This window comes from Streptomyces sp. NPDC050287 (assembly GCF_044459385.1).
Lineage (GTDB): Bacteria > Actinomycetota > Actinomycetes > Streptomycetales > Streptomycetaceae > Streptomyces.
In genome coordinates this window covers 171,728-228,638 of record NZ_JBITIY010000013.1, presented here as the reverse complement: position 1 = coordinate 228,638, position 56,911 = coordinate 171,728, and the positions used below count along the sequence as shown (strand labels likewise).

The 56,911-nt window shown below is 70.2% G+C and carries 49 protein-coding genes (1 of these 49 only partly in view); 20 read left to right on the top strand and 29 right to left on the bottom strand.

Features of this window, described 5'->3' with window-relative positions:
* The first annotated feature begins 36 nt into the window (after positions 1 to 36).
* Both ACIBK3_RS36355 and pth read left to right on the top strand, forming a co-directional pair.
* A complete protein-coding gene (locus ACIBK3_RS36355) occupies positions 37 to 633 on the top strand; it encodes a 50S ribosomal protein L25/general stress protein Ctc (RefSeq protein WP_399371962.1) in 597 nt (198 codons plus the stop codon).
* A 98-nt stretch (positions 634 to 731) separates the two neighbouring features.
* Positions 732 to 1,334: an aminoacyl-tRNA hydrolase gene (gene pth, locus ACIBK3_RS36350; RefSeq protein WP_399371961.1), complete on the top strand. Its 603-nt coding sequence runs from the start codon at positions 732 to 734 to the stop codon at positions 1,332 to 1,334.
* 6 nt (positions 1,335 to 1,340) lie between these two features.
* Here the strand turns inward: pth and ACIBK3_RS36345 are convergent, their stop codons facing one another.
* Positions 1,341 to 5,723, bottom strand: coding sequence for a caspase family protein (locus tag ACIBK3_RS36345; RefSeq protein WP_399371960.1), 4,383 nt, complete (start codon positions 5,721 to 5,723; stop codon positions 1,341 to 1,343).
* Entirely contained in the window at positions 5,720 to 6,943 is a 1,224-nt protein-coding gene (locus ACIBK3_RS36340; RefSeq protein WP_399371958.1) for a hypothetical protein, read from the bottom strand. The genes ACIBK3_RS36345 and ACIBK3_RS36340 overlap by 4 nt, the downstream gene beginning before the upstream one ends.
* A gap of 131 nt (positions 6,944 to 7,074) precedes the next feature.
* Between ACIBK3_RS36340 and ACIBK3_RS36335 the strand changes: the two genes are divergently transcribed.
* On the top strand, positions 7,075 to 7,578 hold the full coding sequence (locus tag ACIBK3_RS36335) for a hypothetical protein (RefSeq protein WP_399372030.1): 504 nt from the start codon (positions 7,075 to 7,077) through the stop codon (positions 7,576 to 7,578).
* A gap of 198 nt (positions 7,579 to 7,776) precedes the next feature.
* On the top strand, positions 7,777 to 8,478 hold the full coding sequence (locus ACIBK3_RS36330; RefSeq protein ID WP_399371956.1) for an LPXTG cell wall anchor domain-containing protein: 702 nt from the start codon (positions 7,777 to 7,779) through the stop codon (positions 8,476 to 8,478).
* Between the two features lie 85 nt (positions 8,479 to 8,563).
* On the opposite strand, the gene ppc is transcribed toward ACIBK3_RS36330, so the two are convergent.
* The gene (gene ppc, locus ACIBK3_RS36325) at positions 8,564 to 11,305 is read right to left on the bottom strand and encodes a phosphoenolpyruvate carboxylase (protein ID WP_399371955.1); all 2,742 of its coding nucleotides are present in this window, start codon (positions 11,303 to 11,305) and stop codon (positions 8,564 to 8,566) included.
* A 295-nt stretch (positions 11,306 to 11,600) separates the two neighbouring features.
* On the opposite strand from ppc, the gene ACIBK3_RS36320 reads away from it, so the two are divergent.
* The 3 genes from ACIBK3_RS36320 (at position 11,601) to ACIBK3_RS36310 (ending at position 13,973) form a co-directional block, all read left to right on the top strand.
* The gene (locus ACIBK3_RS36320) at positions 11,601 to 12,611 is read left to right on the top strand and encodes an acyl-CoA desaturase (protein ID WP_399371954.1); all 1,011 of its coding nucleotides are present in this window, start codon (positions 11,601 to 11,603) and stop codon (positions 12,609 to 12,611) included.
* Positions 12,608 to 13,285, top strand: a complete 678-nt coding sequence (locus ACIBK3_RS36315; protein WP_399371953.1) for a TetR family transcriptional regulator — start codon at positions 12,608 to 12,610, stop codon at positions 13,283 to 13,285. The genes ACIBK3_RS36320 and ACIBK3_RS36315 overlap by 4 nt, the downstream gene beginning before the upstream one ends.
* An 85-nt stretch (positions 13,286 to 13,370) precedes the next feature.
* Positions 13,371 to 13,973, top strand: a complete 603-nt coding sequence (locus ACIBK3_RS36310) for a Uma2 family endonuclease (RefSeq protein WP_399372028.1) — start codon at positions 13,371 to 13,373, stop codon at positions 13,971 to 13,973.
* A gap of 34 nt (positions 13,974 to 14,007) precedes the next feature.
* Here ACIBK3_RS36310 and ACIBK3_RS36305 read toward each other — a convergent pair whose 3' ends face one another.
* The gene (locus ACIBK3_RS36305; protein WP_399371952.1) at positions 14,008 to 14,820 is read right to left on the bottom strand and encodes a trans-aconitate 2-methyltransferase; all 813 of its coding nucleotides are present in this window, start codon (positions 14,818 to 14,820) and stop codon (positions 14,008 to 14,010) included.
* 116 nt (positions 14,821 to 14,936) lie between these two features.
* On the opposite strand from ACIBK3_RS36305, the gene ACIBK3_RS36300 reads away from it, so the two are divergent.
* Positions 14,937 to 15,434: a MarR family winged helix-turn-helix transcriptional regulator gene (locus tag ACIBK3_RS36300; RefSeq protein ID WP_399371951.1), complete on the top strand. Its 498-nt coding sequence runs from the start codon at positions 14,937 to 14,939 to the stop codon at positions 15,432 to 15,434.
* Here the strand turns inward: ACIBK3_RS36300 and ACIBK3_RS36295 are convergent.
* Entirely contained in the window at positions 15,393 to 16,160 is a 768-nt protein-coding gene (locus ACIBK3_RS36295; RefSeq protein WP_399371950.1) for a LuxR C-terminal-related transcriptional regulator, read from the bottom strand. The two genes, ACIBK3_RS36300 and ACIBK3_RS36295, sit on opposite strands and share 42 nt — an antisense overlap.
* 260 nt (positions 16,161 to 16,420) lie before the next feature.
* Between ACIBK3_RS36295 and ACIBK3_RS36290 the strand changes: the two genes are divergently transcribed.
* Positions 16,421 to 16,876 carry a GNAT family N-acetyltransferase gene (locus ACIBK3_RS36290; protein ID WP_399371949.1) on the top strand — a complete coding sequence of 152 codons (456 nt, stop codon included), beginning with the start codon at positions 16,421 to 16,423 and terminating at the stop codon, positions 16,874 to 16,876.
* Between the two features lies 1 nt (position 16,877).
* Here the strand turns inward: ACIBK3_RS36290 and ACIBK3_RS36285 are convergent, their stop codons facing one another.
* The 10 genes from ACIBK3_RS36285 to galT all read right to left on the bottom strand — a co-directional run bounded on the left by ACIBK3_RS36285 (position 16,878) and on the right by galT (position 26,634).
* Positions 16,878 to 17,657 carry an enoyl-CoA hydratase/isomerase family protein gene (locus tag ACIBK3_RS36285; RefSeq protein ID WP_399371948.1) on the bottom strand — a complete coding sequence of 260 codons (780 nt, stop codon included), beginning with the start codon at positions 17,655 to 17,657 and terminating at the stop codon, positions 16,878 to 16,880.
* Complete coding sequence (locus tag ACIBK3_RS36280; protein ID WP_399371946.1) at positions 17,557 to 18,921, bottom strand: cytochrome P450; 1,365 nt, start codon at positions 18,919 to 18,921, stop codon at positions 17,557 to 17,559. The genes ACIBK3_RS36285 and ACIBK3_RS36280 overlap by 101 nt, the downstream gene beginning before the upstream one ends.
* Before the next feature lie 131 nt (positions 18,922 to 19,052).
* Complete coding sequence (locus ACIBK3_RS36275) at positions 19,053 to 20,357, bottom strand: cytochrome P450 (protein WP_399372027.1); 1,305 nt, start codon at positions 20,355 to 20,357, stop codon at positions 19,053 to 19,055.
* Positions 20,358 to 20,455: 98 nt separating this feature from the next.
* A complete protein-coding gene (locus ACIBK3_RS36270; protein WP_399371945.1) occupies positions 20,456 to 21,079 on the bottom strand; it encodes a GTP-binding protein in 624 nt (207 codons plus the stop codon).
* Entirely contained in the window at positions 21,054 to 21,428 is a 375-nt protein-coding gene (locus ACIBK3_RS36265; RefSeq protein WP_399371944.1) for a DUF742 domain-containing protein, read from the bottom strand. The genes ACIBK3_RS36270 and ACIBK3_RS36265 overlap by 26 nt, the downstream gene beginning before the upstream one ends.
* Positions 21,425 to 21,826: a roadblock/LC7 domain-containing protein gene (locus ACIBK3_RS36260; RefSeq protein WP_030668271.1), complete on the bottom strand. Its 402-nt coding sequence runs from the start codon at positions 21,824 to 21,826 to the stop codon at positions 21,425 to 21,427. Before ACIBK3_RS36260 ends, ACIBK3_RS36265 begins: the two co-directional genes overlap by 4 nt.
* Positions 21,823 to 23,037 carry an ATP-binding protein gene (locus ACIBK3_RS36255; protein WP_399371942.1) on the bottom strand — a complete coding sequence of 405 codons (1,215 nt, stop codon included), beginning with the start codon at positions 23,035 to 23,037 and terminating at the stop codon, positions 21,823 to 21,825. Before ACIBK3_RS36255 ends, ACIBK3_RS36260 begins: the two co-directional genes overlap by 4 nt.
* A gap of 325 nt (positions 23,038 to 23,362) precedes the next feature.
* Complete coding sequence (gene galK, locus ACIBK3_RS36250) at positions 23,363 to 24,526, bottom strand: galactokinase (protein ID WP_399371941.1); 1,164 nt, start codon at positions 24,524 to 24,526, stop codon at positions 23,363 to 23,365.
* An 84-nt stretch (positions 24,527 to 24,610) separates the two neighbouring features.
* Positions 24,611 to 25,576, bottom strand: a complete 966-nt coding sequence (galE, locus tag ACIBK3_RS36245; RefSeq protein ID WP_399371939.1) for a UDP-glucose 4-epimerase GalE — start codon at positions 25,574 to 25,576, stop codon at positions 24,611 to 24,613.
* On the bottom strand, positions 25,573 to 26,634 hold the full coding sequence (gene galT / locus ACIBK3_RS36240) for a galactose-1-phosphate uridylyltransferase (RefSeq protein WP_399371938.1): 1,062 nt from the start codon (positions 26,632 to 26,634) through the stop codon (positions 25,573 to 25,575). Before galT ends, galE begins: the two co-directional genes overlap by 4 nt.
* Before the next feature lie 177 nt (positions 26,635 to 26,811).
* Between galT and ACIBK3_RS36235 the strand changes: the two genes are divergently transcribed.
* On the top strand, positions 26,812 to 28,503 hold the full coding sequence (locus tag ACIBK3_RS36235) for a sodium:solute symporter family protein (protein ID WP_399371937.1): 1,692 nt from the start codon (positions 26,812 to 26,814) through the stop codon (positions 28,501 to 28,503).
* A 21-nt stretch (positions 28,504 to 28,524) separates the two neighbouring features.
* A complete protein-coding gene (locus ACIBK3_RS36230) occupies positions 28,525 to 28,845 on the top strand; it encodes a hypothetical protein (protein ID WP_399371936.1) in 321 nt (106 codons plus the stop codon).
* Positions 28,846 to 29,376: 531 nt separating this feature from the next.
* Here the strand turns inward: ACIBK3_RS36230 and ACIBK3_RS36225 are convergent.
* Positions 29,377 to 30,171 (bottom strand): SDR family oxidoreductase, encoded by a 795-nt coding sequence (locus ACIBK3_RS36225; protein ID WP_399371935.1) that lies wholly within the window; start codon positions 30,169 to 30,171, stop codon positions 29,377 to 29,379.
* Between ACIBK3_RS36225 and ACIBK3_RS36220 the strand changes: the two genes are divergently transcribed.
* Positions 30,086 to 30,583, top strand: coding sequence for an SDR family oxidoreductase (locus ACIBK3_RS36220; protein WP_399371934.1), 498 nt, complete (start codon positions 30,086 to 30,088; stop codon positions 30,581 to 30,583). The two genes, ACIBK3_RS36225 and ACIBK3_RS36220, sit on opposite strands and share 86 nt — an antisense overlap.
* Before the next feature lie 119 nt (positions 30,584 to 30,702).
* Here the strand turns inward: ACIBK3_RS36220 and ACIBK3_RS36215 are convergent, their stop codons facing one another.
* From ACIBK3_RS36215 to rsmI, 11 genes are all read right to left on the bottom strand, one after another.
* Positions 30,703 to 32,196, bottom strand: a complete 1,494-nt coding sequence (locus tag ACIBK3_RS36215) for an NCS1 family nucleobase:cation symporter-1 (protein ID WP_399371933.1) — start codon at positions 32,194 to 32,196, stop codon at positions 30,703 to 30,705.
* 531 nt (positions 32,197 to 32,727) lie between these two features.
* The gene (locus ACIBK3_RS36210; protein WP_399371931.1) at positions 32,728 to 33,441 is read right to left on the bottom strand and encodes a LuxR C-terminal-related transcriptional regulator; all 714 of its coding nucleotides are present in this window, start codon (positions 33,439 to 33,441) and stop codon (positions 32,728 to 32,730) included.
* 312 nt (positions 33,442 to 33,753) lie between these two features.
* Complete coding sequence (locus ACIBK3_RS36205) at positions 33,754 to 35,499, bottom strand: PQQ-binding-like beta-propeller repeat protein (protein ID WP_399371930.1); 1,746 nt, start codon at positions 35,497 to 35,499, stop codon at positions 33,754 to 33,756.
* A gap of 65 nt (positions 35,500 to 35,564) precedes the next feature.
* Complete coding sequence (locus ACIBK3_RS36200) at positions 35,565 to 37,484, bottom strand: PQQ-binding-like beta-propeller repeat protein (RefSeq protein ID WP_399371929.1); 1,920 nt, start codon at positions 37,482 to 37,484, stop codon at positions 35,565 to 35,567.
* A gap of 194 nt (positions 37,485 to 37,678) precedes the next feature.
* Positions 37,679 to 39,493: an ABC-F family ATP-binding cassette domain-containing protein gene (locus ACIBK3_RS36195; protein ID WP_399371928.1), complete on the bottom strand. Its 1,815-nt coding sequence runs from the start codon at positions 39,491 to 39,493 to the stop codon at positions 37,679 to 37,681.
* A gap of 218 nt (positions 39,494 to 39,711) precedes the next feature.
* Positions 39,712 to 40,647, bottom strand: a complete 936-nt coding sequence (locus ACIBK3_RS36190; protein WP_399372026.1) for a 4-(cytidine 5'-diphospho)-2-C-methyl-D-erythritol kinase — start codon at positions 40,645 to 40,647, stop codon at positions 39,712 to 39,714.
* Positions 40,648 to 40,649: 2 nt separating this feature from the next.
* Entirely contained in the window at positions 40,650 to 41,657 is a 1,008-nt protein-coding gene (gene rsmA, locus ACIBK3_RS36185; protein WP_399371926.1) for a 16S rRNA (adenine(1518)-N(6)/adenine(1519)-N(6))-dimethyltransferase RsmA, read from the bottom strand.
* Positions 41,658 to 41,785: 128 nt separating this feature from the next.
* Positions 41,786 to 43,348, bottom strand: a complete 1,563-nt coding sequence (locus ACIBK3_RS36180) for a ubiquitin-like domain-containing protein (RefSeq protein ID WP_399371924.1) — start codon at positions 43,346 to 43,348, stop codon at positions 41,786 to 41,788.
* A gap of 141 nt (positions 43,349 to 43,489) precedes the next feature.
* Complete coding sequence (locus ACIBK3_RS36175) at positions 43,490 to 44,392, bottom strand: TatD family hydrolase (protein WP_399371922.1); 903 nt, start codon at positions 44,390 to 44,392, stop codon at positions 43,490 to 43,492.
* 47 nt (positions 44,393 to 44,439) lie between these two features.
* Positions 44,440 to 44,826 (bottom strand): hypothetical protein, encoded by a 387-nt coding sequence (locus ACIBK3_RS36170; RefSeq protein ID WP_399371921.1) that lies wholly within the window; start codon positions 44,824 to 44,826, stop codon positions 44,440 to 44,442.
* A 344-nt stretch (positions 44,827 to 45,170) separates the two neighbouring features.
* Positions 45,171 to 46,028 carry a 16S rRNA (cytidine(1402)-2'-O)-methyltransferase gene (rsmI, locus tag ACIBK3_RS36165; protein ID WP_030668361.1) on the bottom strand — a complete coding sequence of 286 codons (858 nt, stop codon included), beginning with the start codon at positions 46,026 to 46,028 and terminating at the stop codon, positions 45,171 to 45,173.
* A 63-nt stretch (positions 46,029 to 46,091) separates the two neighbouring features.
* On the opposite strand from rsmI, the gene ACIBK3_RS36160 reads away from it, so the two are divergent.
* The 6 genes from ACIBK3_RS36160 (at position 46,092) to ACIBK3_RS36135 (ending at position 54,542) form a co-directional block, all read left to right on the top strand.
* Positions 46,092 to 47,849 carry a dolichyl-phosphate-mannose--protein mannosyltransferase gene (locus ACIBK3_RS36160; RefSeq protein WP_399371920.1) on the top strand — a complete coding sequence of 586 codons (1,758 nt, stop codon included), beginning with the start codon at positions 46,092 to 46,094 and terminating at the stop codon, positions 47,847 to 47,849.
* A gap of 908 nt (positions 47,850 to 48,757) precedes the next feature.
* A complete protein-coding gene (locus tag ACIBK3_RS36155; RefSeq protein ID WP_399371919.1) occupies positions 48,758 to 49,183 on the top strand; it encodes a MarR family winged helix-turn-helix transcriptional regulator in 426 nt (141 codons plus the stop codon).
* A 119-nt stretch (positions 49,184 to 49,302) separates the two neighbouring features.
* Positions 49,303 to 50,193 carry an NmrA/HSCARG family protein gene (locus ACIBK3_RS36150; protein WP_399371917.1) on the top strand — a complete coding sequence of 297 codons (891 nt, stop codon included), beginning with the start codon at positions 49,303 to 49,305 and terminating at the stop codon, positions 50,191 to 50,193.
* A 108-nt stretch (positions 50,194 to 50,301) separates the two neighbouring features.
* Positions 50,302 to 50,811 carry a transposase gene (locus tag ACIBK3_RS36145; RefSeq protein WP_399371916.1) on the top strand — a complete coding sequence of 170 codons (510 nt, stop codon included), beginning with the start codon at positions 50,302 to 50,304 and terminating at the stop codon, positions 50,809 to 50,811.
* Positions 50,812 to 51,136: 325 nt separating this feature from the next.
* Entirely contained in the window at positions 51,137 to 52,765 is a 1,629-nt protein-coding gene (locus ACIBK3_RS36140; RefSeq protein ID WP_399371914.1) for a penicillin-binding transpeptidase domain-containing protein, read from the top strand.
* Between the two features lie 94 nt (positions 52,766 to 52,859).
* Complete coding sequence (locus ACIBK3_RS36135; RefSeq protein ID WP_399371913.1) at positions 52,860 to 54,542, top strand: penicillin-binding transpeptidase domain-containing protein; 1,683 nt, start codon at positions 52,860 to 52,862, stop codon at positions 54,540 to 54,542.
* Here ACIBK3_RS36135 and ACIBK3_RS36130 read toward each other — a convergent pair.
* Positions 54,519 to 54,896, bottom strand: coding sequence for an SsgA family sporulation/cell division regulator (locus tag ACIBK3_RS36130; protein WP_399371911.1), 378 nt, complete (start codon positions 54,894 to 54,896; stop codon positions 54,519 to 54,521). The genes ACIBK3_RS36135 and ACIBK3_RS36130 overlap by 24 nt on opposite strands.
* Positions 54,897 to 55,153: 257 nt before the next feature.
* On the opposite strand from ACIBK3_RS36130, the gene ACIBK3_RS36125 reads away from it, so the two are divergent.
* The gene (locus tag ACIBK3_RS36125) at positions 55,154 to 56,329 is read left to right on the top strand and encodes a serine hydrolase domain-containing protein (protein WP_399372024.1); all 1,176 of its coding nucleotides are present in this window, start codon (positions 55,154 to 55,156) and stop codon (positions 56,327 to 56,329) included.
* A gap of 1 nt (position 56,330) precedes the next feature.
* Here ACIBK3_RS36125 and ACIBK3_RS36120 read toward each other — a convergent pair whose 3' ends face one another.
* On the bottom strand, positions 56,331 to 56,606 hold the full coding sequence (locus ACIBK3_RS36120) for a DUF1876 domain-containing protein (RefSeq protein WP_399371909.1): 276 nt from the start codon (positions 56,604 to 56,606) through the stop codon (positions 56,331 to 56,333).
* Between the two features lie 202 nt (positions 56,607 to 56,808).
* On the opposite strand from ACIBK3_RS36120, the gene ACIBK3_RS36115 reads away from it, so the two are divergent.
* Positions 56,809 to 56,911: the 5' end (the start) of a RidA family protein gene (locus ACIBK3_RS36115; RefSeq protein ID WP_399371907.1), read on the top strand. Its footprint extends 302 nt past the window's final position; only the first 103 of its 405 coding nucleotides appear in the window; its start codon is at positions 56,809 to 56,811; its stop codon lies beyond the right edge, outside the window.

The window sequence follows — 56,911 nt, the reverse complement described above, 5'->3', positions numbered from 1 at the left end:
CCACGTCCGTTCCCAGTTCTACGAGGAGTGATCCATATGTCCGAGGTCAAGCTCTCGGCGACCACCCGTACCGAGTTCGGCAAGGGTGCGGCCCGTCGTATCCGCCGTGACAGCAAGGTTCCCGGTGTTCTGTACGGTCACGGTTCCGACCCGCTGCACCTGACGCTTCCGGGCCACGAGCTGCTGCTGGCGCTGCGTACGCCGAACGTTCTGATCGCGCTGGACATCGACGGTAAGTCGAACGAGCTGGCGATCCCGAAGTCGGTGCAGCGTGACCCGATCAAGGGTTTCCTGGAGCACGTGGACCTGCAGCTGGTCACGCGTGGCGAGAAGGTCAACGTCGAGATCTACGTGCACACCGAGGGTGACCTGGCTCCCGGCGCCTTCCTGCTGGAGCACGTTCTGAACGCGCTGCCGGTCGAGGCGGAGGCCACGCACATCCCGGAGTCCGTCACGGTCTCCATCGAGGGTCTGTCGGCCGGTGACTCGATCCTCGCCAAGGACATCCCGCTGCCGTCGGGCACCAAGCTGGGCGTGGACGGGGACACCGTCGTCCTGCAGATTCTGGCCGCGCAGGCCGAGGAGGCCGCCGGCGAGGAGTCCGAGGGCGGCACGGAGTCCGCCGAGGCGTGATCTTCGACCTCGTGCTGGTCGAGGCCTGATCCTCACCGTCGTCGTTTTGTCAGCCGCTGTTCCCTCCGGGGGCAGCGGCTGGCGCGTATCAAGGAGACATGGACGTGACGACCGATGCCAACGTGCCCTGGCTGATCGTGGGGCTGGGCAATCCGGGGCCCGAGTACGCGGGCCATCGGCACAACGTCGGCTTCATGGTGGCCGATCTGCTCGCGGAGCGGATGGGGGGCCGGTTCAAGCGGGCGGGCAGGGCGCAGGCGCAGTTGGTGGAGGGGCGGATCGGGCCGCCGGGGCCGGGGAACCGGCGGGTGGTGCTGGCGAAGCCGATGTCGTACATGAACCTGTCGGGTGGGCCGGTGAACGCGCTCCGGGATTTCTACAAGGTGCCGGTGGAGCGGATCGTGGCGGTTCATGACGAGTTGGACATCGATTTCGGGACGTTGCGGTTGAAGCTCGGTGGTGGGGACAACGGGCACAACGGGCTGAAGTCGATGACGAAGGTGATGGGTGCTCAGTATCACCGGGTGCGGTTCGGGATCGGGCGGCCTCCTGGTCGTATGCAGGTGGCGGACTTCGTGTTGAAGGACTTCTCGTCGGCGGAGCGCAAGGAGCTGGACTACTTCGTGGACCGGGCGTCGGACGCGGTGGAGGCTCTGGTGATCGAGGGGTTGGAGCGGGCGCAGAGCACGTACAACTCCTGAGGCCTGTCAGCCGGCCGGCGGATGGGCGGCGAGGACGGTCTGCCGGTCTTCGTCGGTGGCGTCGGGGTTGGCTTCGAGCCACCGCTCGGCGTGGGTGTGCAGGGTGTCGCGGTGGGGTGCGGCGTCGTGGGCGAGGGCGGCGAGGACGTGTCGGGCGGTGCGGCGGGGTGCGTGGTCGTCGAGCCAGGTGAGGGCGGTGCGTACGACGTCGTCGGTGGGGGTGCCGGTGTCCCCGCGTTGGGTGAGCAGGCCGGCGATGATCAGGCCGGCTTCCACGGTGGTGGCGTGCTGCTCGAGCCACTCGGTGGCGTGGTCTTCGGTGGGTTGCCGGGCGAAGGGCGGGAGGGGCCGTATGCCCAGCAGTCGGTGGAGGGCGTGGTAGTCCTCGAAGAGGCGGGGATGGGTGCCCAGGCAGCGGAGCGTGGCGCCGATGACGTCGGTGTCACGGGTTCCGGCCTTGATGACGCGGCGCAGCAGGATGCTGAGGACCCAGCTGTCGTCGGGGCCGGCGGGGTGGGGGCCGAGTCTGTCGAGGGTCCATCGGACTGTGCGGGATTCGGTGTCCGGGTCGGTGAGGGGTGCTCTGAGGAGCAGGCGCAGGAGGCGGTTCTCCTCGGTGGCCGTGTCCGGTGTGCGTGGACGGTGTTCCAGTCCGGCTGTGGCGGTGTCGAGGAGGGTGGCGGCCTGTCCGGGGGTGAGTTCCGTGCGCCGGTCGAGGAGCCGGCCGAGGACCGAGGCGCCTGTGGAGGTGGCGAACTGCTCGAGGTCGAGGCCGTTGGTTGCGAGCCAGGCCACGGCGTGGTCGAGGGTGCGGTGGGCGACGGTTTCGGGGTCGAGGTCCGCGGTGTGGATGCCGGGGGCAAAGAGGAGGTTCTTCAGGACGTACGCGGCCTCTTTGGTGGTGCCGTGAGTGTCCAGCCAGCGCAGGGCGTGCTCGGCGGCAAGGCTGAGTTCGGTCCGGGCGCCGCAGGCTTTGGCCTGGAACAGGAGGGGTGCGACGACGAACGAGGCGGTTGGTTCGGGGCCGTGGATGCCGAGCCAGATCTCGGCGTGCCGGAAGGCGGCGTCCTGGAGGTCGGCGGTGAGGCCTTTCATCTCGAGGAGTTCGCGGTGGACGAAGCTGTCTTCGAGGCCGGGGCCCGCGCCGCGGTGTGTGTCGTCCTCCATGCGCCGCACGATCTCGCCTGCGGCTTCGTGTCGCTGGGGCAGGCTCATGTGGGGTCCTTGGGCGAGGAGTGAGCCGATGAGGTGGACGTCCCAGCCGGGGTTGGCTTTGAGCCAGGCCAGAGCGGTGGTGATCGCTTCGGCTTTGACGGTGGCCGTGTCCTGGGTCGGGGTGGCGGCGTCGCGGAGCCGGAGGAGGTTGGCGAGGACGAAGCTGGCGTGGGGTTGGGTGCCGTTCTTCTCCAGCCAGCGCAGGGCTGTGGCGACGTTGGCGGGCATGAGGTCGGGGATGGCTGTGGCGCGGTTGTCGTGCAGCAGAGGGGCGATGACGAAGGACGCGTTGGAGGCGGTCAACCGGTCCGGTTCCCAGGTTTCGCGGACGTGTTGGACTGCCTTCCTGAGGGTTGGCGCGGGCAGTCCTTCCCGTTTGAGCAGGGCGGAGAGGACGAAGTCGGCGTAGTCCTTGGACGCGTGGGTCTTCAACCAGGCGAGCGCCGCGTCGGCGATGTGCTGTGCTTGGGGGGCGGGTATGTCGGTGCGGTTGATCGCCTCCTTCAGGAGGTGGCTGGCTCTGCTTTCCGTGGGGTGCCTGGCCAGCCAGGCCTTGGTGGCCTTCTGGAGGCGGGGCCACTCTTCGTCGGTGAGGTGGCCGGCGCGGTAGAGGGCGGTGAGCAGCCACTCGGTGTCGCGGTCGGCGGGGGCCCGGCGGGCCAGGACCAGGGCGAGGGCGGTGCGGGTGGCGGCCCGTTGGACGGTGGGACCGCACGCGCCGGTGTTCAGCAGGGACAGCAGGAGACGGCGGGCGTCGCGGCGGCGGCCGTGCTCGCGGAGCCAGGTCAGGGCGTGGTCTTCGAGGCGGTCGCGGCGGCCTTGGTCCTCGAAAGGCGGGCCGGGGCTGCTCAGGAGGGCGGTGATCAGGGGAAGTGCGTTGGGGTCGGTCGCCGTGTGCTGGTCGAGCCAGTCGCGGGCCGCGTCGAGCAGGACTTCGGGCAGGTGTCCGCCGTGGTTGCGGACGGCTTGGGTGAGGAAGGTCCGGGCGAGTGCGGGTTCGGTCTGCTCGGTGGCCCGGATCCAGGGTCCGGCGATGTCGGGCCAGGTGCGGATGGTGCCTTGCCGCCAGGGTTCGGCGGAGATCATCGCTACGAGGGTGCGCATGCCCTCGCGGGGGGCGGCGAGGAACGTGCGGAGGACCGTTTTCTTGCGTTCGTCCTCGCCGAGCCAGTCCGCGCATTCGGTGGGGAGTCTGCGCCCCGCGCCGTCGTGTGGCGGGAGGTCGGCGGCCCAGCGGCTGAGGTGTTCGACGGCCTGTCGGTAGGCTTCGGGGTCGTCGATGAGTGCGTCGAGGAAGCCGCGCAATGCGCGGGAGTCGAGGGTTCTGGTGCCCGTTCCGGTTCTGCTGCGGTAGCGCAGGGCCCGGTCGAGGAAGGTGTCGGTGACGGCGTCGTGCACCATGCGGACGCGGTCGGTGCCGTCGGTGGTGTGCCGCAGCCAGCCGAGTTCTTCGAGGTGGGCGACGATGTCGGCGGCGCGGTCCTCGGCGTCGGGCACATGGGCCAGGTAGCTGTCGACGGTGCGCTCGACGGGGGTCCGGGAGTGCGGGCAGCACAGGGCGGCCAGGGTGCTGGCCAGCAGCAGCGGACGGTCGGTGCCGGGCAGGTCTGCGTCGGTGCGCCTGCGGAGCCAGAGGACGAGGTCGCCGCGGGGGAGGGACGGGGGCGGTGCGGAGAGGTCCTCGCCGCGGGCCTTCATCTTCTGGAAGTGTTTCTCGACCGCGATGGCGTGGGGCAGAGCGAAGCCGGGGCGGGTGGTGCAGATGTCGGCCATCTCGTCCAGGCCCCACGCGTCCAGGGCTTGGCGTGCGACCGACTCGAAGATCGTGCGGGCGACCGACCGCTGGTGCGCCTCGTCCTCGGGGAGGCGGATCTCCTGGTGGAAGAGCTCGGGGGCGAAGCGATCGTCGACGATCGCGAGGGCGCCCGGGCGGACCGTCGCCAGACAGGCGATCCGTGCTCCGTCGCCGGCCTCGGTGCGCAGGGATTTGGCGAACTGCACCAGGCCGAGGCTTTTGAACAGGTCGAGGTAGTCGAGGACGAGCAGGAGGGGCTTCCCGGGCTGGTCGGCGCGTATTCTGCGGATCTCGTCGAGGAGGGCCCCTTCTGACGGGTCGGGGTCGTGGTCGACGTGGAGGACGGTCCAGCCGTGTTCGAGGGCCCGGCCCGCGACTTCGACGCAGGTACGGGTCTTGCCGACGCCGGCGGGGCCGGTCAGCAGCACTCCGGTGACGGATTCGTCGGCGTTCCGCAGTCCGGTGAGGATGTTGTCGGGTCGGTGCTCGGCCTCCTCAGGGGGGTCGGAGTAACGCAGCGCGTCGTTCTTGTAGTTGTCGCCGAGTTTGTCGAGGGCCTGTTCGTGGGTGCGCAGCCAGCTGGGAAGGGAGCGCTGGGGAATGATCTCCTCGTGGTTGCTGTTCCCCCGCCATTTGCGGGTGCTCAGCTCGGGGACCTGCCCGAGCCTGCCGAGGTCTTTCTCGACGGCACTGCGGAGTTTCTCGACATCGGGGGGCCAGGGCCGCTCCATGTGCAGGTGCTGGAGCAGGGCGTGGGTGAAGCCCAGCCGGCCGCTGCCCGCGCTGGTGTTGTCCTGGGTGGCGTAGAGCACGGACAGGTCGACCTCGGACCGCGCGTCGGGCGGCACCGGGAGGATGGCCTTTCCGTACCGCCTGGCCGCCGGTGTGCGGGTGCGGCAGGCGTCGATGAAGAAGAACTTGAGCGGGATGTCCTTGTAGGGGTCGGACTGCAGCATGTCCTCGATGGAGGCCGCGTTGATGGTCCACTCCCCTTGCTCGGGGCCGTCGCCGCACAGCAGCAACAGGTCGCCGGCGTCGGGGCTCGTCACGCCGTGTCCACTCCAGGCGAGCCACAGCAGGTCGCCCTCCCAGCCGCGCATTTCCTCGGTCAGGACCCTCTCCAGCAGTTGGCGCTCGGCGGGCTGGACGGTGATGCCGAGTCGCTGTGCGGTCTCCTGGACGGCCGGATCGTCGTGCGGTGAGACGAACAGCCGGATCTGCTTCGCCGGTACGTCCTGGTCACGCAGCCACTTGGCGTGGCCGAGGGCGTCGGCGGCGGCTTCCCTGAGCGGGGCCCAGGCGGGCGAGGCGTACTGCCCCACCCCCACCAGCACGGCCCAGGTGCGCTCGGGCGAGGGGGGACGCGGCGGTGTGCTCATACGGTGTCCCGCAGGATGTCGGCGAGCAGCGCGTGGACGGCGGAGTTGCGGAAGTAGCCGCTGTGGGCGGCGAGAAAAGGCTGCCCGTCGTTGAGTTCGACGTCGCGGACCCGGTCCCCGAAAACCGGTTCGGCGACGAAGCCGAGCAGGTCGCGTTTGTCGTAGATGTTGGTCCAGCGGGGGAAGTGCGCCGGGAGCCTCTCTCCGGGGGCGAGGCCGGGCAGGGCGCCGATCTCGTGCAGGTGCGCGGCCTGGGACCCGGCGGTGACGAGGTGGCGTACGCCGCTGAGTTCCTGCTGCGCGAGCAGGTCCACGGCTGCGATACCGCCCAGGCTGTGGGCGAACAGCACGACGGGGCCATGCCCGACGGCGACTTCGGCGACGCGCTGCCGCAGGAAGGTGCGCAGCGCCTCGCCGCGCGCGAGGTACTTGAGGATGTCGCCGCCCTGGGGGTGGATGCGTTCCATGACCCACGGGCGGAGCCGGTCGGCTCGCCGGCCGAGGAAGGAGACCACGCCGAACCGCTGCGCCGCCCACCAGGACGTGCGCAGGGCCACTCTTCCGGTGCCGCGCGCCTCGCCGCCGAGTTCGCCGGTGACGATGCCCACCACTTCGTCGCGCTCGGCCCTGTTCCAGGGCAGCGGCGCGCCGCGCCACAGGAATCCGCCCAGGTAGTGGGCGACGGCGGCGGTGGCGACGGCGCGGGGCAGCCGGCCGGGGCCGGCCCCTTGGGCGAGGGCGCTGCGGCCGGCCGCGCTGTCGAGGACAGCGGTCAGGGAGACTGAGAACGCGGTCCGGGCCGGCTCGTGCGGGAGGAACGGGTGCAGAGCGGTGGGGGGCTGATGGGCGAGCTCGCGGGCGAGTGTTTCGACGTGGCGGCCCGTGCGGTCGCCGAGCAGGACGCGGCCGCCGTCGTTCTCGTCGTCCGGCGGGCGCAGCGCGGCCAGTGGGTCCTCGTAGAGTTGCCCCCACAGCAGGACGTCACGGTCCTCCTCGGTGAGATTCCGCTCCGCGGTGACGTCCAGTTCGACCGCCGGGGCCGCGCCGGGCAGCGCCCCGCCGCCCACGCCTGACGGGACGCCGAACGTGTCGCCCCAGTAGCAGTCGTGCACCTGGGCGTCGGGGACCAGGCGGGTGAGCGCGGTGCGCAGGTGGTCCAGCGTCTCGCTGTAGTCGTGTCGCCGTACGCCGGTACCGTGCACGAACAACAAGGTGCCCATCGCCGCCCCCCGGGTGTCCCGTCTCTCACGGGCATCATCTTCTGTCCATGTTAAGGAAGTTGGGGCTTGTCCCGGAGTCCTCGCACGGATCTGAGACCGGGACGCTTTGACTTCGGGTGACCCGATGGCCAATGATCCCGGCCATGCCTGCCACTGCCGTCTCTTCCCGTCGGACCTCGGTCGTCGCGCTGCGGTTCGGGCGGCTCGTGTCGATGGGGACGGTCGTGGCGCTGATCCTGATCGCGGGTGTGTGGGCGTCGTGGGGTTCGGCTCAGCACGTGATGCTCACCAAGGGGCGGGAGCGGGGCACGGTCCATGTGACGCGGTGCGCGGGGGATGTCTGTACGGGGCCGTACACGCCGGTGTCGGTCGGCTCGCGGGCCCGTAGGAGCGTGGTCATCGCGCGTACGGTCGCGGTGCGCAAGGGTGAGACGTACGACGTGGTCGTGAAGCCCGGCAGTGACGACGTGCTGCGGTCGGGCCCCGCCGGGGTGCTGTACGCGTGGGTGCCGATGGGCGGTGCGCTGCTGCTGGCGTCGGTGGTGGTCGCGGGCGGGCTCAGGCGGACGCGGGTGGCGTGGGTGCTGGCGGGGGCGGGGGTCGCGCTGCTCACGGCGGCGTTCGTGGTGATCTGAGCGTCGCGGGAGGGCCGTTCGTGGCGATCCGATCTCTGACGGGGTCGCGTTCGTGACGGTCTGGGGGTGTTCGGCGTTCTCTCCTCTGTGGAGAGATCAAGTGTTTCCTGTTTGTGATTGACTTGCGGTCAGTCCGGGCTGGATGCTGAGCCGCCCCCTCCACATCTTCCCGTTCACATCTCGAAGATGGAATGCCACATGCGTAGCATCACCCGCGCCGGCGCCCTGTGCGCCGTCGCCTCGGCCGCCCTGATGGTCGCCCCCTCCGCCCACGCCACCGCTCCTGGTGACAACGGCACCGTGAAGATCCACGACGCCACCACCGGGGAGGAGCTCCGTAAGAACGAGCCGCACGTGTGCACCTTCTATCTCGACGCCTTCGGTTTTGACGCCGTCCAGGAGGTCGACTGGCACATCGAGGCCTGGGCCCCCACGGCCGGCGTCAAGGGCGAGACGGTGAAGTCGGGCGAGATCACTCTGGGCGGCGACGGTCACGGCCGTACGGACGACCTGTCCCTGCCCGACGGGCACTACAAGCTGTTCTGGAACTTCGTCGGCGAGAACAGCGCCGCCGCCAAGCACAAGGTCTTCTGGACGGACTGCGCGGACGACGGCGAGGGTGGCGGCGGTTCGACGCCGTCCGGGTCGCCGTCCGGGTCGCCGTCCGCGTCGCCGAGTTCCTCCGCCGGCGCGTCGGCCGGGCCGTCCGCGTCGCCGAGCCCGGGCTCGTCCGCCGGCGAGTCGGTGGACCCGTCGGCCTCGTCCTCCCCGTCCGCGCAGGGCACCGGCGGCGACCTCGCGGAGACCGGCAACGGTGCTCCGGTGGGCCTGCTGTCCGGACTTGCCGCAGCGCTGCTCGCGGGGGGCGGTTACCTGATGTTCCGTCGCCGTAAGGCCTGACACCGGCCGGATGACCGGATGAACGGATGACAGTGCCCCCGAGCCCGTACGAGGCTCGGGGGCACTGTCATGTGCGGAGGCGGGCTCAGCCGGTGTTGCGCAGACCCGCCGCCACGCCGTTGACGGTGAGCAGGAGCGCGCGGGACAGCAGCGGGTCGGGGGCCTCGCCCGCGGCGGCCGCGTCGCGCTGGCGCTTGAGGAGGGTGACCTGGAGGTAGGAGATCGGGTCCAGGTACGCGTCGCGGATGGTGAAGGTCTGCTTCAGCACCGGTGTGGCGTCCAGCAGTTCGCTCTCACCGGTCACCTTGAGCACCTCGCGGACGGTGAGTTCGTGCTCGGCCCTGATGGTGTCGAAGACGTGCTTCAGGTCGTCGGGGACGAGGGTGTCGACGTAGTGGGCGGCGATCCTGAGGTCCGTCTTCGCCAGCGTCATCTCGACGTTGGAGATGAAGTTGCGGAAGAAGTGCCACTGCTCGTGCATCTCGTCGAGCACGGTGTCCAGACCGGCCTCGCGCAGGGCCTTCAGTCCCGACCCGACGCCGAACCAGCCGGGCACGATCTGCCGGGACTGGGTCCAGCCGAAGACCCACGGGATGGCGCGCAGTCCGTCGAGCCCGGCGCCGGAGTCGGGCCTCCTCGACGGCCTCGATCCCAGGTGCAGGTCGGCGAGCTGGTCGACGGGCGTGGCCGCGAAGAAGTACGCGGGCAGGTCGGGGTCCTCGACGAGCCTGCGGTAGGCCTGGTGCGCGGCGTCGGACACCACGTCCATGGCGGCGTCCCAGCGGGCCAGCGCCTCCACCGACTGGCGGGGCGCGGTGTGCAGGGCGGAGGCCTGGAGGGTGGCCGCGACGGTCAGTTCCAGGTTCTCCCGGGCCAGGGACGGAACGAGGTACTTGTCGGAGATGACCTCGCCCTGCTCGGTCACCTTGATCTCGCCCTCCAGGGTGCCCCAGGGCTGGGCGAGGATCGCGTCGTGCGAGGGGCCGCCGCCGCGGCCGACGGTGCCGCCACGGCCGTGGAAGAGGCGCAGCCGTACGCCGTAGCGGTGGGCGACGTCACGCAGGCGCCGCTGGGCGCGGTGGATCTCCCACTGGCTGGTGGTGATGCCGCCGAACTTGGAGGAGTCGGAGTAGCCGAGCATGACCTCCTGGACGTCGCCGCGCAGCGCGACCAGGCGCCGGTAGGACGGGTCGGAGAGCATGTCCTCCAGGATGGTGTCGGCGGCCTTGAGCTCGTCGGTGGTCTCCAGCAGCGGCACGATGCCGATCTTCGCCCAGCCGGCGTGCAGGTCGACCAGCCCCGCCTCGCGCGCCAGCACCGCCGCCGCGAACACGTCGTCGGCGCCCTGGCACATCGAGATGATGTACGACTCGATGACCTCGGGTCCGAAGACCTCCAGGGCCCGCTTGACGGTCTGGAAGACACCGAGGGTCTTCTCGCCGGCCGCGTCGACGGGTGCCGGGGTGGGGGCCAGCGGCCTCCTCGACCTGAGCTCCTTGGCGAGGAGCTTGGTGCGGTAGTCGCGGGGCATGTCGGCGTAGCGCCAGGATTCCTCGCCGAGGCGGTCGAAGAGCTGGCCGAGGGCGTGGTGGTGGGCGTCGGCGTGTTCGCGTACGTCCATGGTGGCGAGCTGGAGGCCGAAGGCGGCGAGCGTGCGGATCGTACGGTCCATGCGGCCGTCGGCGAACAGCGCGCCCCGGTGCTCGCGCAGGGAGGTCTGGATGAGCGTGAGGTCTCTCAGCAGTTCGCCGGTGCCGAGGTAGTCGCGGCCGGGTTCGTGCGGGGTGCCCTTGGCGAGGCGCTGCTTGGTGTTCTCCAGCTTCTGCCGGATACAGGTGGCCTTGAGGCGGTACGGCTCCTCGGCGTTGAGGCGCTTGTAGCGGGGGCTGATCTCGGGGAGGCGTTCGAGGTCGGTGCCGAGAGAGTCGAGGAGTTCGTCGGTGGCGCCGGTGTAGCGGATGGAGTTGGAGAGGAAGCCGCGCAGCTCGTCGATGGTCTCGAGGGCGTCGTTGATGCCGTGTTCGTGCTGGAGGATCAGGACGTCCCAGGTGACCTGGGGGGTGACGTTGGGGTTTCCGTCGCGGTCGCCGCCGATCCAGGTGCCGAAGGTGAGGGGACGGGTGTCGTCGGGGAGCTTGACGCCGACGCGCTCCAGTTCGGCGGTGAGGTCCTCCAGGACGTCGCCGACCGCGCCGGCGTGGAGTTCGTCGAGGTAGTAGATGGCGTTGCGGGCCTCGTCGGCGGGTTCGGGGCGGACGACGCGGAGTTCGTCGGTCTGCCAGACGAGGTCGATGTTCTCGGCGAGGCGGGTGTCGTGGCGGCGGCGGTCGGCCTGGATGACGGGGGTCTCCAGGAGTGCGGCGATGCGGCGGAGCTTGTTGAGAACCGAGCGGCGCGCGGCCTCTGTCGGGTGGGCGGTGAACACCGGGCGGACGTTGAGGTTGGCGACCGTCTGGCGCAGGTGTTCGGGGTCGGCGTCCTTGAGGCGGTCGGCGGTGCGGGCGAGGAGGCTGCCTTCGGCGGCCCGCTTGGCGCGCAGTTCGCGGCCACGGTGGACCTGCTCGGTGACGTTGGCGAGGTGGAAGTAGGTGGAGAAGGCGCGGACCAGCTTGGCGGCGGTCTGCAGTTCGGTGCCGCGCAGGAGTGCGGCGGCGGCTTCGCCGTCCTCGCGGGTGAGGCGGCGGACCTTCTCGACCAGTTCGAGCAGTTCGGGACCCTCCTGTCGGACGAGGGTCTCGCCGAGGAGGTCGCCGAGGCGCCGGATGTCGGCGCGCAGTGCGCTGCTGGTCGAGGTGGTGCTCGTGGTCAGGTCGTCGGCACTGCTCACAGGTGCGGCTCCTTGCAGTGTTGAAGCTCGTCTGGGAGGGAACCCGGAGGGCGGCCTCGGGCGGCGGGGTGCCGCATACGGGGCCGGGCAGCCGGGAAGGATGGTGAGCGGACCGCGCTGTCCGACCGACACAAGGATAGGTGTCCACACGGAGGCGCAGGCTGGCGGCCTCTTGCCGTCGGACGCAGCACTGCCATACTTACGATGCCGTAGGTTACGGAACCGTAGGAAATACCGCGCGGTTCCGTCGACCCGGCGTCTGTCTGAATCCCAGAGACCCTCACAGGGGACGCGCATGACCTCGAGCTCCGACGTGATCGAAGACTCTCCGAAGGCGACCGACGACACCTCCACGCACTCCGCCACCCTGGGTGGCGAGCAGAAGCGTTCGATCGAGCAGATCACGCTGCTGCTCTTCATCACCGTCCCGTTCCTCGCGCTGCTGGCGGCGGTGCCGCTGGCGTGGGGCTGGGGGGTGAGCTGGCTGGACCTCGGCCTGCTGGTCTTCTTCTACTACCTGGGCTGCCACGGCATCACGATCGGTTTCCACCGCTACTTCACCCACGGTTCCTTCAAGGCCAAGCGGCCCCTGCGGATCGCGCTCGCGATCATGGGGTCGATGGCGGTGGAAGGGCCGCTGGTGCGGTGGGTGGCCGACCATCGCAAGCACCACAAGTTCTCCGACGCGGAGGGTGACCCGCATTCGCCGTGGCGGTTCGGCGAGACGGTTCCGGCGCTGATGAAGGGCCTGTGGTGGGCGCACATCGGCTGGATGTTCGACGAGGAGCAGACTCCGCAGGACAAGTACGCGCCGGATCTGATCAAGGACGGGGCGATCCGGGCGATCTCGCGTCAGTTCATCGCGTGGACGTTCCTCTCGCTGGCGCTGCCCCCGCTGATCGGCGGTCTGGTGACGATGTCCTGGTGGGGCGCGTTCACCGCTTTCTTCTGGGGTTCGCTGGTGCGGGTGGCCCTGCTGCACCACGTGACCTGGTCGATCAACTCGATCTGTCACGCGGTGGGCAAGCGCCCCTTCAAGTCGCGGGACCGCTCCGGCAACGTGTGGTGGCTGGCGGTCCTGTCCTGCGGCGAGTCCTGGCACAACCTGCACCACGCCGACCCGACGTCGGCACGGCACGGGGTGGAGCGGGGGCAGCTGGATTCCTCGGCACGGCTGATCCGCTGGTTCGAGTTGTGCGGCTGGGCGTACGACGTGCGCTGGCCGTCACGCTCGCGTATCGATTCGCGCCGGAACACGGGTGAGGACGGTTCCCGAGGCAAGAGGGAGACGGCCGAGGCGGCATGATTGACGCCGTGGCGACCGACTCCAGCAGCACCCCGAGCAATGAGAAGCCGCGGCGTGCGCGTCGCACCCGGATGACCGGTGCCGAGCGCCGTCAGCAGCTGCTGGAAGTCGGTCGCACCCTGTTCGCGGCGAAGGGTTTCGAGGGCACGTCGGTGGAGGAGATCGCGGCGAAGGCCGGGGTGTCGAAGCCGGTGGTGTACGAGCACTTCGGCGGCAAGGAGGGGCTGTACGCGGTGGTGGTGGACCGGGAGATGCGCCGGCTGCTGGACATGGTGACGAGTTCCCTCACGGCCGGTCACCCTCGCGAACTGTGCGAACAGGCGGCGTTCGCGTTGCTGGACTACATCGAGGAGTACACGGACGGTTTCCGGATCCTGGTCCGTGACTCCCCCATCCCCCAGTCGACGGGCACCTTCGCGTCGCTGATCTCGGACATCGCGACCCAGGTGGAGGACATCCTGGGCCGCGAGTTCAAGAGCCGCGGCTTCGACCCCAAGCTGGCCCCTCTGTACGCGCAGGCCCTGGTCGGCATGGTCGCGCTGACCGGGCAGTGGTGGCTGGACGTGCGCCGCCCGAAGAAGTCCGAGGTCGCGGCGCATCTGGTGAACCTGGCCTGGCACGGGCTGGACGGGCTGGAGGCGAAGCCGCACTTGATAGGTCGCCGCAAGAGCTGACTGGGTCACTCTTTGTGATGACCCGTGCGGATTGAGCCCGCTACCGTGGTGCCGCAGGCCGAGAATCCCGTCCATGGGAGGAACCATGACCGCCGAGCCGACCGCCAAGCACGGCTGCCGCTGGCCGGTGCCGCCGCAGGACGGGTACACCGTGGACGACCTGTTCACGCTGCCTGACCTCCCGCCGCACACCGAGCTGATCGACGGGAGCCTTGTCTTCGTGAGTCCGCAGCGGATTTTCCACAGCCGCATGATCGACCTTTTGCTGGCCGGCCTGCGTGGCGCGGCCCCGAAACAGCTGAAGGTCCTTCGCGAGATGACCGTCGTCCTTGACCGGCGCAACGGCCCCGAGCCCGACGTGTCCGTCGTCCGCGCCGAGGCCGTCACCGGCCTGGAGCAGACCCTGTTCGAGGCCGCCGACGTGCTGCTCGCCGTGGAGGTCGTCTCCCCCGACTCCGAAGCCCGCGACCGGGACACCAAGCCCCACAAGTACGCGGCTGCCGGCATCCCCCACTTCTGGCTGGTGGAGATGGCCGGAGAGAGCGGGCACCCCGTGGTGCGGGTCTACGAGCTCGACCCGCTGTCGAAGACGTACGCGCTGACCGGCATCCACCACGACCGGCTCAAGCTCGGCGTCCCGTACGACCTCGACCTCGACATCACGCTGGACGCCCTCAAGGAGCTTTGACCGGCTCCGGGAACGTGGTCGACGGCGGTGATCATCAGGCCTTCTTCCGTGCCACCGCGAAGATGCGCCGGAACGGGAACGGTGTGCCGTGGGCGCCGGCCGGATACGCCTCGCGCAGAGCCGCCCGGTACTCGGCGACGAACGCCTCCCGCGCCTCGGGGTCGTCGGCGAGGGCGGTGAGGACGGGGCGCAGGCCGGTGCCCTTCACCCAGTCCAGCACCGGGTCCTCGCCTTCCAGGAGATGGATGTACGTCGTCTCCCAGACGTCCGCCGAGCAGCCGAGGTCGGCGAGCTTCTCCAGGTAGAGCTGCGGGGCGTGGACGGCGTAGGCGTGGCGGAGGGTGTCGGACAGGCGTGCCTTCCACCGGGCGGAGAGGGTGAGTTCGCGCATCAGCACATGGCTCGGGGAGTCGAAGTTCCCCGGCACCTGGAAGGCGAAGCCCCCGCCGGGCTTGAGCCCCGCCACCCAGTCGGCGAACCGCTCCACGTGCCCGGGCACCCACTGCAGTGTGGCGTTGCTGATGATCAGGTCGTACGGCTCGGCGGGCGTCCAGGTCCGCACGTCGGCGTGGGCGAAGCCGAGGTGGCCGCCGCCCGGGGTGGGGCCCTCGTGTTCGACGTGGGCCTGGTCGAGCATCTCGCGGGAGTTGTCGTACCCGGTGATGCGGGCCGTGGGCCAGCGGGCGGCGAGCAGGGTGGTGACGTTGCCGGGGCCGCAGCCGAGGTCGGCGATGCGGGGCGGGTCGGTGGGCAGCTCCGGGACGCGGGCGAGGAGGTCGGTGAAGGGGCGGGCGCGGTGGCCGGCGTGGCGCAGGTACTGGGCGGGGTCCCAGGTGGGGGTGGACATGAGGCCTCCTCGGCGTGATCTTCGACGACAGGTCCACCTTGACGCGACCATCTCTCGCGGTCAAGAGTCTCGACGTCAAGAGACTTCACATCGACACAACCACTACACTGATCGTCATGGAGGACGAGGTCGATCGGCTGGTCGCAGCGTGGCGCCGGGAGCGCCCGGACCTCGACGTGGAGCCGCTGGAAGTACTCAGCCGGGTGAGCAGACTCGCCCGGCATCTGGACCGGGCGCGCCGGCTGGCGTTCGCGGAGCACGGTCTGGAGCCCTGGGAGTTCGACGTGCTGACCGCGCTCAGGCGTGCCGGGTCGCCGTACCAGCTCTCTCCGGGGCAGTTGCTGACGCAGACCCTGGTCACCTCGGGCACGATGACGAACCGTATCGACCGGCTGGCGAAGAAGAGCCTGGTGGAACGGCTGCCCGACCCGAGCGACCGGCGCGGTGTGCTGGTGCGTCTCACCGAGGAGGGCCAGGACCGCGCGGACCAGGCCCTGGCCGGGCTGCTGGACCAGGAACGCGCGATCCTCGCGGAGCTGTCCCGGGCCCAGCGCGGTGAGCTCGCGGCGCTGCTACGCCAGCTGACCGCCCCGTTCGACAACATCCCCGGCTAGGTCCACGGGACCCACGCCGGCCCGCCGGGCCAGCGCGACGGCGGCCAGGGTGGAGTGGACGCCGAGTTTGCCCAGCACGTTCTGCATATGGGTGCGCACGGTGTGCGGGGACAGGAACAGCCGTTCGGCGACCGCCTTGCGGCCGAGGCCGGCGACCATGCAGCGCAGGACCTCCCGCTCGCGCGGGGTCAGCGACTCCACGAGCCGTTCGCTCTCGGTGCGGTGCTTGCGGGCGGCGGTGAGCTCCCTGAGCACCCCCGTGAGCAGCGCGGGCGGCAGATGGGTCTCGTCGCGCAGCACACCCCGGATGACCGTGAGCAGCCGGGACAGCGAGCAGTCCTTGGCGACCCAGCCGCAGGCTCCGGCCTGCAGGGCGAGCGCGGCCCGCCGCGGGTCGTCCTTCTCTGCGAGCACGACGGTCCGTACTCCGGGCTGTGCGGAGCGCACCCCGGCGACCAGGGAGATACCGTCGACGATGCCGTCCTCGCCGACCTCCTTGACCGGCACCGCGGGCCGGACGCCCGGCGCGGCGCAGCCCAGGTCGGCGTCGACGAGCAGCACGTCGAAGCGGCGCCCCTCGGCTGCCGCGCGTTCCAGACTGCGGACCGCGGCCGGGCCGCTGCCCGCCGCGGAGACGTCCACATCGGGCTCGGCGGCCAGGGCGGCGGCGAGCGACTCGGCGAAGATGCGATGGTCGTCGACGACCAGCACTCGGATACGAACCACGAAACCCCCTTCCCCAGGCTCCTGAAGAGCAGGGGATACCCCAAAAGGTCGGAGAACGTCGACGGAGCGCGGATACGACGCCTGGGGATGCCACAACCGCACGGCCGCCGCCGTGCAGAAACCGCTACCCCCACATCGGGCGTCGTACCCGGCTGTCTCGCCCCCTGATCAGCACCGGCCCCCACCGGTGCTGTTCATCAGAGTACGGGCGGGGGGCTGGAGCGGAAGGCAATTTGCAGAACTGGCCGTCCGACGCGTTTATGGTGAGCCGCATGTTTCGTATCGAGACGGAAGTCGACAAGGAGCGGCGCGATCTGCTCCGTGATCGGCTGCGGGAGACGAACACCGCCGTCTCTCCCGTCCTGCGCGCCCTGCGCTCCACTCCCGGCGCACGCGAGGTTCCCCTCCACGTCTGGGCGCTGGACGGTACGGGCGCCCTGGCCGGCGGTCTGGTCGGGCACACCTGGGCGACCTGGCTGCATGTGACGTATCTGTGGGTCGACGAACGGTACCGGGGCGCGGGGCTCGGCTCGCGGCTGCTGGCGCGGGCGGAGCGGCTGGCCCGCCGGGAGCGGGGCTGCGCGGCCGTACGTCTGGAGACATGGGAGTTCCAGGCGCCGCGGTTCTACCAGAAGCGGGGCTACGAGGTGGTGTGCGTGATCCCCGACTATCCGCCGGGGATCACGGAGTACACGCTGGTCAAGCGGTGGGGGTGAGTCAGGGGGCGTCGGCCGCCCGGTGGGTCTCGGCCACCGCCGCCGCCATCAGTTCGGCTTCGAGGACCGAGGCGTCGGCCAGCAGTGTGGCGGCACTGTAGGAGTTGAACAGTGTCTTGGTGACACGCAGTGCGGCGGGTGGTCGGCGGATGATGGGCTTGGCCCAGGCGGCCACGGCCGCGTCGATCGCTTCGGCCGGCACGACTTTGTGCAGGAGCGAGAGGGACAGGGCTTCTTGGGCGTCGACGGCACGCCCCGTGAGGACGAGGTCACGGGCGCGCGCGGTGCCGACCTCGTTGATCAGTCGAGGCAGGATCCCGGCCCAGGCCGTGGGCAGTCCGAGCGCGAGTTCCGGCAGCCGGAAGCTCGCGTCCGGACTGCCGACGCGCAGATCGCAGGCGAGCGCCAGGCCGAGACCGGCACCGACGGCCCGGCCCTGGACCCGGGCGATGGTCACCGCCGGATTGCCGGTGAGGGCTTCGTAGACGCGCCGCGCCTTGATTCCGGAGATGCGCACACCCTCGGCCGCGGGGTCCGTCGGCACGAACTCGGAGCGGTCGCCGCCGAGACAGAAGTCGTCCCCGGCACCGGACAGCACGACGACGCGCACCTGCGGATCCTGGTGATCCAGGACGGCCCGCAGGTCGTCGAGCATCATGTCCGTGACGGCGTTGCCCTGTTCAGGGGTGCTGAGTTCGATGGACAGGACAGCCCCCTGCTGGTGGACGCGCAGGGTCTTCAGCGAGAGGCCGGGGCGCGGGAGCGGCGGCAGGATCGTCATCTGTGGTCACTTTCAGGGATGTCACGCGGCGGAACACCATACGAGGCGCGTAGGTGGGGACGGACACCGGGCGCAACGTCTCGAAACGGTTCAGCAGCGCGGTCAGGAGCGAACGGCCTTCGAGCCGGGCGAGGCCCGCTCCGAGGCAGTAGTGGATGCCCCCGCCGAAGGCCATGTGACTGCTGTTGCGCAGGATGTCGAAGCGGTATGGGTCCTGGTGGCGCCGCGGGTCGTGGGCGGCCGCGCCGTACATGACGTGGACCATCTGGTCCTTGGCGATCGGCGTGCCGGCCAGGACGGTGTCCGCGGCGGCGATCCGGCTGTTGACGTGGACGGGAGGGTCGTAGCGCAACGTCTCCTCGACCGCGTCCTCGATGTGCTCGGGGTGCTCGCGCAGCCAGTTCCACGCGGCGCCGCCGTCCCGAGTCAGTAACCAGACCGCGTTGGTCATCAGGGTCGCCGAGGTCTCCAGGGAAGCGACCCCGATGAACATGACCAGGTCGAAGACGGTCTGGTCGGCGGCGGCCTGGTCGTCCGGGAACTGCTCGTCCCAGTAGCGGATCCAGTCGGAGACGGGGTCGTCGCCCGGGTTCGCCCGGCGTTCCCTGATGAGATCGGTGAAGAACACCCGCATCTCCTCGGTGGCCTGGGAGGAGATCGCCAACTCGGTTTTCGTGGGCAGGAGTTCCTGCGAATGGACCTGCCGGTGAGTGAAGTCGAGCATGTACGCGTGGTGTCGCGCGGGGATGTCGAGCCACTCTCCGGTGGCGAGGACGGGGAGCTGGTCACCCACGACGGTGACGAAGTCGGCCTCCCCGTCGTCGCGTATTCGCTCGGCCAACTCGTCCACGATCCGCCGGGCGTGGACCGCGACGCGAGGCGCCAGGGACTCGATGGTGTTCCGGTCGAAGAGATTGCCCAGGCTCCGGCGTTGACACGTGTGGTCCGGCGCGTTGAGCCGGAACAAGGTCCGGCTCATCGCCTGGGCGGCGGGCGCCTGCCAGCGCTCGGACGCGGGCTGCCTGCCCTGCCAGGCGAGGTCCGGTACAAGCCAGTTCCGGCCGCGCAGGACCTGGTCGCAGGCGTCGTATCCGGTGATGAGGTAGCCGCCCCAGGGAGCGGGGAGGACGTCGCCCAGGGTGCGCAGTTGCTCCCACACGGGCCAGGGATTGCTCTGGCCCTCGGGGGAACGCAGGCGCCGGAGAAGGGAGATGACGGCTCGACGGTCGGTGGTGGTGCCGCTTATGTCGCCAACAGCGGTCACGCGAAGCTCCTTATGGCTGGGCGTACCGTTACTGGCGGAATCTACCCTTCCCCTCTCCGGTGTCATGCGCACTGTCAGGCGCCCCTGCGTGTTGCTCCCGTCACATGCAGTGCGATTTTCAACGAGGAGCGTCAGACGCGGAACAGGTCGACCAGGGTGCTCCAGAACCCCCTCTTCTGCGTCGGCGGCGTCTGCGGCGCGTGCTCGGGGTCGGCCGTCGCACCCGGCTGCTCGGCCGCGTGCCGGGGTGCCGAGGTCTGCGGCGCCGACACCACGCGGGTGGCCGGGGTCGGGCTGAACCGCACGGGCAGCGCGGCCAGCGCGTGCTGGAACGGCCCGGGACGCCACTGCAGGTCCCTGTCCTCCACGGCCAGGGCGAGGTCGGGCAGCGCGTTGAGGATCCGCTCGATCGCGGTGATCGTGATGACCAGCGCCGGGTCCTTCGCCGGGCAGGCGTGCGGGCCCGCTCCCCACGCCAGGTGTGCGCCCTTGTTGCGGTTCTCGCGGGCTTCCTTGAGGGCGGGGTCGCTGTTGGCGCCGGCGAAGCTGATCACCACCGGCGAGTTCGCCTCGACGATCACCCCGCCGAGGTCGACGTCCTGCACCGGGAAGTGGGTGGCGTAGTTGGCGAGGGGCGGGTTGTTCCACAGGATGTGGTCGACGGCCTCCTCGACCAGCATGCCGGAGCCGCCCGAGCCCTCTTCCTTCAGCAGCAGGTGCAGGGAGTGGCCGATGAGGTTGCGCTGGGGTTCGAAGCCGGCGCCCATCAGCACCACGAGCTCGTCCTTCAGCTCCTCGTCGGTGAGGCCCGCGGGGTGCTGGATGAGCCAGGTGGTCATGTCGTCGCCGGGCCGGCGGCGCTTGACGGAGATCAGCTCCATCAGGGCGGCGGAGAGCTGCTCGTTGGCACGCTGCACGTCGATGCCGTCGAAGAGGGCCGACAGCGAGACGGTCAGGGTGTCGCCGATGTCGGCCGGGCAGCCGAAGAGCTTGTTGAACAGCAGCAGCGGCAGCATCTTGGCGTATTCGTTGATCAGGTCGGCGCGGCCGCGTTCGCTGAACTGGTCGATGAGGAAGTCGGCGATCGGCTCGACGTCCCGGCGCAGCCGGGTGGTGTTGAGCCGGTCGAAGCTCGCGGTGATGGCCTGGCGCAGCCTCAGGTGGACGGCGCCGTCGGTGAAGAGGCAGTTGGGCCGGTAGGCCATCATCGGCAGGATGGGGCTGTCCAGGGGGACGCGGCCCTCGTTCAGCGCCTTCCAGCGGCGGGAGTCGCGGGCGAACAGGGCGGGGTTCTGCAGCACCCTGAGGGCCGTCTCGTGCTCGACGACCAGGGTGGCGTCGACGCCGGGGGCCAGTTCCACCGGTCCGGCCGGGCCGTGCGCCCGGACGTACTCGTAGATCCGCTGCGGGTCGGCGGTGAAGGTGCCGTCGAACATGGGGCATCTGGCGCCGGAGGAGGCGGGCGAGTGGTGAGTGTCCACGGGGGAGTCCTTTGCGGGCCGGGGCCTCGCGGCCCGGCCGGGGAGGGAGTGGATCAGGCCGCGCGATCGAGCAGGTGGCGGACCAGGGCGATCAACGCGTTCGCGGACGACCGCTGGTCGCGGGCGTCGCAGTAGACGACAGGGGTGTCGGGCAGCAGGTCGAGGGCCTCGCGGATCTCCGCCTCGTCGAAGTGCTGGGCGTCGAAGCTGTTGACGGCGATGGCGTACTCGAGCCCGTACTCGTCGATCAGGTCGATGACCGGGAACGTCTCCTCCAGCCGGGCCGGGTCGACCAGCAGCAGCGCGCCGAGCGCGCCGCGGGCCATGTCCTCCCACAGCTGCATGAAGCGCTGCTGTCCGGGCGTGCCGAACAGGTAGAGCACGAGTTCCTCGGTCAGGGTCAGCCGGCCGAAGTCCAGGGCCACGGTGGTGGTCACCTTGTCCGGTACGCCCCGCAGGTCGTCCACCTGGATGGACGCCTGCGTCATCTTCTCCTCGGTGCGCAGCGGCGTGATCTCCGACAGCGAGCCGATGAAGGTGGTCTTGCCCACCGCGAAATGACCCACGACCAGGATCTTCGCCGCGGTGGTCACCGCGTCGGAGACGTAGATCGTGCCGTTCGCGGCCGTCCCGGACGCTGTCCTGGGCGTCTCAGACGATGAGGGTTTCGAGTCCATGCAGAACCTTCTCGAGGGTCTCTCGGTCAGCGAGCTGGGCGCGGGCGGGTTCGGAGCGGCGCAGCAGGTGGCCCTGTTCGAATAAATCCGTCAGCAGCAGCCGGGCCACGCCCACCGGCAGCGAGAGGTGACCGGCAACTTCGGCCACGGACAGGTAGCCGCCGCCGCACAGCTCCCAGATGGCCCGGACCTCGGGGCCGGCGCCGAGCGGCAGTTCACGGTCGGGGGCCAGGGTGACCAGGGTGTGCAGCGCCAGGTCGTCCGCCGACGGCAGCGTGCGTCCGCCGGTGATGACGTAGGAACGGACGAAGTCGCTGGTGACCGGAGCTTCTTCGCCGGGCCCGTTCATGCGTCGGCACCGGCGTTCAGTCGAGGCGCCGCGCTCATCGCCTCGCGCAGCGCGCTCACGGTCTTCTGCATCCGGAAGGACATGGCTTCCATGTCGACGTCCAGGGCCGCCGATACGGCGAGATAGGCGCCGCTGCCCGCGGCGACGAGGAAGATCCAGCCGCCGTCGAACTCGACCAGCGTCTGCTTCCAGAGCCCCTGTCCCCCGCCCACGAAGCCGGCCACGGCCCGGCACAGGGACTGGATGGAGCTCATCGCGGCCGCGTTCTTCTCTGCCTCGTCACGGCTGATGTCGTCCGAACGCTGCATCAGCAGGCCGTCGGCGGAGACGAGGATCGCATGGCGGGCCCCGCGCACCTCGAGCACGCCGTTCAGCACCCACGACAGGTCGGGATTCACTGGTTCTGGGATCCTTCCGTGTTGTTCGAGACCCGGCCGAGGTGCGTTCCGCGGGCGAACGCACCGATACGTGACGCCGTCACTTCGCTGGCGTTGTCCCCGTCGTTCTCCGACCGGGCGGGTGCCGCCCCGTCGGGCTGGGGAACCACCGAGACGGGCCTGTTGCGCCGCCTGCGCCGGGGCAGACCGCCCGGCGTGGTGCCGACGACCAGCGTCGGGCCGGGGGCGGGCACCGCGGCACGGGGCCGCTCGGGCTGCTCGTCCTCGGCCGCGTGGTCGTCCTGCGAGGCGGCGGGCTGGGGGGCGTCAGTGGTCAAGAGGCCCTCCGGCACACGGATCACGGCGCGTACTCCGCCGTAGGGGGAGACCGAGTCGACGGACACCGAGAATCCGTAGCGGGCGGCGAGCATCCCGCACACGGCGAAGCCGAACTTCGGCGGGTCGCCGAGCCCGGTGATGTCGACGGCGCCGTCGGGTGACAGCAGGGCGGCGGCGCGGGCCTTGGTCTCCTGGCTCATGCCGACACCGGCGTCGTCGACCACCAGGCAGACCCCGGACGGCACGGCCAGGATGTTGATCTCCACCGGGGACTGGGGCGCGCTGTACTTGGTCGCGTTGTCCAGGAGCTCGGCGAGGACGACGGCGACCGGTTCGACGGCCTTGCCGGTGATGGAGATGTTGACCTGGGCGTTGACCCGGACCCGGTTGAAGTCCTTGATCCGGCCCTGGGCGCTGCGGGCCACGTCGTACACGGAGGCGCTGACCTCGCGCCGTCCGAGCCAGCCGCCGCACAGGACGGAGATGCCCTTGGTACGGCGGCTGAACTGGCTGCTGGTGTGGTCGACCTGCATCAGGTCGGCCAGCACGCCGGAGTCGTCGCCGTACTCCTTCTGCAGGTTGTCCAGGAGTACCTGCTGCTCCTCGGCGAGGGACTGCAGGGTGCCCATCGCCGACTTGAGGACGGACTTGGTGGCCGATTCCGCGTCCGCCCGGACCTCCGCGAGGTCCTCCACGTGCCGGGCGGAGAGGGTTTCGTAGCCCGTCTGCACCTGGCGGAGCTGGCCCTGTACGGCCACCAGGTTGCTCTGAAGGTTGTCGTTGTTGCGGCGGAGGGCCATGTTGGTTCTCCGCGCGCGCATCACTGCGAAGGCCGCAGTGACGACCACGATGAGCAGGATCCACAACCACGGATCCTGGATGAATGACGTCATGAGACTCTCTTCAAGTCGCCTCGTGCCGGCGGCCAGAGCAACAGCCACTCCTTCACGATGGGGCCCTAGAGACTGTCCCCCGTCGCGTTCATGACGCGCCGTCAGCCTACTGAAAAGTTCGATGATCGTACCAGCAGCAACAATGTCAACACACGTTCCGGACAGTCTGTTTGAGGACCTTCACAAAGACCACCCCCGCGCGTCGGTCTCCCGTCGTTTCCGCTGACTGGACGTCAATTCCGTTGAACAGACGTCAGTTTCAGTTGAACAGACGTCAGCCCCGCGCTCGGTCGGTAGCACGGGGCTTACGGATGCGTACGAGGGCTCAGTTCAGCCGGCGCGCCCCCGCCGAGGGCACCGCCTCGAACACCCGCGGCGCGGTGAAGCCGACGGCGGCGAAGGCCTCCTGGACCGCCTTGGTGATGGTGTCGACGTCGGCGGCCTCCGCGAGGACGATCGCCGAGCCGCCGAAGCCGCCGCCGGTCATCCGGGCACCGAGCGCGCCGACGGCCAGGGCCGTGTCGACGACCAGGTCCAACTCCGGGCAGGAGATACGGAAGTCGTCACGCAGCGAGGCGTGCCCCGCCACCAGCACCGGACCGATCGCCCGGGTGTCACCGGACTCCAGCAGGGCGACCACCTTCTCCACCCGCTCGTCCTCGGTGACGACGTGGCGCACCAGCCGGCGCACCTCCTCCTCGTCCCCGAGCCGCTCCAGCGCCGCGTCCAACTCCGCGTACGGCACGTCCCGCAGGGCGTCCACACCCAGCAGGGCCGCGCCCTTCTCGCACCCGGCCCGGCGCTTGCCGTACTCGCCGTCGCTGTGGGCGTGCTTGACCCGGGTGTCGACGACCAGCAGTCGCATGCCCTCGGCGGCCAGGTCGAAGGGGATCTGCTTCTGGGACAGGTCCCGGGTGTCGAGGAACAGCGCGTGACCGGCCTCGCAGCACGCGGACGCGGTCTGGTCCATGATCCCGGTCGGGGCACCCACGTACACGTTCTCCGCACGCTGGCACAGCCGGGCCAACTGCCACCGCTCGAGACCGAGTTCGTACAGGTCGTTCAACGCGAGCGCGACCACGACCTCCAGCGCCGCCGACGAGGACAGCCCCGCGCCGGACGGCACCGAAGAGGTCAGGTGGATGTCCGCGCCGGTGACCGGGTGTCCCGCCTCGCGCAGCGCCCAGACCACGCCCGCCGGGTACGCCGTCCACGCCCGGTCCGACTCCGGCACCAGGTCGTCCAGGCGCAGTTGGACGACGCCGCCCTCGATGTCCGACGAGTGCAGGCGCAGCACGCCGTCGTCGCGCCGGGACACCGCCGCGACGGCGATGTGCGGCAGCGCGAACGGCATCACGAAGCCGTCGTTGTAGTCGGTGTGCTCGCCGATGAGGTTGACCCGGCCCGGCGCCGCCCACACCCCCTGCGGACCGGCCCCGTACAGCTCCTCGAACCGCTCCGCGACAGCCCCTGCGACAGCCTCGCTCATTGCCCTGCCCTGACCTTTCCGTACGTACCAGTCGCTCCTGCTCGCTCCTGGTTGCTCCTGGTCGCCGCCAGTCGCTCCTGTGTGCTACTGGTTGCCGCGCCGCTGCGCGAAGTCCCACGCGTCCGCGACGATCCCCGCGAGGTCCGCGCGGGACGGGTTCCAGCCCAGCTTCTCGCGCGCGGCCGCGGCCGACGCCACCAGGGCCGCCGGGTCGCCGCCCCGGCGGGGGGCCACGACCTCGGGGATCGGGTGGCCGGTGACCTGGCGGACGGTCTCGATGACCTCGCGGACGGAGAAGCCGTTGCCGTTGCCGAGGTTGCAGATCAGGTGCTCGCCGGGGGTGGCGGCCTGGACCGCCAGCAGGTGCGCCTCGGCCAGATCGGCGACGTGGATGTAGTCGCGCACGCAGGTGCCGTCCGGCGTCGGATAGTCGTCGCCGAAGACGGAGATGGCGTCCCGCCGCCCCTGCGCGACCTGGAGCACCAGCGGGATCAGGTGCGACTCGGGATCGTGCCGCTCGCCGTACACGCCGTACGCCCCCGCCACGTTGAAGTACCGCAGCGACACCGCACCCAGCCCGTGGGCCGCGGCCTCGCCGGTGATCATGTGGTCGACGGCGAGCTTCGAGGCCCCGTACGGATTGGTCGGCCGCGTCGGCGCCGACTCCACGATCGGCACCTCGGCCGGCTCGCCGTAGGTGGCGGCCGTGGAGGAGAAGACCAGCCTGCGCACCCCGGCCTCACGCATGGCACCGAGCAGCGCCATCGTGCCGCCGACGTTGTTCTCCCAGTACTTCTCGGGCTTCACGACCGACTCGCCGACCTGGGAGAAGGCGGCGAAGTGCAGCACGCCGTCGAAGGAGGAGTCGAGCCACTTGCCGGCGTCCCGGATGTCGCCCTCCACGAACGAGGCACCGGCCGGCACCCCCTCGCGGAAACCGGTGGACAGGTTGTCGAGGACGACGACCTCGTGCCCCGCCTCCAGCAGATGCTGGGCGACGACACTTCCGACGTACCCCGCACCGCCCGTGACCAGATACTTCCCGCTCATGAACTCGCTACCTCTCGCAGTCGCTCGGCCGCGCGCTCCGGCGGCACGTCATTGACGAAGACGCTCATACCGGACTCGGAACCCGCGAGGAACTTCAGCTTGCCGGACGTACGGCGGATGGTGAAAAGCTCCAGGTGCAGCGCGAAGTCGTCCCGGCTGACGCCCTCGAACTCCTCCAGCTGCCCGAAGGGCGCCTGGTGCCAGCCCGAGATGTACGGCGTCGGAGACTCACCCTCCCCGAATATCCGGTCGAAGCGCCTCAACAGTTCCAGATACACCTTGGGGAACTCTGTGCGCGCGTCCTCGTCGAGACCGAGCAGGTCGGGCACGCGGCGCTTCGGGTACAGGTGCAGCTCGTACGGCCAGTGCGCGGCGTACGGCACGAAGGCGACCCAGTGCTCGCCCTCCAGGACGACCCGCTCACCGGCGAGTTCCCGCTCCAGGACGGCGTCGAAGAGATTCTCACCTCCCGTCGCTTCCTTATGAGCCGCCAGAGAGCGCAGCATGAGCGCGGTGCGGGGGGTGGTGAACGGGTAGGCGTAGATCTGCCCATGCGGGTGCCCCAGGGTCACACCGATCTCGGGGCCCCGGTTCTCGAAACAGAAAACCTGCTCGACGGAGGGCAGATGCGACAGCTCCGAGGTCCGGTCGGTCCACGCCTCCAGGACCAGCCGCGCCTGCTCCTCGGTGAGGTCCGCGAAGGACGCGTTGTGGTCGGAGGTGAAGCAGACGACCTCGCACCGGCCGGAGTCGCCGGCCAGCGAGGGGAAACGGTTCTCGAAGACCACGACGTCGTACCACGAGTCCGGGATCTCACTCAGCCGGTCCCCCTGCGAGGGGCAGAGGGGGCACTCGTCGGCCGGCGGGTGATACGTCCGCCCCTGCCGGTGCGAGGCGATGGCCACCGCGTCCCCGAGCAGCGGGTCCCGCCGGATCTCGGAGGTGGTGACGGTCCGCTCCAGCGGGCGCCGGTCGACCGCGTCCCGGACGGTGTCGTCCCGCAGGTCGTAGTAGATGAGCTCGCGACCGTCCGCCAGCCGGGTCGAGGTCTTCTTCACTGCGGACTCCCTATTCGAGCCACTCAATCTTCAAACAGAACCAAACACATCGAAACACGACTCCCCAGGCAAGTCAACATCACAATCAAACAAAAACCGTCAGCACGAGTGTTCAAACACTGAAGTCGGAGGCGTAAGTTCCGCTCTGGATCAGTTCACGCAACGAAGCGAGTACATATGCAGACCCCCACATATGCACCGGTGAACCTGGCAGCCGAACTACGGCTCCCGACCAACTGGCTCGACTACACGATCCTCGGCATCTACTTCGTCGTCGTCCTGGGCATCGGCTTCGCGGCCCGCCGCTCGGTGAAGACCAGCCTCGACTTCTTCCTCTCCGGCCGCTCCCTGCCCGCCTGGGTCACCGGTCTCGCGTTCATCTCGGCCAACCTGGCCGCCACCGAGATCCTCGGCATGGCCGCGAACAGCGCGCAGTACGGCGCGTACACCGTGCACTGGTACTGGATCGGCGCCATCCCCGCCATGGTCTTCCTCGGCCTGGTCATGATGCCCTTCTACTACGGCAGCAAGGTGCGCTCGGTCCCGGAGATGCTGCTCCTGCGCTTCGACAAGTGGGCACACCTCCTCAGCTCGGTCCTGTTCGCCTTCGCCGCCATCCTGATCGCCGGTGTCAACCTCTACGCCCTCGCGATCGTCGTGGAGGCCCTGCTCGGCTGGCCGCAGTGGGTGGCGATCGTCGTCGCCGGCGCCTTCGTCCTGGCCTACATCACCCTCGGCGGCCTGTCCTCGGCGATCTACAACGAGGTCCTCCAGTTCTTCGTGATCCTGGCGGCCCTCATCCCCATCGTCGTCCTGGGCCTGAAGAAGGTCGGCGGCTGGGACGGCCTGACCGACTCCCTCACCAAGACCCACGGCGCGAACTTCACCACGGCGTGGGGCGGCACCGGCATCGGCAGCGTCAACCCGCTGGGCGCCAACTGGCTCACCATCGTCCTCGGCCTCGGCTTCGTCCTCTCCTTCGGCTACTGGACGACCAACTTCGCCGAGGTCCAGCGCGCCCTGTCCGCCAAGAACCTCTCCGCGGCCCAGCGCACCCCCCTCATCGCCGCGTTCCCGAAGATCTTCATCGTCTTCCTCGTCATGATCCCGGGTCTGGTGGCCGCCGTCCTGGTCCCGAAGATCGGCACCGCCGACTCCGGCCTCCAGTACAACGACGCCATCCCCTACCTCATGGAACAACTGCTGCCCAACGGCGTCCTCGGCATCGCGGTGACCGGCCTCCTCGCCGCGTTCATGGCGGGCATGGCGGCGAACGTGTCGTCCTTCAACACGGTGTTCACCAACGACATCTGGGGCCGCTACGTGGTCAAGGGCCGCGAGGACGCGTACTACGTCCGCTTCGGCCGCCTGATCACGGTGATCGGCGTCACCGCCTCGGTGGGCACGGCGTTCCTCGCCTCGTCCTTCTCCAACATCATGAGCTACCTCCAGACGCTGTTCTCCTTCTTCAACGTGCCGATGTTCGTGGTCTTCATCGTCGGCATGTTCTGGAAGCGCGCGTCCGCGAAGTCCGGCTTCTGGGGCCTGCTCGCCGGCACCGTGACCGCGATGGTGAACTACTTCTGGATCTACAAGCAGGGCATCATCGACATCCCCTCCGACCAGGGCGCCAACTTCGTCTCCGCGATCGCCGGCTTCGTGGCGGGCGCGGTGGTCATGGTCGTCGTCTCCCTCTTCACGGCCCCGAAGCCGGCCGAGGAACTCCAGGGCCTGGTCTACGGCACCCGCTCCCCCGGCATGGACGAACCGCCCGCCGTCGGCGACGACGCCTGGTACCGCAAGCCGGCCCTGCTGGGCTGGGGCGCGGTGATCCTGGCGGCCGCCTGCTACATCCCGTTCTCGATCTGAGCGCGGGAGGATTGAGAGACCATGTCTGAGCACTTCGGATACTCCGAGAAGGACGTCCATCGCGAGGTCTCCGAGCTGGAGACCAAGTCCGCGACAGCCGCCCGTCTCTTCGACATCCGCCGCATCATCGGCGGCCTGTTCGTCCTCTACGGCATCATCGTCACGATCGCCGGCCTCACCGACGACGACGCCGCCATAGACAAGGCCCAGGGCATCAACATCAACCTCTGGACGGGCCTGGCGATGCTGGCGCTGGGCGTGTTCTTCCTGGCCTGGCTGAAGCTGAGGCCGACGGCTCCGCCGCCGCCGGACGCGGGTGCGGGGGACGAGTCGAGGGACTGAGGACCGGGAACGGCGCGGGCGGTACGGAGTCGCGGTACCGCCCGCGCCCCCGCCGGCTGTCCTGTCCGTACGGCGGTGACGGCGAAGGTCACCGGACGCCACCCGCTCCCCGTGAGGTGTCGGCAAGCACCTCCGCCCAGAGGGTCAGACCCCGTCCGCCCGGGCGGGCCGTGGAGGTCGGCCACGACGTAGTTGCATTCCGCCCAGCCGGGTTCCGGGCCTACAGCCTGCTCGCCCCATGGACGACGACACACCCATGACTGCGCCCGGAAGTGCCGACCCGCTGTCCCCCGACCCGAGCGCCTCGCGACCTGGCGATGAGCAGCGTGTCGGAGAGAGCGTCCGCCAACTGCTCCGCCGGCACTCCCAGTTCCCGGTCCCCCACTCCTCCCGCCGCAAGCAGGTCCTGAGTCCGGCCGAGAAACCGGTCGGCGAGGCCGAGCTGCACGCTCTCGATCCGATCGGCGAGCCGGGAGGCGGACCCGTCACCATCCGTGAGCAGAAGGCAGGGGATGTCCTCGCCCAGGCGGCCTACGCGGTTGTGGCGATGCCGCCGTCGACGGGGATCACGGCGCCCGTCAGGTATGCGCCTGCCCGGCTGGCGAGGAACACGGCGACACCCGCCATGTCGTCGTCGCGGCCGATCCGGCGCAGTGGGGCCGACGCCGCGATCGCCTCGCCGAACTCATCGAGGGTTGCAGCCATCATCTGCGACGGGAACGGTCCCGGCGCCACGGCGTTCACGGTGACGTGCTGCGGTCCTAGTTCCCTGGCGAGCACTCTGGTGAGTTGATGCAGTGCGGCCTTGCTGCTGGAGTACGAGTAGTTGGGCCGCTGGGGGATGTGGATGGCGGCGATGCTGCCGATGTTGATGATCCGCGCGGGATCGTCGGCGGTGCCCGCCCTGCGAAGTGCGGGCAGCAACGCCTGGACCAGCCAGAACGGCGACTTCAGGTTGAGGTCGACGACCGTGTCCCAGGCCGCGTCTGGGAACGTCGCCAGCGGCTCGTCCCACATGGCGCCCGCGTTGTTGACGAGGATGTCGAGACGCTCCGAGTCGGCGGTGACGAGGTCGGACAGTCGCCGACACTCGTCGTGGCGGGACAGGTCGGCGGGGATGGCCCGCACCTCACCGAATTTGGACAGCTGTTCCTGCGCCTGAGCGCACGCTTCTGCGTTGCGTGAGCTGATGACCACGCGGGCGCCCGCCTGGAGAAGGCCACGCGCGATCATCATCCCGATGCCTCTGGTGCCACCGGTGACGAGCGCGCGCTTTCCGCGCAGATCGAATAGTTCTGCATGCGTTGTGAATTGGTTGTCTACCACTTGGTTGTCTACCACTTGCCGCTTCCCGTTGGTCGTGCGGGATGTTGCGTCGACGCGTCGGGTTTTCGGTTCAGCTGTCTCAACGCTATGGCCTTGGAGTGCACTGCAAGCAAGCGGATCAGGTACGAAATCGGCAGGGCGCTCCCACGGGGCGGCGGACGCACACCTGGGTGCTGCCGGGCCGCGGGCCGACAGATCGCGAAGTGCCGCGCCTCGTTCAGCGCTGAGCCCGCCCTGCCACCGTCACTCCGCTCGGGGTGCCCTCCTCGGCGACTTGAGTACCCTCGTCCCGATGGGCCGCCTCGGGCTTCCCGAGGAGATCGCCAATGGTGCGCTGTTTCTCGCCTCGGACGAGAACAGTTTCATGACAGGTGCAGAACTCTGCATCGACGGCGGTATGGCTCAGGTATAGCCCGCTTCGGCTGCCCTGACCTCGCGCTTTCACGAAGCGGACCGCCCGACACAGATTGATCCCCATGGCCCCTCCTTCGGTACCGGACACCGAAGGAGGGGCCATGTGTACGTCAGGAGCTACTCGGCGACCCGGGCGGCCAGCGGACTCTTCGCCCCGCTCACCGCGAGGTAGAGCACACCGGCGACCAGCACCCCGATGAACCACGAGTACGGGCCGAGCGTCGCCCCGTATCCCGAGGGCCCGTACACCGGCAGGATGCTGGAGAAGACGGCGCCTATGCCGCCCGCCACGAAGGCGCGTACGTTCCAGCCGCCCTGGAAGCGGAACTCCCCGTCCTCCTTGTAGAGCTCGGGGATGTTCAGCTGGGCCTTCCGCAGCAGGTAGTAGTCGACGACGATCACGCCGAAGATCGGGCCCATCGTCGAGCCGATGGCGTTGACGAAGCTCGGCGCGTTGTCCCACGGGTGGAGGGGGTAGAGGCACAGCGCGACGACGGCGGCGATGAGGCCGCCGCGCCGGAAGGTGATGTGCTTCGGTGCGACGTTGGCGAAGTCGAAGGCCGGGCTGACGAAGTTGGCGACGACGTTGATGCCCAGGGTCGCCACCGCGAAGGTGAGGGCCGCGAGCAGGACCAGGGCCGCGCTGTCGAACTTCGCGGAGATGGCGGCCGGTTCGAGGATGACTTCGCCGTAGACCTTGCTGGCGGAGGCCGTCGTCAGGGCGGCGACCAGGGAGAACAGGATCAGGTTGACCGGCAGGCCCCAGACGTTGCCCTTGCGCAGTGTCTTCTCGTCGGGCGCGAACCGGGCGAAGTCGCCGAAGTTGAGGAAGAGGGCGGCGAAGTACGTCACCCAGGTCGCGGCGATGGCCGCGATCGCGGCGAACGAGCCCGGACTCACGTCCAGGCCGGTGGCGTTCTTGGCCAGCGCCGCCAGGTCCTTGGCGGGCATGTCGACGGAGAAGGAGAGCGTGCCGGCCTTCACCGACAGGGCGACGGCCAGGATCAGCATCATCAGCCAGACCGCCGGGCCGGCGAAGTCCTGGAAGCGGCGGACCGTCTCCATGCCCTTGCTGATGATCAGCAACTGGGCGGCCCAGACGCCGAGGTAGCAGATCACCTCCAGGCCGCTGTGGCCGAAGAGGTGACTCGTCTCGTGCAGGTGCTTCGGGCCGTCGTACCGGATGAGGAAGGCGACGACGGCGCCCGCGGCAGCGCTGGTCTGGGCGCCGTACCAGAAGGTGGCGACGACAGCCCGTACGAGAGCCGGGACGTTGGCGCCGAAGGTGCCGAAGGAGGCGCGGGCGAGGACGGGGTAGGGGACTCCGGTCTTCACGCCCGCTTTGCCGATGAGGGTCATCAGCCAGTAGATGATCAGCGAGCCGACGCCGATGCCGATGAGGAACTTGAAGGTGTTCCCGGCGACGAGGAACAGGCTGGCGGCCAGGAAGTAGCCGTACAGACTGTGTACGTCGGAGGTCCAGACGTTGAAGATGCTGAAGGCGCCCCATTTGCGCTCGGTGGCCGGGGCAAGGTCCTCGTTGTAGAGCCGGGGTGAATACTCCTCGGGGACCGGCACGGCCGTCGTCCCTCTGTTCTCCGTATCCGTCATCGCGTTCTCTTCCTGCGCGGGCCGCCACATCGGCGCTCGATGGCGTACAGAGAACGGCCCGGGCGTTGCTCCGTGATGCCGCGCAGGTAACGGGCTGGTCAACGGAAATTCTCTTCCGCTCGCCGGATGCCCGGCTTCGGCCGACCGCGTCCCGCCCGGCGGCACCACCCGTCGGTTCAGCGAGCCGCGCGAGACAGCCGACGTCAGCGCGGAGACACAGGGCAGGGCCGTTCACCGAGGGCCGGCATTCCCTGCGGCGGCGCCTTCTCGGGCGCCGAGGGCACCCAGGGGGTCAAAGCCGAGGCCGAGGCTGCGACGTACGGCGGCGTGCGGCCCGGGATCGTGTACGACGCCGGCCATACGCCCGCTCCGTCCGTACCCCGAACCCCTCCATGCGGGCTCCGGCCCCAGCGGGTCCGCCCGCACCGCCAGAGGTGCCGGCGCGACGAGGCGGACCGGCACCTTCGCGGTAGGGCTCCGGCTTTCCGCGACGGAGCCCAGCGCACTCGCCGACGGCCGGCAAGACGTCCGCTAGGACGCCGGCCCCGACGACGCCCCCGCCTCAGGCAATGAGCCCGACAACGGCCCCGCCCGGTCCAGCAACCCCGTCCGCGCCGCCAGCGCCGCCGCCTCCAGCCTCGACCCCACCCCCAGCTTCATCAGCACCCGCTGCACATGCGTCCGCGCGGTGGACGGCGCTATCCCCATCCCCGCCGCGATCAGCCGCGTGTCCTCGCCGTCGGCCACCCGGACCAGCACCTCGACCTCCCGGGGCGTCAGCATCTGCAGCAGCCGCTGGCCCTCGTCGTCCGGCTGGGCCGCGGGGTTCAGCAGTTCGCTGAACGCCCCTTGCAGCAGTTGCGGCGCCACCGCCGCCTCCCCCGCCCGGGCCTTCATGATCGCGCGCTCGACCCCCTCGATGCGCTCGTCGTGCCGTACGTAGCCGGAGGCGCCCGCGGCGAAGGCCGCCGCGATCCCGCGCGGGCTCGGGACCGGCCCCAGCACCAGCACGGCGACCTGCGGCCGCTCCCGCTTGATCCTCACCACCGGATCGAACATCCCCGGCTCGGCCGGCGTGGCCGTCCCCAGCAGGCACACCTCCGGCGCCCGGCTGATCACCAGCTCCGCCGCACCCGCGGCAGGCGCCGCGGCGGCGAGCACCCGGTGCCCCCGCAGTTTCAACGCCGAGGCCAGCGCCTCGGCGAGCAGTCGGTGGTCGTCGACCACCATGAGCCGCACTCCCATCGAGCAACCCCCCAGTCCCCCCAATGGATCTCCGTGGACCGACAGTGGCTGCCCACGGTGGGGGCCCACTGTCGATGCCCCACTATGGATGCCCACACTGGTCCGAACGGACAGAAGCCCCCTCCCGGCTCCCCCGCCTTCATGCCCCCGGAAGCTACACGCTTGTTCGACGTCGCGCTTCCCCTACCGGTGATAAGTGCCCCGGATCGACGGAATTTCTGGCTTTCCCGGCATTCGAGGGTGATGCGCGGTACGCGACCGGCCCCGCCCCTGAGCAGGGACGGGGCCGTATCCACAGGGCATCGGGCAGGTTCAGCTCGCGCCGAACGCAAGCACCAGATACTCCTTGTCCTCCGAGCCCCCGAGATCACTGGCGAGCACCGAGGACATGTACAGATGCCCCTGCCCGTACCGGAACTCGGAGTAGTCCGGCGACATGCGGGTCTCCGCGTCCCGCACCGACTCCGTCGCAGGGTTCTCCAGCAGCTTCGTCTCCTTGAAGGAGCCCCCGTCGATGCTGACGATCTGACCGCCCTTGTCGTACGGCGGACGCTTGTACGCGAGGAGGTCGGTGCCGTCCATCCGCAACGGCATGATCGTGTAGTCCTCCCCCGCGTCGGCGCGTTGACCGGTCTGCTTGCCGGTGGCGAGGTCGATCGCGACGATCTCGTTGGTCTGGCTGAGCGCGCCGCCGCTGCCGTCGTGCTCCTCGGTCGGCAGATAGAGCCGGTCGTTGCCGACCGCGATCTCGTGGCATTCCTCGACGTCGGTGATGTCGCCGCAGCTGGCCGCGTACTGGTCGCTCGGCGCGGAGATACGGGTACGCAGCTTGCCGGTCCTGTTGTCGATGGAGAAGAAGTCCGAGATCCTGCTGCCGTCCTTCGCGGCCTCGCCGACGTCGGCGGCCACCACCAGCGGATCGGTCGACACGACACTGGCGTACGCGATGCCCTCGGACATCTTGTACTCGGAGATCACCTTGCCGGACTTCGGGTCGATGGTCTGGATGTGCAGCTGGGGCGCGTCGTACGAACCGCACCGCCGCACCGCCACCAGCTTCGCGCCGCCCGCGTACCCGGCGTCGTAGCAGGTGTCGGTCGGCTTGGGGGCCCACAGCTGCTTGCCGGTGGAGAGGTCGAACGCGGCGCCTCCGTTGCCGCTGCCCACGGCGACCGTGTTCGCGCTGACGGTGACGTTGTCGAAGCGGATCGCCTGGTCACCGGCGGTGGCGGTCTTCGTCCACAGCTTCCTGCCCGCGTCGAGGTCGATCGCCGCGACCTGGCTGCAGCCGTGCGAGGGCTCCGCCTTGGTCGGCATCTCGGGCTCGTAGACGATCGCCGTCCTGTTGTCGTTGGTGGTGTGGGGGCTGGCCTGGCACACCGGCCCGGGGAGCTTGATCGTCCACAGTTTGGTGCCCTTGTCCGGGTCGTGGCCGACGATCTCGGCGATGCCGCTCTTGGCGTACACCTTGTCGGTGAGCCAGGAGCCGGCCGTGGCGATCGTGGTGTCCTTGGAGACCGGGGGTTCCGGGACCTGGAAGAGGACCTTGGAGGCGGTGTTCGCGGGCACCTTCTCCACCGGGTCGGTGGCCGTCGTGGTGCCGCCGCCGGTGCCCTTGCCGTCGTTCTTGCCGCCGGAACCGGCGGAGCCGCCGGTGGAGTTCGCGGTGTCGTCCTTCTTGGCGCTGTCGTCACCGGAGGAGGAGGCGTACCAGACGCCACCGCCGACGATCAGCGCGATCGCCACGACGGCGGCGGCGATGATCGCGAGCTGCGCGTTGAGCGACCCCTTGCCGTCCTTGCCGCCCTGCCCGGGCTGCGGCTGCAACGGCATGGTCGGCTGCGGATAGCCGTAACCGGGCGGCCGGCCGTACGGGTCGGGCGCCTGGCCGGGATAGCCGTAGCCGGGGGGCGCCTGCGGAGGCGGCTGTTGCGGGTAGCCGTATCCGGGAGGCGTCTGCGGAGCCACCGGAGGTGTCTGCGGCGGCTGGCCCTGAGGCGGCCCGAACCCGCCCTGCTGCGGTGGCTGATTGGGAGGCGGAGGAGGCGGCTGAGTCATGACGTGGGTACCTCGATGGCGGGGACGACGGCAGACAGAGGGCGACAACGAACGGGAAGGAACGGTCACTTGCCGTAGGCGAGCATCAACTTCTCCTTCGTGTCCTCGTTTCCGGACAGCCGCTTGGTCGAGAGGTAGAACCGCCCGTCGACCCAGTCGATGTCCTTCGAGTAGAAGCCGCTCTCGATCTGCGCGGTCCCCTGCGGGTTCTGCAGCAGCTTGGCCGGCGTGTGCCCGCTGCCGCCCGTCGCGATCGACACGATCCGGCCGCCCGCGGAGTACGACGGCTCCACATAGGCGATGAGCTTGCCGCCCTCGACCTTGACCGGGAGCATCGACTCGTCCGTCGGCGACTTGACGCGCCACTTCTCCTTGCCGGTGGCGAGGTCGACCGCGACGATCTCGTTCGGCCCGTTGGTCGCCTCGGTGGGCAGGTACAGCGTGTTCGCGTCGGCCGCGACGCCCTCGCAGCCCTGCAGGTCACTGGCGAGGAGGGCCAGGCCGCAGGAGGGGGCGAAGTCCTCGTCGAAGCGGACCTGGGAGCGGAAGGTGCCGGTGGCGGTGAGGGTGGAGATGTTCCACGCCTTCTTGTCCTCGTTGGTGCTGTAGACGATCAGCGGGTCGACGGAGTAGATCCGCGAGACCGTCCACCCCTTGTCGAACTTCTGGGTCCACTTGGCCTTGCCGGTCACCGGATCCAGCTCCTGGACCTCGTCGTGCTCGGTGGCCTGGCCGGCGGCGCAGGACGAGACGGCGATCAGCCGCGCACCGCCCGCGAACGCGCCCGGGAAGCAGGCGCTGCCGTACCTCTTCTTGTCGAACAGCTTCTTACCGGTGCGGACGTCGTACGCGGTGCCTGACTGGGAGCGGCCGACCATCAGGGTGTTGCCGCTGACGGTCAGTTCGATCTGGAGGGTGCTGTCGAACAGCGCGCCGTCCTCGACCTTGCCGGTCCAGCCCTTCTTCCCGGTGTTCAGGTCGATCTGCTGGAGCAGGTTGCACTTGGCGCGGTCGCTGGTGCCGCTCATGTACGCGACGACGATCTTGTCGTCGGACGTCTTCTGCGGTGTGACCCCGCAGATCTTCTGCGGGAAGGTGATGGGGTCCCAGGTCGGTGCGCCGTCCCCGACGTTGTAGGCGACGAGCTGCTTGTACGCCGCCTTCACCGCGGTCTTGTCGGTGATCCACATCCCGGGGGCCTCGGCACCGTCGGCGGGCGCGTCCGGTGCCTCCTTGTACCAGAGCACCTTCGCCTCGCCGGCCTTCCGGCCCTCGTTGAGGTTCTCCGGGTCCTCGCCGCCGGCACCGCTGCCGTCACCGGGGTTGACCGGGCCGTCGGTGCCGGTCGCGGTGGGCTTGGAGTCGTCGCTCTGCTGAGCGACCGGCTTCTTGTCGTCGTCACCGCCTCTGGTGGCCACGAACACGGTCCCGCCGATGACCAGCAGTGCGGCCACGGCGGCCCCGATGACGAGGGCCGTCCTCCCCTTGGGACGGCCGCCGGAGCCGGCCGGCGCGGTGCCGGGCGCGCCCGGGAACCGGGGCTGCGGTGGATAGCCGTATCCCTGCGGCTGCGCGTACGGACCCGGCTGCTGCGGATGCCCGTACGGACCGGACTGGCCGTACGATCCGGGCTGGTCGTAGGGACCGGGCTGGGGCGCACCGTACGGACCCGGTTGGGCGTAGGGCCCCGGTTGCGCGTAGGGCCCCGGTTGCGCGTAGGGCCCCGACTGCGGGGCGGCGGGCGGCTGTTGGGGATACCCGTAACCGGGCTGCGGGCCGGCGGAGGGCGGTGGCCCCTGCGGAGGCATCGGAGGCGTCGGGGCCGGCGGTGCCCCGAAACCACTGCCTGGCGGCGGCACTTGCCCCTGCGGTGGTTGCTGTGGCTGCGGCGGTCGGTCCTGCGAGGCTTCGGATCCGCCGTGTGGCGGTGGGTCCTGCGGCGCTCCGAAGCCGCCCTGCGACGGCTGGTTGGGCGGCTGCGTCATCAGCGTGTTCCCCCGTTCAATCACTGATTTTTAGCCACGCCCTGAGGTACGTAACGGACTCAGAGTCGTACTCAGAAAGATCTCAGACGGCCCTTTGTATCACTCGGGACCGACAACGCACCGGGCCGGTTCAGCCCCTGTTCCCAAGGGAGAACCGGCCCGTGATGCCGTCGTTACGCGCCTTCACGCGCCCTTCACGCGTCGTCGGCGAGTTCCAGCCACCGCAGTTCGAGTTCGTCCCGCTCGCCGGCCAAGTCCCGCAGCTCGGCGTCGAGTTCGGCCACCTTCGCGAAGTCGGTGGCGTTCTCCGCGATCCGTGCGTGCAGCTTGGTCTCCTTCTCGGAGATCTTGTCCAACTGCCGTTCGATCTTCTGGAGTTCCTTCTTGGCGGCGCGCTGGTCGGCGGCGCTCTTCTCCGGGACGCCACCCTTCTGGGCGACCGGCGCCGGAGCCGAGGCGGCGGCCGCGGCCTCCTCCATGCGGCGGCGCCGTTCCAGGTACTCGTCGATCCCGCGCGGCAGCATCCGCAGCGTGGCGTCGCCGAGGAGGGCGAAGACGCGGTCGGTGGTGCGCTCGACGAAGAACCGGTCGTGGGAGATCACGATCATGGAGCCGGGCCAGCTGTCGAGGACGTCCTCCAGCTGGGTCAGCGTCTCGATGTCGAGGTCGTTGGTGGGCTCGTCGAGGAAGAGGACGTTGGGTTCGTCCATGAGGAGCCGAAGGAGCTGGAGCCGGCGCCGCTCACCACCCGACAGGTCGCCGACCGGCGTCCACTGCTTCTCCTTGTTGAACCCGAACGTCTCGCACAGCTGCCCGGCGGTCATCTCGCGCCCCTTGCCGAGGTCGACCCGCTCACGCACCTGCTGCACGGCCTCCAGCACCCGCAGGCCGGGGTCGAGTTCGCCGACCTCCTGGGAGAGGTAGGCGAGCTTGACCGTCCTGCCCACCGAGACGCGGCCGCCGACGGGCTGGGTCTCGCCCTCGGTCCACGCCGCCTCGGCCATGGCCCGCAGCAGGGAGGTCTTCCCGGCGCCGTTCACCCCGACCAGGCCGATCCGGTCGCCGGGGCCGAGCTGCCAGGTGACGTGCTTGAGCAGCACCTTGGGGCCGGCCTGGACGGTGACGTCCTCCAGGTCGAACACGGTCTTCCCGAGCCGCGAGGAGGCGAACTTCATCAGCTCGCTGCTGTCCCGGGGCGGCGGTACGTCCGCGATGAGCTCGTTGGCGGCCTCGACACGGAAGCGCGGCTTGGACGTCCGGGCGGGGGCGCCGCGCCGCAGCCAGGCGAGCTCCTTGCGGACCAGGTTCTGCCGCTTGGTCTCCTCCGTGGCGGCGATCCGCTCCCGCTCCGCGCGCGCGAAGACGTAGTCGGAGTAGCCGCCCTCGTACTCGTGGACGACGCCCTTCTGCACGTCCCACATGCGGGTGCAGACCTGGTCGAGGAACCACCGGTCGTGGGTGACGCAGACGAGCGCGGAGCGACGCTCGCGCAGGTGCCTGGCCAGCCAGGAGATGCCCTCGACGTCGAGGTGGTTGGTGGGCTCGTCGAGGACGATCAGGTCCTGCTCGTCGATGAGCAGCTTGGCGAGCGCGATCCGGCGGCGCTCACCGCCGGAGAGCGGCCCGATGACGGTGTCGAGCCCCTGCGGGAAGCCCGGCAGGTCCAGCCCGCCGAACAGCCCGGTGAGTACGTCCCTGATCTTCGCGTTTCCGGCCCACTCGTGGTCGGCGAGGTCCCGGATGACCTCGTGCCGGACGGTGGCGGCAGGGTCGAGGGAGTCGTGCTGCGTGAGCACGCCCAGGCGCAGTCCGCCGGAGTGCGTGACACGGCCGGTGTCGGTCTCCTCCAGCTTGGCGAGCATCCGGATCAGGGTGGTCTTGCCGTCGCCGTTGCGCCCGACCACGCCGATCCGGTCCCCCTCGGAGACGCCGAGGGACACGCCGTCGAGGAGGGCACGAGTGCCGTACACCTTGCTGACGTTCTCGACATTGACCAGATTGACGGCCATTTCTCTCCTGACAGGGGGGACGATCGACCCTCCAGGGTAGTCGCCGGGGCAGGCGCACATCCCCGACCCGTTCCCCCACCCACTCCCCGGCCGCTCCCCCACCCGCTCCCCGCCCCACTCCCCGACCGGCAGCGGGCCGCGAGCGGGAGGCCGGCCCGAGGCCAGGTGGGCAGCCGGCCCGAGGCCGGGCAGGAAGCCGGCGGGAGGCCGGCCGGCGGTCAGGGCCCCGTCGGCACGGTCGCCGCGCCCTGGGTCACCACCGTCGCACCCGGCGCCGGCCCGCACGCCGTACGCACCGTCCGGCAGGTACCCGACGCCCGCAGCGCCTCGGCCACCTCCGCCGCCGACTCGGCCTCCCGCGCGAGGAACGCCGTGGTCGGCCCCGAGCCGGAGACCAGCGCGGCGAGGGCACCGGCGGCCCGGCCGGCCGCGAGGGTGTCGGCGAGCTCCGGGAACAGGGACAGGGCGGCGGGCTGGAGGTCGTTGGAGACGGCGGCGGCGAGCGCGTCGGGGTCGCCCTTGGCGAGGGCGTCGAGCAGTTCCTGGGACGCGACCGGCTCGGGCACGTCAAGGCCCTCGGCCAGCCGGTCGAACTCGCGGAACACGGCCGGCGTCGACAGTCCGCGCTCCGCCATCGCGAACACCCAGTGGAAGGTCCCGCCGACGTCGAGCGTGCGCAGTTTCTCCCCGCGCCCGGTGCCGAGCGCCGCCCCGCCGACCAGGCTGAACGGCACGTCGCTGCCCAACTCGGCGCAGATGTCGAGGAGTTCCTCGCGGGAGGCGTGCGTGCCCCACAGCGTGTCGCAGGCCAGCAGCGCCCCGGCGCCGTCCGCGCTGCCGCCCGCCATGCCGCCGGCCACCGGGATGTCCTTGGCGATGTGGAGGTGGACGGCGGCTTCCCGGCCCTCCAGTCCACGGCGCTCGGCGAGCGCGAGCGCCGCCCGCGCCGCGAGATTCGTACGGTCCAGGGGCACCTGCCCGGCGTCCGGCCCCGCGCAGGTGACGCGCAGTTCGTCGGCCGGGGTCACCGTCACCTCGTCGTACAGGCCGACCGCGAGGAAGACGTTGGCCAGGTCGTGAAACCCGTCGGCCCGGGCGGCACCCACCGCGAGCTGGACATTGACCTTGGCGGGGACGCGTACGGTGACGCTCACGCTCACTGACCGGGCTCCTCGCGCTGGGCGACACGGTTCTCGGGGGCGCCGCTCTCCGTGACGCCGTTCTCGGGGCCACCGGCATCGACGACCCGGTTCTCGGCGCCCCGCTTCTCGGCGACCCGGCTCTCGGCGACCCGGCTCTCGACGACCCGGTTCTCGGCGATCCGCGCGAACTCCTCGACCGTGAGGGCCTCGCCGCGCGCCTGCGGCGAGACACCGGCGGCGACGAGGGCCGCCTCGGCCGCCGCGGCGGAACCCGCCCAGCCGGCCAGCGCGGCCCGCAGGGTCTTGCGGCGCTGGGCGAAAGCTGCGTCCACGACGGCGAACACCTCGCGCCTCGACGCCGACGTCTTGATCGGTTCGGACCGCCGCACCAGCGAGACCAGCCCGCTGTCGACGTTCGGCGCGGGCCAGAACACGGTGCGGCCGATGGACCCGGCCCGCTTGACCTCGGCGTACCAGTTGGCCTTCACGGACGGGACGCCGTACACCTTCGAGCCGGGCGGCGCGGCGAGCCGGTCGGCGACCTCCGCCTGCACCATCACGAGGGTGCGCTCGATGCCCGGGAAGGTCTCGAGCATGTGCAGCAGCACCGGTACGGCCACGTTGTACGGCAGGTTCGCCACCAGCGCGGTCGGGGGCGGGCCCGGCAGCTCGGTCACGTGCATCGCATCGGAGTGCACCAGCGCGAACCGGTCCGCCCGCCGCGGCATCCGCGCCGCGATCGTCGCGGGCAGCGCGCCGGCCAGCACGTCGTCGATCTCGACGGCGACGACCCGGTCGGCCGCCTCCAGCAGCGCGAGGGTGAGCGAGCCGAGTCCCGGGCCGACCTCCACCACCACGTCGTCGGGCCGGACACCGGCGGTACGGACGATACGGCGGACCGTGTTCGCGTCGATCACGAAGTTCTGACCGCGCTGCTTGGTGGGGCGCACACCGAGCGCACCCGCGAGTTCACGGACGTCGGCGGGACCGAGAAGGGCATCGGGGGCGGGGCTGCTGCTCACGGGACAAGGGTACGGGGGTGTACTCGGCGGGCTTCACCAGCTTGCCCGGAGCCGGGGCCGGAGCCGGAGCCGGGGCCGGAGCCGGTACGACGGCCCGCGGCCAGGGCCTGCAACAGGCCCTAGGCCGCTCACCCATGCAACCGCCCCCCGCAATGCGGCCAAGGACTGGCCCCCCGCCGCGCATAGAGCTTCTTCGCCCGGTACGTCTGCTCCGCCGCCGACGCGTCCTGCGGCCGCCCCTTCCCTCCGAGGCTCTGCCAGGTCTGCGTGTCGAACTGGTACAGCCCGCCGTACGTCCCCGACGAGTCGACGGCTCCCGGCCGCCCACCGGACTCGCACGCCGCCAGCCCCTGCCAGTCGAGATCGTCCGCCCCCCGCACGGACGAGGGGAGCGGCTTCGTGCCCACCTTGACCACCTGCGGCCGCGGCTCCCGCACCAGCTCCGTCCGGAGCCACCGCGGCTTCTGCCGCACGCCGTTGACGGTCCGCAGGGAGTACGTGGTCCGCCGCAGCCCCGGCTGCCCGGCCCGCTCGACGATCTCGGTGCCGCGGAACAGCCCGGGATCCTCGGTCCGTTCCACCGTGAACGGGATCGACTCCTCCCGGACCTCCTTGCTCCCGGTGATCCGCAGCACGGTGACGGTCTGCCCGTCGCGCGGGAAGCTCTCCGGCGTCACGGACGTCGTGTCCTGTCCGCGCAGGGTGATCCCGGCCTGCGCGACGGCCTCGCGCACGGTCGCCGCGTTGGTGCGGATCGTGCGGGCCCGGCCGTCCGCCATGACGGTCACGGCACGCTCGGTACGCACGTCCAGCGCGAGCCCCCCGTGTCCGATGCGCCGGGAGCGCGAGGCGGACAGGTACGCGCCCTCCGCACGCACCCCCAGCTGTCGCAGCGCCCCCTCCACCGTGTGCGCCGTCGTCCACACCTCGCGCCGCTGGCCGTCCAGGGTGAGGCGGACGGGGCGGCCGTAGTGCACCGCGACCTCGTCGCCGTTGGCCAGGGCCTCGCCGGGAGCGGGCGCGACCACGTCGTGCGCCCCGACCCGCACGCCCTCCTCGGCGAGCAGTTCGGTGACGTCGTCCGCGAAGGTGTGCAGGGTGCGCGGGGTGCCGTCGACGCTCAGCTCGATCGCCTTGTCCTTGGCGACGAACGCGGTGGTGCCGCCGGCCAGGAAGGCGACGACCAGCGCCTGCGGAAGCAGCCGGCGCATGGTGCTGTCGGTGCGCTCGGCGGACCGCGCCCGGCGCCGGCGCGCGGCCCGCCCGCTCACCTGACTCGCGCGGGCGCGTGCGACGGGCGCGGGCATCTCCGGCACGCCCTGCCACGGCACCTCGGGTCGGGCCGTCTCCGGCACCTCGTAGGCGGGCCGGTACGTGTCCTCGTACGCCGGTGGCGCCAGATCCCCGTACGCCGGTGCTGTCGGGTCCTCGTACGCCGGTGGCGTCGGGTCGTCGTACGCCGGTGCTGTCGGGTCCTCGTACGCGGCCGGTGTGCCGTACGCCGTCGGCGCCGCGTCCACGCCGTAGGCCGGCGTCTTCGCCGTGCGCAGACCGGTGCGCAGACCGGTGCGCAGACCGGTGCGCAGACCGGTGCGCAGACCGGTGCGCAGACCGGTGGGCAGGCCGGGGCGCGGCTCGGGGGCCGGCTCCGTGCCGTACGTCTCGAACGTCTGGTACTGCGAGTTGCTCACGCCGACACGCTCCAGGGGCCGAGGGGTCCAGAGGGGGTCCGGATCGAGCCCCAGAACCTAGCGGAGCGAGAGTAACTCTCCAAAGCGACTCGACTACTCAGAGTCGTGTTCGAGCAGGGTGATAACGGCACAGCAACGGGGTCAGTAGCCGAAAGCGCGTGCGGTGTTGGCGGCGAGTGCCGACGCCAGCGCGTCCTCCCCGATGCCCCGCACGGCCGCCATCGCACGCACCGTGACCGGAATGAGATACGGGGCGTTGGGCCGTCCGCGATACGGCACCGGCGTCAGGAACGGCGCGTCGGTCTCCACCAGCAGCAGTTCCAGCGGGGCCACGGCCACGGCGTCCCGCAGGTTCTGGGCGTTCTTGAAGGTGACGTTGCCTGCGAAGGACATGAAATACCCGGCGCCGGCGCAGATCTCCGCCATCTCGGCGTCCCCGGAGTAGCAGTGGAAGACGGTGCGCTCGGGGGCGCCCTCCTCCTTCAGCACGCGCAGCACGTCGGCGTGGGCGTCGCGGTCGTGGATGACCAGGGCCTTGCCGTGCCGCTTGGCGATCTCGATGTGGGCGCGGAAGGACCGCTCCTGCGCCTGTTTGCCCTCGGGCCCGGTGCGGAAGTAGTCCAGTCCCGTCTCACCGACGCCCTTGACCTGTTCCAGGCCGGCCAGCCGGTCGATCTCGGCGAGCGCCTCGTCGAGCCCGGCCTCGCCGCCCGGCTGCCGCGCCCCCTGCCGGGACCAGCCGTCCGGGTCGCCGTGCACGATCCGCGGAGCCTCGTTGGGGTGCAGCGCGACGGTCGCGTGGACGGCGTCGTACCGCGCGGCCGTCTCGGCGGCCCACCGCGAGCCGGCCACGTCGCAGCCGACCTGCACGACCGTCGTCACCCCGACCGACGCGGCCTTCGCGAGCCCCTCCCCCACAGTCCCGGCCTGCATGTCGAGGTGGGTGTGGGAGTCGGCGACCGGCACCCGGAGGGGCTCCGGGAGCGGCGGGGCCGCGTTCTTGTCGCGCTTGTCTGACGTGCCGGAGGCGGCGTTCGAAGGCATGCCCCGATCCTACGAAAGGGGCATGCCGTCACCGGTGCCGGAGCGGGTCAGCTCGCCTTGCGCTGGAACGGGTGCAGGATGTCGGACAGATGCCAGTGGTGGGGCTCCTTCTGACCGCCCTGCCCCTGGCTCTCGCCCGCGCCCCTCGGCGCCTCCACCGGCCCGGCCGGCGGCGTCTCGTGCTGCCGGTGAGCGGCTTCGCGGGCCGACGCGACCCGTCCCGGCCGCATGATCCGTACGACGTGGTTGTCGCAGTTCGCGCAGGAGGGCCTGGAGAGCGGAGAGGGCACGACCTGACCGTCCACCACGTACTGCACGAACTCGCGGCCGTCGGCGTCCACGTGGTGCTCTATCTGGTACGACTGCTCCCATCCGTGCCCGCATCGCATGCAGGCGAAGGAATACGACTCGTGGACCACGGCAGTCTCACTCATGCCAGCTCCTCTTGTCCGCCGGAGGAAGGGACAAGCGTCCCCGCACCCCAGTGGACGCCTCCGCCCGCGTGAACGCATCGGCCCTGTCGAGTGTTGGAGGCGATTTGGACGATGCTTGCCAAAACAGCCTCACTGAGCGGGCTGGGCTTTGCTTTTCCCGCCCGCCCTTTACCCGGCGATGGGGCGCTCGCTCAGAGGAGATACGCCCTGCTCAGAGGGCATCGTGCGCCCGCTCACAACGCCGCCTTCACAGTGCCGCTTTCACCACGTCGCCTTCACTGTGCCGCGTTCACAAGACCGCGTTCACAACACCGGTTCGCTGGGCCGCGTTCACAAGACCACGTTCACAGCGCCGCGTTCTTCGCCGCCACCACCGCGTCGAACACCTCACGCTTGGGCAGTCCCGCTTCCGCGGCCACCGCGGCGATCGCCTCCTTGCGCCGCTCCCCCGCCTCCTCGCGCACCCGCACCCGCCGCACGAGTTCCGCGGCGTCGAGCTCCTCGGGCCCCTTGTCCGGCGCGCCCTCGACGACGACGGTGATCTCGCCGCGCACACCCTGAGCCGCCCACGCGGCCAGCTCGCCGAGCCCACCGCGCTTGACCTCCTCGTACGTCTTGGTCAGCTCGCGGCAGACGGCGGCCCGCCGGTCGGCGCCGAACACCTCGGCCATCGCGGCGAGGGTGTCGTCGAGCCGGTGCGGGGCCTCGAAGTAGACGAGTGTGCGCCGTTCGCCCGCGACCTCCCGCAGCCGGGACAGCCGTTCACCCGCCTTGCGCGGCAGGAACCCCTCGAAGCAGAACCGGTCGACGGGCAGCCCGGACAGCGCGAGCGCGGTGAGCACGGCGGAAGGTCCCGGTACGGCGGTGACGCGGATGTCCTTCTCCACGGCCGCCGCGACCAGCCGGTACCCGGGGTCGGACACGGACGGCATGCCCGCGTCGGTCACCAGCAGCACCCGCGCGCCGCCCACCAGTTCCTCGACCAGTTCGGGCGTCCGGGCGGCTTCGTTGCCCTCGAAGTAGGAGACGACCCTCCCCTTGGGCGTCACACCGAGCGCCTGCGTCAGCCGGCGCAGCCGCCGGGTGTCCTCGGCGGCGACGACGTCGGCACCGGCCAGCTCCTCGGCGAGCCGGGGCGGGGCGTCGGAGACGTCACCGATGGGAGTGCCGGCGAGGACCAGGGTTCCGGGCGCAACTGTCACGTTTCCATCCTCGCAGGGGCCGAGAGGCAGGACTCACACAGCCCGGTTCCCTACGATGGCGCGGTGACCAGTACCGCGTCCTCCACGGACACCCGGCAGGACCAGGCCCCCCAGGACCAGCGGCCCTCGTGGCAGCAGCGGCTGCGCCGTTTCGGCTACCAGGCCGGGCCCAGAGGCGACGTGCGCGAGCAGCTGGTGCCGCCGTACGTGAAGCCCAGCCCGCGGCTGTGGCAGGTACTCGGGGTGTCCGGGCCGATCGCCGGCCGGCTGACCCGCTGGTCCGGCTGGGGCGGCCCGCTGCTGGTGACGCTGTTCGCGGGCATCCTGCGCTTCTACCACCTGGGCAGCCCGAAGCGGGTGATATTCGACGAGACGTACTACGCCAAGGACGCGTGGGCGCTCGTCCACCGCGGCTTCGAGGTCAACTGGGGCAAGAACGTCAACGACCTGATCCTGGCGAACAACGGGAACGTGCCGATCCCGACGGACGCGGCGTACGTCGTGCACCCTCCGGTCGGCAAGTACGTCATCGGGCTCGGCGAGCTGATGTTCGGCTTCAACCCGTTCGGCTGGCGGTTCATGACCGCGCTGCTCGGCACCCTGTCGATCCTGATCCTGTGCCGGATCGGCCGCCGGATCTTCCGCTCCACCTTCCTCGGCTGCCTGGCGGGCGCGCTGATGGCGGTGGACGGCCTGGCCTTCGTGATGGCCCGCACCTCGCTGCTCGACGGCGTGCTGATGTTCTTCGTGCTGGCCGCGTTCGGCTGTCTGGTCATCGACCGCGACAGGACCCGCGCGAAACTCGCCGCCGCGCTCGCGGTGTCCGCCGGGGCTGAGGGGGACGGCCGGGCCCGCCCCGACCCGCACATCGCGGAGACCACCCGCTTCGGATGGCGCCCCTGGCGCTGGCTGGCGGGCCTCACGCTGGGCCTGGCGATCGGCACCAAGTGGAACGGCCTCTACGTGCTGGCCGCGTTCTGTGTGCTGACGGTGCTGTGGGACGTCGGCACCCGCAGGGTCGCGGGCGCGTACCGCCCGTACGCGGCGGTGTTCCGGCGGGACCTCGGCCTCGGGTTCCTCGCCACCGTCCCGGTCGCGCTCGCCACGTACGTCCTGTCCTGGCTCGGCTGGATCCTCTCCCCCGCCAACGGCAAGGGCGGCTACTACCGCAACTGGGCCACCACCCCCGACGGCAAGGACAGCAGCTGGTCCTGGCTCTTCCCGGACTGGTGGCGCAGCCTGTGGCACTACGAGCACGAGGTCTACAAGTTCAACATCAACCTCTCCTCACCGCACACGTACCAGTCCAACCCGTGGAGCTGGCTCGTCACGGGCCGCCCGGTCTCGTACTTCTACGAGTCCCCCGCACCCGGCAAGGACGGCTGCCCGGCCGACGCGGGCGAGAAGTGCGCCCGGGAGGTCCTCGCCATCGGCACGCCCCTGCTGTGGTGGGTGGCCTGCTTCGCGATCCTGTACGTGCTGTGGCGCTGGTTCTTCCGCCGCGACTGGCGCGCGGGCGCGGTCGCCTGCGGTATCGCGGCCGGGTACCTCCCCTGGTTCCTCTACCAGGACCGCACGATCTTCTTCTTCTACACGATCGTCTTCGTCCCGTTCCTGTGTCTGGCCGTCACCATGCTCCTCGGCGCGATCATCGGCCCCCCGGGCTCCACCGACACCCGCCGCGTCGCGGGCGCCACCGGCGCGGGCATCCTCGTCCTGCTGATCGCCTGGAACTTCATTTATTTCTGGCCCCTGTACACCGGCACCGCGATCCCCATCGACCAGTGGCGGTCGCGGATGTGGCTGGATACCTGGGTCTAGCTGCGCAGACGTTCCAAGTGGGCACGGCAATCTGCCGAGCCCACTTGGTCGTTGTCGGTCGTTAGCGGCCGTCGTCGGCCACCCTCGGACGGCCCGGAGGCGGCCCAGTGCCGGCGCCCCGACCGTCTCCGAAGAGACCTCAGGAGATGACGTCACGGGAGGCTCCGGTCACACAAGGGCTCCCGGAGGGCATCCCCGCCGGAGCGGAAGGCCCGTGATCCAGGAGCTGGTGCCCACAGGCCAAGCACTTCAACGCGCATGTGTACAGCAATCTGGCAGAAGCATCGGCAAAGCAGTCGCGGGGACAAGTCGTGACCCTCGATGACGTACTCAGAGAGATGGAGGACCAGGCGAAACAGGAGGCGCGGAGAAACGACTGACGGTGTCCAGGTCGGTCACGCCCGTACGCTTCCGGGGCGTCGAGCAGTCTGTAGACCTGTCCGGTAACGGACAGTCCATGGGACTCAGCTCAAGCCGCAAATGGGAGCCGTTCGGGAGCTGGGGTGCGGTCCGTGAACCCATGAATTGCTGCCCGCGCACAGCGCTGGGCGAGCCACCCAGAGACTTCCTAGTACTCCAGCCGTGCCCGTAGATCGTTATAGCGAGTGAAGTGTTGCTTCTTGGCGTCGGCAGTGGCTGGTGCGGGCTCGGTGTTGGTGGCATCGGCGCCAGATCGACCAGGCGTGGGCGAGCATCGCGAACACCGGCCAACGACGCCAGGAGGTCCAGCGGCGGACCTGGTGCTCGTCGAGTCCGGCCGGATTTGCCAGGCACCGAGGACTTCGCGGAGGGGTCGCGGCGCTCCAGGCCAGGCCAGGCAAGGCGGATTTCACCGGCAGCTGGACGGTCGGGCAAGCCGGTCGGCGTCGGTAAACTAGGCGTTCGGCACCAGACGAGGGGCGGCGGGCGTGGACTACGGCGACAAGCTCTTCTGGCTCTCGGTCCTGATCCAGCGGAGGTACGCGCAGATCTGCGCCGAGTACGACCTGACTTCCTCACAGGCCACGCTGCTGTGCGCGATCAAGGACGAGCCGCGGCAGATGACGTACCTCGCCGCCTCGCTCGGCATGACCAAAAACGCGCTGAGCCAGCTCGTCGATCGCACCGAGCGGCGCCACCTGGTCAGCCGAGCGAGTTCAGAGCAGGACCGGCGGGTCATCATGCTCAGCGTGACGCCCACGGGGAAGGTGCTCGCCGAGGCGGTGTTCGCCGAGACCACCAAGCGCCTGCCCGACGTCGCGGAGAACCTCGACGCCGACGACCAGCGCGACCTCGAACGCCTGGCCACCGCCATCGTGGACGCGTCGGGCGTCTCGGCGTCCACCTCGTCCTGACATACCGCGCAGTCCTCCTGGGCACCCTCATGCCTTGCGTCAGTTCATGGCATGAACTAGTTTTGTTCATGCCATGAACTAGTCAGGGTTCATGCCATTCCCTAGGGAGAGGTGACGACATGGTCACGCGGGAAAACGGTGCGATCGCGGTCTTCGGTGCGACGGGACAGCAGGGCGGGGCGGTCGTCGACGCGCTCCTGGCCCGAGGAGCGCGGGTGCGGGCCCTCGTCCGCACCCCCAAGTCCGATCGAGCGCAGGCGCTGGCCGCCCGAGGCGTCGAGCTGGCGACCGTCCGGATCGACGACCCGGCGTCAACGATCGCCGCGCTGGAGGCGGTCGACGCGTTCTACTTCATGACCCCGGAGGCGAACAGCCTCGAGGAGGTCGAGGAGGAGGTCCGAGTGGGCACCGCCCTCGTCGATGCGGCGGCCGCAGCGCGCGTGCCACACGTCGTGTTCAACTCGGTCTTCGGAGCGGATCGCGAAACGGGCGTGCCGCACCACGACTCGAAGCACCGGATCGAGGAATACCTGAAGCTTTCCGGTCTGAGGACCACGATGGTTCGCGCGACCGCCTTCATGGAGAACTTCGCGACCGTGATGGCGCCGAGCCTGGAGGACGGAACGATCGTGGTGAGGCTGCCGCTGCCGAACGACATCGCCCTGAAGATGATCTCGGTCAAGGACATCGGCCAGGTCGCCGCCGCGATCCTGCTCGACACCGCGGACGTGCCCGGCGGAGCCATCGAGGTCATCGGCGACGAGCCAACGGGCCCCCAGATCGCCGCCGCGTTCGGGGCGCGCGCCGGGCTACCGTCACGCTACGAGGCCCTGCCACTGAGCGTCCTCGGCAACGACCTCGACAAGGCGATGTTCCGCCAGTTCGCCGAGGCGTCCGAATACCCGTCAGACCTCGCAGCAGTGAAGGCGATCGTGCCGACCACCTGGGATCTGGCCGAGTGGATCCGCTCCACCGGCTGGACCGCGCCCGCGGACCGGGTCCGTTCCTGATACTCCAGCCGTAGGCCGTGATCTTGCCGGCGTGGCGGTCCCGGACTGGCCGTGGGCCACAGAGTAGAACCTGACCGTTGGCCAGCCGAGACCGACAGGCTGCTCGCCTTGATCGCCGCCAGGTTCGGTCGGATCGAGACTCGCCGCCGCGCCGCCCGGTTCCTGGTCGGGCTGCTGGCCGACCAGCCCCGGAAGAACTGCCGAAGTCCTGGACAGGCGCCCCCGACCGGTGCGCCGAAAGCTGGGGTGCCCGCCGACATCGAGTTCCTGACCAAGCCCGCGCTGGCCACGGGCATGATCTGCCGCGCCCTGAACGCTGGGGTGCCGGCGCGATGGATCGCCGGGGACGAGGTATATGGCGCGGATCCCGCCCTGCGGGACGAGCTGGAGATCCGCCGGGTCGGGTATGTGCCGGCCATCGGCTGCGATCGTCGCGTCCCGACCGCGTTCGGGCTCATCCGCGCGGACACGCTCACCGCCAGCCTGCCGAAACGAGCGTGGCAGCGGCTCTCGGCTGGGGCCGGGGCGAAGGGCGAGCGCTACTACGACTGGGCCCTCTTCACGTTGAGGGTGCGTGGCTCGCCCGACTACGACGTGACGTCGGCCCAGCACTGGTGATCAGCTGCGGTCTTCGACGCTGCTGTCGATGATCTCTCGGAACAGCTCGCGAGCCTGATCGCGGATTTTTCGACATCCGCGATGTCCGGCTCGTCACCGTCCGCCAGCATCCGGGCCTGGAGTTGCTCGGAGCGCAGCCCGCCGTAGCGGTCTCTACGACACGAGCGGTATCGCGCAGCAAGGGGCCGGGTTCCGCCGCTGCCGTGCCGTCGAGCTCCGCGACAGCCACGACGCTGGATACCCGGGTCTGGCCCCGCCTGTCACAGGCGCCCCGTACAGTGCGAAGGACCAAGTGGGGTACGGGGAAACGGGAGGGGACAGTTCCATGGCCAGGGGGGTCAAGGCCGCCGTCGTGGGTGGTGTGTTCGTCGTGATGGTGGGCGGGGCGGGGTACGGGGCGTACAACTTCGTGTCCGCGTTGAACGGGGACAGCAGCGGCAGCGCCGGGCCCGCGGCCGTCAGGAGCGGGCCGCCCGGCGCGGACGAGGTGAAGGAGACGTCCGCCAAGTTCTTAGCGGCCTGGGAGAAGGGGCAAGCGACGCAGGCGGCGGCGTACACGAACAACGCCGCGGCGGCCGGGCCGCTGCTGACGGCGTACAGCCAAAGCGCCCGGATCAGCGATGTGAAGATCACCCCGGGTACGGCGTCCGGCGCGAGCGTGCCCTACACCGTGCAGGCGAAGGTGACCTACGACGGGACGTCCAAGCCGCTGGCGTACAAGAGCCGGCTGACCGTCGTGCGCGGGGTGTCCACCGGGCGGGCCCTGGTCGACTGGCAGCCCTCCGTGATCCACCCCCAGCTGCGGCGGGACGACACCCTCGTCACCGGGGAGGCGGCGAACCCGCCGATCGAGGCCGTGGACCGCGACGGCACCGTGCTGACGAAGGAGAAGTACCCCTCCCTCGGCACGATCCTGGACACCCTGCGCGCCAAGTACGGCGACAAGGCCGGCGGCACCCCCGGTGTCGAACTGGTGATCAGGCACGCCGACGAGGGCGACGCCGACACCTCGCTCCTCACCCTCACCGAGGGCAAGCCCGGAAAGCTGCGGACCACGCTCAGCGCGAGTGCGCAGGCCGCGGCCGAGAAGGCGGTCAAGCTGTACGCCAACTCGTCGGTGGTCGCCGTGAAGCCCAGCACCGGTGCGGTGCTGGCGGTGGCCAACAACCGCGAGGACGCCTTCAACGCGGCCTTCGAGGGCACCGTCGCGCCCGGCTCCACGATGAAGATCATCACCGCCGCGATGCTCATCGACAACGGTGTGACCTCGATGAACGGCCCGGCACCCTGCCCGGACACCGCGGTCTACCGAAGCCAGACATTCAAGAACCTCACGAACATGAAGGCCAACGAGAGCGCCACGCTCGCCAACAGCTTCCTGCGGTCCTGCAACACGGCCTTCATCAAGCTGATCGACGAGAAGCCGCTCACCGACGAGTCGCTGACCACGGAGGCCGAGACCCGGTTCGGCCTCAACCAGGACTGGAAGACCGGCATCGTCTCCTTCGACGGCAAGGTCCCCGCGACGGACGGTCCGGACCGGGCCGCCAACGCGATCGGCCAGGGCCAGGTCCAGATGAACCCGCTGAACATGGCCTCCGTGACGGCCACCGCCATCACCGGCGCCTTCCGCCAGCCCTATCTGGTCCCGGCCGGGCTCGACGACCGCCAGATGGCCACCGCCAAGGGCCTGCCGTCCGGCACCGCCGCGCAGCTCAAGCAGATGATGCGACTGACCGCGACCCAGGGCACCGCCGCGAACGCGATGGCCGGGCTCGGCGGGGACATAGGCGCGAAGACCGGTTCCGCCGAGGTCGACGGACAGACGGTGTCCAACAGCTGGTTCACCGGGTTCCGCAACGACGTGTCCGCGGCGGCCATGACGGAGGAGGGCGGCCACGGCGGCGACGCGGCCGGTCCTATTGTCGCAGCTGTGCTACGAGCTGCCGGCTGAAGTCACCCGCGAAGGACGGGACTCTAGGCTGGTGCCGTCGTTGTGGTGAACGAGGGCAACGGTGACCCTGGGATTTCGCGGAGGAACGAAGGCTGTGGGCAACAGAAGGCGCGTCGCCGAGCGACGGAAGACCAAGCCCGCCGTGGTCGGCGGGATGATCGCCGTGGCCGTCGGCGGCGTCGCCTTCGGCGCGTACGCGCTGTACGGCGGTGGGGCGGCGGCCGACGACCGGACGCAGACGACGTCCTCGATCGCCGACCAGAAGGCCAAGGACATCCCGAGCGGCCCGCTGTCGGCGACCGAGGTCACCACCACCGCCCGGACGTTCCTCACCGCCTGGCAGCAGGGCAGGGTCCCGCAGGCGGCCGCCGCCACGAACGACACCGCGGCGGCCACCAGCCTGCTCACCGGCTACGCCAAGGACGCCCACCTCAAGGGCGTCACCCTCACCCCGGGCGCCCGCACCGGCGACAAGGTGCCCTTCTCCGTGAAGGCCACGGTGTCGTACAAGGGCACCGAGAAGCCGCTGACGTACGCCAGCGCGCTGACCGTCGTCCGCGACACCACCGACGGGAAGCCGCGCGTCGACTGGCACTCCTCGGTCGTCCACCCCGACCTCCAGGACGGCGACACGCTGGTCACCGGCGAGTCCGGGACCCCGCCGGTCAACGCGTTCGACCGGGACGGCGGCGAGATCACCACCGCCAGGTACCCGTCGCTGGGCCCGGTCCTGGACGGGCTGCGCGAGAAGTACGGCAAGACGGCCGGCGGCAAGGCGGGCATCGAGCTCAGGGTCGTGCGCGGCAAGTCCGCGAAGTCGTCGAAGGCGTCGGACAAGACGCTGCTGGAGCTCAGCAAGGGCACGCCGGGCACGGTGAAGACGACCCTGAACCCGACGCTCCAGGCGGCGGCGGAGCGGCAGGTCGCCAAGAAGGCCAGGTCGTCGGTGGTCGTGCTGCGTCCCTCGACCGGCGAGATCCTGGCCGTGGCGAACGCCTCCCAGGGCTTCAACACCGCCTTCCAGGGCTCCCTCGCCCCCGGCTCCACGATGAAGGTCATCACCTCCTCGCTGCTGATCGAGAAGAAGCTGGCCTCGCCCGACAAGGCGCACCCCTGCCCGAAGTTCTTCACCTACGGCGGCTGGAAGTTCCAGAACGACGACAAGTTCGAGATCAAGGGCGGCACCTTCAAGGCCAGCTTCGCCCGCTCCTGCAACACCGCCTTCATCAGCCAGGCGCCCAAGCTCGACAACGGCGACCTGACCCAGCAGGCCCAGCAGGTGTTCGGCCTGTCCATGAACAACTGGGCCATCGGTGTGCCCACCTTCGACGGGTCGGTGCCGGTGCAGAGCGCGGCCCAGAAGGCGGCCTCGCTGATCGGGCAGGGCGGGGTCCGGATGAACCCGCTGAACATGGCGTCCGTGTCGGCGACCATCGAGTCGGGCACCTTCAAGCAGCCCTACCTGGTGTCCCCGACGGTCGACAACCGCAAGCTCGCCACCGCCTCCCGCACGATGTCCTCGGACACGCTGGCGAAGCTGCGGGAACTGATGTCGTACACGGCGTCCGCCGGTACGGCGGCCGAGGCGATGTCCGGGGTCACCGGCAACGTGGGGGCGAAGACCGGGTCGGCGGAGGTCGACGGCCAGAAGAAGCCGAACGGGTGGTTCACCGCCTACCGGGGCGACCTCGCGGCCGCGGGCGTGGTCCAGCAGGGCGGCCACGGCGGTGACACGGCGGGTCCGATCGTGGCGTCACTGCTGAAGATGGGCGGCTGACTCCCGGAAGGCGGCCGGGGTGGCCGTGTAGGTCCGCCGCAGGAACCTGAGCAGGGCCTTCGTCTCGAACTGCACCACGGAGACGCCCTCGTCGGAGTGGAACTCGACCACGGCCTGGACGCGCCCGCACGGCCACACGCGGACGTCGCCGCTGCCGGCCGGGGCGCGCAGGCCCTGTTCGAGGAGCGAACGGGAGAAGGTCCATTCGGGTGCACCGGGCAGCCGGACCCGTACCGAACGCGGGTCTGTCTCGGGGTCGTAGCGCAGGATGACCGGGACGGCCTCGTCTCCCTCTTGCGGGATATCGGCGTCCGTCACGATGTGAGCTCGCGCATACTGTTCGACCAGAGACATCGTGACCGCCCTCTCACGCTGCGTAACCTGTGCGGAACCTGTCCGTTCCTCCCCTTTTCAGGCTCGCACATTTCCGGGATCACGCCTCCGGGAGCGAAGATGCTCTTCCTCACGCCCGCACCATGTTTCCCCGCCCTGTTCCCTGCTCGGCGTCACTCGCGTCCTTGCCGGCTCCTTCCGAGGAATCGCAGGCGCCTCCGGCTTGTTGCGCGTGTTGTCGCAGGTGATCGGACGGGAGTACGGGCGTGGAGACGGACGTGGACGTGAACGGCACAGCCGCCGAGGGCTTCGAGCCGGTCAGGGACGCGTTCGTACGGAACTTCGCGGCACTCGGGGAGAGGGGCGCGGCCGTCGCCGTGTACCGGGACGGGCGCAAGGTCGTCGATCTGTGGGCCGGCGCCAAGGACGTCGACGGGACCGAGCCGTGGCAGCGCGGCACCGCTCAGGTGATCCGCTCGGCGACCAAGGGCGTCGCCGCCGCCGTACCCCTGCTGCTGCACCAGCGCGGGGAACTGGACCTGGACGCGCCGGTGGGCGAGTACTGGCCCGAGTTCAAGGCGCACGGCAAGGACCGGGTGCTGGTGCGGCACATACTCGACCACCGGGCCGGGCTGCCGCTGCTCGACCACCCGATCACGCCGGAAGAAGCCCTCGACCCGTACCGGGGCCCCGAGGCGGTCGCCGCCCAGTCCCCCCTCTGGGAGCCCGGCACGGACCACGGGTACCACGCGCTGACGTACGGCTGGATGCTCGACGAACTGGTGCGGCGTGTGACGGGGCGGAGCGCCGGCGAGTGGATCGCGGACTCGATCGCCGGGCCGCTGGGCCTGGACCTGTGGCTGGGGCTGCCGCCCGAGGAGGAAGCAGCAGGCCGGGCCGGCCGGGTCGGCCCACTGGACGAGGCCCCCGAGCCCGCCCCGGGGCCGGGACTGCGCGTCCGTCCGAAGCGCGCGGTCAGCGAGGCCTACGACGACCCGGGCTCCGTCACCCGCCGGGCCTTCGCCGCGATCACGCCCTTCCCCGACCAGAACGACCCGGCGTACCGCGCGTCGGCCCTGCCCGCGACCAACGGCATCGCGACGGCCGACGGGCTGGCCCGCTTCTACGCGGCCCTGATCGGCGAGGTCGACGGCACACGGCTGTTCGACCCGGCCACGGTGGAGGCGGCCCGCGCCGAGGAGTCGGCGGGCCCGGACCGCGTCCTGGTAGTCAACACCCGCTTCGGCCTCGGCTACATGCTGCACGGCAGCGCGTCACCGCTGCTCGGCCCCGGCTCTTTCGGCCACCCGGGCCGCGGCGGCGCCCTCGGCTTCGCCGACCCGGAGACCGGCATCGCCCTCGGCTATGTCACCAACGGCTTCCGCAAGACCGTGACAGCGGACCCACGGGCGCAGGCGCTGGTCAGGGCGGTAAGGGCGGCCCTGGCCGGGTGACTCACACGTTGATCGGGTGGGACGTCCGTCCGGACACCTGGTCGATCTCGCCGTGCGCCTTGGTCAGCAACTGCATGGCCAGTTCGTTCAGCGCGCGGGCCGCGGCGATCTCCTCGCCCACCCTCGGCTGGTTCGGGTCGATGCGGTGACGGCTGGCGTGCCCGTGCGTGCGTACCTCGGTACCGTCGGGCAGACGCAGCATCGCGGCCGCCCGGGTGCGCTGATCATCCTCCTGGAACTCCAGCTCGATGTGCCATCCGACAGTGCTGTGCGTCATGACGATCACCTCCGGAACACCTGCTTCCAGAGTGCCCCTCGAAAACCGCGGGCGCACCCCTCGGGCACACGGTCGCTCTCCCGGGAAGCGAACCGGTGGAAGGGCGGTCGTGGAAGGGCGGTCGTGGAAGGGCGGTCAGTGAACGGCGGCCGGTGAAGGCCGTCGGTGGAATGGTCCGGCCCGCGCGGGACGTTCACCGGGCATGACCCGTGACCAGCGCACGATCACGAACCCGCCCGCCCTGCACGATCCGACGCCGTTCGGCTACAGCCACGCCGTCTCGGCGCCCGGACAACTCGTCTTCA

Coding starts and splice junctions, on each gene's coding strand:
- ACIBK3_RS36355 (WP_399371962.1), top strand. CDS start 37: ATGTCCGAGGTCAAGCTCTCGGCGACCACCCGTACCGAGTTCGGCAAG.
- pth (WP_399371961.1), top strand. CDS start 732: ATGGACGTGACGACCGATGCCAACGTGCCCTGGCTGATCGTGGGGCTG.
- ACIBK3_RS36345 (WP_399371960.1), bottom strand. CDS start 5,723: ATGAGCACACCGCCGCGTCCCCCCTCGCCCGAGCGCACCTGGGCCGTG.
- ACIBK3_RS36340 (WP_399371958.1), bottom strand. CDS start 6,943: ATGGGCACCTTGTTGTTCGTGCACGGTACCGGCGTACGGCGACACGAC.
- ACIBK3_RS36335 (WP_399372030.1), top strand. CDS start 7,075: ATGATCCCGGCCATGCCTGCCACTGCCGTCTCTTCCCGTCGGACCTCG.
- ACIBK3_RS36330 (WP_399371956.1), top strand. CDS start 7,777: ATGCGTAGCATCACCCGCGCCGGCGCCCTGTGCGCCGTCGCCTCGGCC.
- ACIBK3_RS36320 (WP_399371954.1), top strand. CDS start 11,601: ATGACCTCGAGCTCCGACGTGATCGAAGACTCTCCGAAGGCGACCGAC.
- ACIBK3_RS36315 (WP_399371953.1), top strand. CDS start 12,608: ATGATTGACGCCGTGGCGACCGACTCCAGCAGCACCCCGAGCAATGAG.
- ACIBK3_RS36310 (WP_399372028.1), top strand. CDS start 13,371: ATGACCGCCGAGCCGACCGCCAAGCACGGCTGCCGCTGGCCGGTGCCG.
- ACIBK3_RS36305 (WP_399371952.1), bottom strand. CDS start 14,820: ATGTCCACCCCCACCTGGGACCCCGCCCAGTACCTGCGCCACGCCGGC.
- ACIBK3_RS36300 (WP_399371951.1), top strand. CDS start 14,937: ATGGAGGACGAGGTCGATCGGCTGGTCGCAGCGTGGCGCCGGGAGCGC.
- ACIBK3_RS36290 (WP_399371949.1), top strand. CDS start 16,421: ATGGTGAGCCGCATGTTTCGTATCGAGACGGAAGTCGACAAGGAGCGG.
- ACIBK3_RS36285 (WP_399371948.1), bottom strand. CDS start 17,657: ATGACGATCCTGCCGCCGCTCCCGCGCCCCGGCCTCTCGCTGAAGACC.
- ACIBK3_RS36275 (WP_399372027.1), bottom strand. CDS start 20,357: ATGTTCGACGGCACCTTCACCGCCGACCCGCAGCGGATCTACGAGTAC.
- ACIBK3_RS36270 (WP_399371945.1), bottom strand. CDS start 21,079: ATGGACTCGAAACCCTCATCGTCTGAGACGCCCAGGACAGCGTCCGGG.
- ACIBK3_RS36265 (WP_399371944.1), bottom strand. CDS start 21,428: ATGAACGGGCCCGGCGAAGAAGCTCCGGTCACCAGCGACTTCGTCCGT.
- ACIBK3_RS36255 (WP_399371942.1), bottom strand. CDS start 23,037: ATGACGTCATTCATCCAGGATCCGTGGTTGTGGATCCTGCTCATCGTG.
- galK (WP_399371941.1), bottom strand. CDS start 24,526: ATGAGCGAGGCTGTCGCAGGGGCTGTCGCGGAGCGGTTCGAGGAGCTG.
- galE (WP_399371939.1), bottom strand. CDS start 25,576: ATGAGCGGGAAGTATCTGGTCACGGGCGGTGCGGGGTACGTCGGAAGT.
- ACIBK3_RS36235 (WP_399371937.1), top strand. CDS start 26,812: ATGCAGACCCCCACATATGCACCGGTGAACCTGGCAGCCGAACTACGG.
- ACIBK3_RS36230 (WP_399371936.1), top strand. CDS start 28,525: ATGTCTGAGCACTTCGGATACTCCGAGAAGGACGTCCATCGCGAGGTC.
- ACIBK3_RS36220 (WP_399371934.1), top strand. CDS start 30,086: ATGCCTCTGGTGCCACCGGTGACGAGCGCGCGCTTTCCGCGCAGATCG.
- ACIBK3_RS36215 (WP_399371933.1), bottom strand. CDS start 32,196: ATGACGGATACGGAGAACAGAGGGACGACGGCCGTGCCGGTCCCCGAG.
- ACIBK3_RS36210 (WP_399371931.1), bottom strand. CDS start 33,441: ATGGGAGTGCGGCTCATGGTGGTCGACGACCACCGACTGCTCGCCGAG.
- ACIBK3_RS36205 (WP_399371930.1), bottom strand. CDS start 35,499: ATGACTCAGCCGCCTCCTCCGCCTCCCAATCAGCCACCGCAGCAGGGC.
- ACIBK3_RS36200 (WP_399371929.1), bottom strand. CDS start 37,484: ATGACGCAGCCGCCCAACCAGCCGTCGCAGGGCGGCTTCGGAGCGCCG.
- ACIBK3_RS36195 (WP_399371928.1), bottom strand. CDS start 39,493: ATGGCCGTCAATCTGGTCAATGTCGAGAACGTCAGCAAGGTGTACGGC.
- ACIBK3_RS36175 (WP_399371922.1), bottom strand. CDS start 44,392: ATGCCTTCGAACGCCGCCTCCGGCACGTCAGACAAGCGCGACAAGAAC.
- ACIBK3_RS36170 (WP_399371921.1), bottom strand. CDS start 44,826: ATGAGTGAGACTGCCGTGGTCCACGAGTCGTATTCCTTCGCCTGCATG.
- ACIBK3_RS36150 (WP_399371917.1), top strand. CDS start 49,303: ATGGTCACGCGGGAAAACGGTGCGATCGCGGTCTTCGGTGCGACGGGA.
- ACIBK3_RS36140 (WP_399371914.1), top strand. CDS start 51,137: ATGGCCAGGGGGGTCAAGGCCGCCGTCGTGGGTGGTGTGTTCGTCGTG.
- ACIBK3_RS36130 (WP_399371911.1), bottom strand. CDS start 54,896: ATGTCTCTGGTCGAACAGTATGCGCGAGCTCACATCGTGACGGACGCC.
- ACIBK3_RS36120 (WP_399371909.1), bottom strand. CDS start 56,606: ATGACGCACAGCACTGTCGGATGGCACATCGAGCTGGAGTTCCAGGAG.